Genomic DNA, 57,671 nt, shown 5'->3' with positions numbered 1-57,671 from the left:
TTTAATCATTTTTAAGTCAAATTCTAATAACAATGACCCCGCTTTTACATACTCACCTTTTTCAACATATTGAATAAATGGTTTTCCTTCTAATTTAACGGTATCAATTCCAACATGAATTAGAATTTCAGAGCCATTTTCAGTTGTTAAGCCAATTGCATGTTTTGTTTCAAAAGTTGCACTTATAATCCCATTAGCAGGAGCATAGATTTTTCCTTCTACAGGAATAATAGCAACACCCTTCCCTAAAACTTCTTTTGAAAACATTTCATCGTTAACTTCGTTTAATGGAACAATCTTCCCTTTAACAGGACAATTCACTTGATTTAATTTATTATCATCGTGTTTTACTTCACTTTCTTTCGGATCATCAAAACCAATAACTAAAGTTGCAATAAACGTTACAACAGCTGAAATAATCATAGTAATAATAGCATTCATAAGATTATTAGGGTTGTTCCCCCCTACCCACATTGGTAAATTAATAATGCTAGGAGTCATGAAAGCAAATGCTTTTAATCCACAAAAACCAGCATATAATCCTCCAGTAAAACTTCCAATCATAACTGCATACATAGGCTTTTTCAAACGAATTGACACACCATAGATACATGGCTCTGTAATTCCTGCAAAGAAAGCAGTAAATCCGGCAGATAAGCAGGTATTCCTAAAATCTCTATTTTTTGTTTTAACCGCACAAGCAAAAGCAGCAGCACCTTGCGCCATGTTCGCTGTTAAAGTTAAAGTTCTTGAAAATGGGTCATATCCTGATTGTGATAAAATCTGAATTCCTGCAATTGCTAGAGTAGCATGCATACCCGTTGCAACCATCCATGGATAAATAATACACATAATTGCAATAGCAAACATTCCAAATGTATCATAGCACCATAACAATGCATTACCCAAATAAATTGAAATAATCCCCATAGCTGGCGCTAATACAACAAATGCTAACGGTGTCATAATCAGCAATGTAAATAACGGTGTTAACATCCCTCTAATCAATTCTGGCAATACTTTATTCAATCCAAATTCTACTTTGCTCATAACAAAAACAATTAAAATAGCTGGAATTAAAGTTGATGTATACGGCATTCCATATAAAGGTAAGAAACCAAACATATCTCCAATAAATTTTGGATCAGTCGCTGAAACAATACCACTCCATTGTGGATGAACCAGCGCACAGCCAAGTAAAGCTGCCATATACATATTACATTTAAAATGCTTTGCAGCTGCCATTGCGGTAAATACCGGCAAGAAAGTAAAGCCAGCATCAAATACAAAATTAAATACATAATAAGTCATTGATGTTTCGGCATTTGCCCATCCCATCATTGATACAAATAATAAAATACATTTCCCCAGCCCTGTTCCTACTAAAATAGGAATAATTGGACCGACGCAGCCAATAATTGCAGAAAAAATAGAATTAAAAATTCCTTTTTTTTCTTTTTTGTTTCCAAAATTTTCATCTTCTTTAATATTTGCAATCTGGCATACATCAAGATACACATCATGAACATGTGTACCAATAACAACCTGATATTGACCGCCTTTCTTGATTAATGACAAAACTCCATCAATTGCTTCAATTTTTTGATCATTTGCTTTTGATTCATCCTTTAAAGTAAATCTCAAACGCGTCATACAATGCTGCAAAGTTACAATATTATTACTCCCTCCTACAGCTTCAATAATGTTTTTTGAAAGTTTTTCATATTTCATTCTCTTTTCCTCCATTCTTTTGAAAACTTCAAAATGTGAAGGTTTGGCCAACTTAATGTTACCATCCAACAAATATCTATTTGCAAATTATTTTTTAGAAATAATTTTTGCAACATGAATCGTAAGATATAAAACTTCCTCATCATTTAATTCATAATGATAAGTCTTTTCAATATGCGATTGTATTTTTGAAGTACAAAGATATGACTCAACATATTTTTCCTTCATAATTTCAAGCAAGTCATTATTTAAGGTTATATCTTCCACTTGCTTTATTTTATTAAAAACACGTAATCCAAAAAATTTTAAATGTGTTACAAATCTATGATAAGATAAAGAATCTTCATCCAACTCTAATTTAAAATAATCTTTTACAATACCAATAATCTCTAATATGAAATTTGTCATTTCATAAATATCACTGATATTTCTACCAACCTCACTACTCACTATATGTAATGCTAAAAATGCCGCTTCATCCTCTTCCATGTTTATTCCATATTTTTCTTTAATAAGTTCTAAAGTTAATAAACCTAACTCAAATTCTTTAGGATAGAAATTCTTAATTTCAAATAACATATGATTTTTTAAATAAACGCCTTCTTTATACCGCTCTATGCTTGTATGAATATGATCTGTTAAACTGATATAAAGAGAATCATCGACTTCTAAGTCTACTTTTGCTTCTTTGATAACACAATCAGATATCTCCATATATTCGAGAGGAATATCCTTTAACATATTAATCATTTTTCTTTGACTTGGTTTTAAACTTACTTCAAAAGTTTTATTGATCTTATTCATATCAATATTATCACCGGCTTGTTTTCCATAAGCCAAGCCTTTCCCCATAACAATAATTTCCTCCATTTGATAGTTAGTTGTAATAACAACATTATTATTTAAAATTTTCTTTATAATCATATTCATTCACCCCTGTATAAATATAAAAAACCTGCCACAGAAAAATATCTGTAAACAGGTTTAGTGTTGCCTCATATGTGCAATAACTATCCATAAATTACATATTTATATTATCATTCCTCGCAAAATTTGTCAACGCTTTCAAAATAAAGGATTTGATTTAAAACAACCAAAAATTCTATTAAAAATTAAATACTGATATTAAATTATTTTCAACCTAAATAATGATTAGGTCTTCTATAGCCATACCTAGATAACCAAAATAAATCTATTCAATGTAATTATAATTGATTATATATCTAATAATCACAAATCTTAAAAATAATACTAAATAAGGTTAGATAAGCACACCCTATCATTATAACTTAGTATTAGGGTTATATTTTTTGAGGCTTCTTACATCATTATAAATTATTTGTCTAAAAATTACGAATACATAATTTTTCCAGTAACTCACCAATATAATACAGTGATACATAGCCAGTATTTATTGACCACTCTACTCCGTAACGATAAAAAATATCTACCTTGTCAGCAACCTCTTTATTATAATCCTGGCTTATATAAATAACCTTAGCCCCAACTTCTTTTGCATTTTCTAACGCATCATGGTAGTGAAAAAAACCGTCACATACATTAATGATAACAACAACTGAATTTTCATTAAAAAAATAGCTCCTAACCGTCTTCGTTTCACTGACTTTAAACAGATATGCGCACTTCCCCGAAGTCAATAATTTGATTTGCAACAAAAGGAATTCATCAAGATCATGCTCATCACCTAGAAAAGTAATATCCTCGCTTTCCTTAAATAACTGAACAATTTTTAAAAGCGTTGCTAAATCAAGATTCTCTTTTGTTGCAACAAGATTATCAAGACACTGTTGAAAAAGATATTCACTGATTTCTTCATTACTTTTAAAAAGAATATTCTGTGATAAAAATACTTTCAAATTATAATCTAAGAGTGTTGTTTGAGTTGATAATAGGGTTCTAAATTGCTGATAATTTTCAAAACTATATTTTTTTATAAGTCTTGAAATACTTGCCTTAGATACATTCGCCTCTCGAGCTAATTCATTAATAGAAGGGAATGTTTTTTTCCAATATACTTAAATACATTTTGAATAATATTATAATCATTACTATTAACAGCTTCGCAGTTACATCTTTGAATAAAGGTTAAGAAACTTTCTAGTATTTCCTCATCCATTTTTATCAGCTCCTTTCCCTATATTATAACATCTTGATAATATAAAAGAATATGAGTCTTCAAAATATTAGACTCATATCAATTAAAATACTTTTTCTTTATTACAACTATTGCTCCCCCACTTAACAAAATAAATAGACAATAAACTCCAAACAGCGAAGGATCATCCGTCTTAGGTGCCAGCACAGCAGTATGTGATGATTGTTTAGTTATCTGATCATTCTCTACTATATCTAGAACATTAGTATCAGCAGTAATATTAAACATTGTAGCTGCTTGTCCCTCATTGGCGATTATTACTAATATATGTTCTCCAATTGTTAATGTTGAAATAAGTTCTTTTGGTAAAATAATGGTTATTAAATCACCAGAAACAGTATACTTTGATCTATCAATTTCTTGATCATCAATTATGAGCATTTTGAATAATGACGATGGTATGTCAGTCTTTATTTTAAGTTCTTCTCCCTGTTTAATATTTTTATTAGCTCCATCTGTTATACAATATTCAATATTTTCTTGATTCCATAGGATATCTTTAGCAAATGTTGTAAAAGCTCCGCGCCACGTATTCCAGTCATGTCCCCCATTTTGTATTTCAAAAGTATAATCAATATTTTCAGCATCTAATTTAGGTAACATAAAATCTAAGATAGAGGCCTTAAAAAAAGAATTAATCAACCCAAAATCAACTGTTCCTGCCGAAAGATAGATTTTCTTTGTCTGTAATTTTGAAATAAGTTCGTCTGTAAATACTTCATCATCAATTTGAACAGCTGCTGAAATAATACCAAAATATCCAAAACTATCAGGTGCAATTTCCATTACTGTACTTGCCGCAACACCACCAGCTGACAATCCAGCATAAGCTCGATCCTTAGGATCAGTTGAAACCTTATAATTCTTTTCAATAAAAGGAATTACATTATTAACAACATCTTGAGCCAATATGACATTCGATTTAATATCAAATCCTGTCCCGCTAAAATGCGAATTATTTAATGTCACGATTATACTATCAGCTAGTTCTCCTTCAGCAATTAGATTATCAACAATATTACCTGCTGATCCTAATTGACACCATTCAGTTTCGTTGCCCCCATTACCATGTGCTAAATAAATCGTTTTATAGTTATTCCCTAAACTATAACCATTCGGTAAATAAATCCCAAGACAATTTTCAGTTCCATCATAAGCGATGTATGTATCGTATTGATAAGAACCCATATTATCATTTCTTGGATAAATATAAGATTGACCCGCTAATGCATCTGAACTATTTCCAACATAAAAATAGGACCAAGTAGCATCATGATTATTAATTTCATTCTTTTTTGAAGGATTAACAGGATCCTGCACAACTACTGCAGATCCATCACTATAAGTTACAAAATATCCATAAAAATATTCTGTTGCTGGTAATGGTAAGGTGACAGAATATAAATTTTCATCTTTTACCATATCATAGAGAATATAGTTTCCATTATAATTAAACTCAGTTCGTTCAGTATTTCCGCATCCTCCAGTAGGATACATTCCCTGCTCATATTCATAAGCCGAATACCGCCTTATTCCATCATTGCTTGCCCCGTTTTCTTGATACCAGGGAGCTTCAGAACTCTTAATAAATTGGAAGCCTCCTTGTAATTGGATATTTTCAACATTTTCCCCTAATTTTGTACTGTCAACAACAAAGGTTACTTGGTACTTTGCCTCACTAAGACCGGTTGTGTTATCAGTAATAGTTATTCCCTCATTAACAGCATGTACATTACTCATTGAGTAATACACCCAAAGATAACAATAGTGTAAAACAAATTTCTATCTGCAAAATCCATCTTTTTACTTGTCTCATATTTCTTCCTCCTAAACCAAGAATAACAAACCAACCACTTTCTGTATACGTTTACAAACGAAACTTAGTTACAGAAAATGAAACTAATATTCTTGCATAACCGCAAATCATCAGAAATTATAACTATATAAAATAAAGATCACTTCCTTATTGTAAGGAAGATACTTTCTTGTTAATATATTGATTATGTAGTTTTCAACAAGTTATTAATTCAAATTAATTCTGAAAAGGAGGTTTCAATGAACTACTTTGAGTATAGCTATTCCACTAGCAGCACTACAACTATTTTTATATTTATTTTCATCCTCTTAAATATAATTGCACGATGGCGTTTATTCACTAAAGCTAGACGTTGGAGAATCAGTGCTTTTATTCCAATTTATAGTGATATTGCATTATGTCGAATTGTAAAACTTTCACCACTTTGGCTTCTATTTCTTTTAATTCCCCTTATTAATATGTACTTTATTATCTTTTATCACATTGTTATTAGTTTTAAACTTTCTTTTGCATTTGGAAAAGGCATAATGTTCGGACTTGGCTTGTTAGTTTTCAACCCACTGTTCATTTTAATATTAGGGTTTGGGAATTGTGAATATCGTTACTAATAAAAATAGATATAGTTATCATTTGTAAACACAAAAATTAATAGAACTATCAACTTAAATAAATATCAAAATTAATTTGCATATTTTTTCAAAAAAATGTAAAGAGACTCTAAAAATAATCAACTTTTTTAAAATAAAAAAGAAATTCTACGAATTCCTTTTAACTGCGATACATCAAATACATTTGATTAATTTCTTCTTTTATCTTATCTCTTAATTCCAACGGTTTAAAAACCTCAACATGATTAGCTAATTGTAAAAAGCCACTGACTAACTTTTTATCATCAGGAACCCGTTCAATTGAAACATTTACAAATCGACGGAATTGTTCAACTGTGAATGTACATCCCTTAAATCGTTGATACAAAGCTTCAAAAATATTCTCATTTCCTAAATACACACGTAATTCAATGTTGATCAAATTATCTTTTCCAATATCAAGCGGATCATTAGATAACCAGATTCGCTCCTTAAAACACTCAGTCTTTGCTTGGATATATTTAGGGGTACGAGTTATTTTCAATTGATCAATGCGATCAATTCGATAATATGCCAATTCAAAATCTTCACTACTATTTATTAGGTAACCAACTAAATATACTTGATCATTTTTTATATCAATATTAGTTGGATATAATAAAATTGTTTTATGACTAGGCCTATCTATAACTTTGTTTTCAACAACACTATATTCCAATTCTTTAAATGATACACAAGCAAATGTATTTATAGCCTTAATAATTTGCTCTAAATACACTGTAATACAATTATCTTCATAAGTTGAATTGATATTATCTAACAAATGATAATGATTTATTTTATACAAAGAACTATCTGATAATACTTTTTCTAATAATTTTGAATCATTTTGACTTTCTAAATGTAATCCTCGACCTAATAACCTTGTCAATAAAATTAATTGAGCATCAGTATAATATGTCTTTTCAACGTACGCACCTTTTTTTTGTTTTGTTGCATAATTAATACTACCACTTTCATTGCATATAAAAGGGGTAAGCAACTCATCTTGACAATCTTTTATCAAATTATTATAAGATTTTATTGATTCAATATCTGCTTTAATCGTATTGCTAGAAATCGTCGTTCCTAACCCACCAATTCTTTTAATTAGTTCATCACGTGATAAAGCATGATCTTCGTCTGTTAATCTTTTTAATAAATATTGCGTTAGCAATATGCGAGTTCCATTACTAATATCTCCCATTCCTCAACCCTCCATACTCTATATTTTACTTTATCTTCCAAAATATGTAAAATTAGTAAATATAATAAAAACCAATTATTTGGTGTATAAAATTGTATACATAAAATTAATTTCACTATCCGGCAAAAAAGTATATGTTTATGACAAATTTATGACAATAAAAAAGACTAATTTATTAATTAGTCTTGATATTTTCTAATAAAACTATCAATTTTACTCCAATAAACTTGACCACCAATTTTTTCACATTGAGCATGTCCGGCACCCTTGATTACCAATTTTTCCTTAGGACAATTAGCACTTTGATATAATTGATTGAGCATTTTAAAAGGGACAAAACGATCCTTATCGCCATGAATAAATAATGTTGGCGTAGTTGATTTTTTCACTTGTTCGATTGCTTCAGCTTTGCCAAATGAATAACCGGCTCGAATCTGAGTCACAATATTTGCAATATCTAAAAATGGTCGACTTGGCAAATTATACATTTCTTTTAGCTGATAGGAAAACATCTCCCATGTACTAGTGAATCCACAATCTTCAATAGCAGCAATAACATTGACAGGCAATTTTTCCCCTGTTACATTCATTACTGTAGCCGCTCCCATAGATACTCCATACAGGATAATTTTAACTTTTGAATCATTATCAATTAAATATTTGATCCAGTTAATTATGTCTAAACGATCGAGCCAGCCCATTGCAATATAGTCACCTTCACTCTGCCCATGACCTCGAAGATCAGGAAGCAAAAGATTGTAACCTTGCTCATAAAAATGTTTAGCACTCGCATGCATCAATTTACCTTCAGATGTATATCCATGGACAATAATCACATAATCATGCCCGTAATTCAAAAATTGATAAGCATGCAGTTTTAATCCATCATCACTGTCTAAGAATACATCCTGATAATGAATAGTATCAAAAAAATTGCTACTATCTCCCTTCTTATTTATATCGGTTCTATCTTTATCGGGTATTTGATTATTTGTTGAGGGATTAGTAAATATCGCATCTTTATTAGCCTGTTTATTTAATGCCAAATTATATAAATAATTACCAGCATAAAATAAACTACCAATTCCAGCTGCCAACATAGTTAAACTACCAGTTAATGCAATTTTCGTCTTTTTTCCCATTACTAGAACAGTGTTCCTTGTTTACCCCAATTTGGATATTCATCAAACGAAACATAAACATCATTAATTTCAATATTTGTTGTTTCTTTGATCATTTTTACTAACTCTTCAGTAAATTTCTTTTTAGCATCAAAATCAATTGTATTATATAATTTAACCGCAATCATCATGCAAGGAATGTCATCACCGCGGAAATACATAATTTGATTATCCTCTAAATGTAACATTAAATTTTCTTCTTTTTTACCAGGTAAGATTGTAATCAGCTCCCCAGTTCTTTTAGCAATTTCATTTTCTTGCCTAAGTGTTAATTTATGATTTGTTGTAAATGAAATAAATGGCATATATTTTTCCTCCTTATTTTTATTAAGGATATTTTAACACTTTTTATAGCCAATGTTAACAAATTATTAGCTATCTTAATTTGAAGTTAATAAAATTTATTAAAGCGTTTACATAAAGGATTTGATTTCTTTTTTTGATTATGTTAAAATATAAGAGCAAAAGTAGCAATATAATTTTCAAAGTATCACAAGTATTAGAAGATTGTATTACCTTTATGTACCGCCGCAATCCGATATTTGTGATTTAGAGTTACATAGAGTATTTCCTTTTTGCACATCTTTCAAGGAGGTACCATTAATGAGTACAGGTAAAGTAAAATGGTTTAATCAAGAAAAAGGGTTTGGATTTATTACAAATGATGAAGATGGAAAAGATATCTTCGTTCATTTCTCAGCAATCAACGCTGAAGGATTCAAAACTTTAGAAGAAGGTCAAGTTGTTGAATTCGATATCAACGAATCTGATCGTGGACCACAAGCTCAAAACGTAACTGTTAAAGCTTAATAACCAGAAGAAACCCGGTTAATCGGGTTTCTTTTTTATTCAATTATTCCATAATGAAGCAGAGCTTTATAAATTCCTCCATCATAAATATCACTTGTAATATATTCACTAGCTTCTTTTGCCACATCAACACCATTTCCCATTGCAATTGGATGCCCAACTACTTTGAACATACACACATCATTAAAACCATCACCAAAAGCATAGCTATTATCACGTTCTATTTTTAAAATCGTCAATAGTTTTTTAATTCCAATTCCTTTATCATAACCAATAATTGTTGCATCAGCAGAATTATGACCAAAGTGCTCATTTAAAACTACTGTATCTTGTAAATAGGAAACAATCTTTTGGTAATGTTCTTGATCATTAAAATGAACATCAAACATGTGGGCATCGATCTCCTCTGTTTTAAAATCTTCAATAAAATATGGATGTTCGTAATCTGTTTGCATATCAGCTAACTTATTAAAATCAATTCCATGAGCATAGCCAAGATTAACGCCATTAAAATTATATCCACATTCTAATTTATCAAAACTATCCACAAAATAACTAACCTGTTTCCTAGTCAATGGTTCATCCAATAATACCTCTTCTTTATACACGATATATCGACCATTTGCACAAATAAAACCATCAACATATTTTTCAAAATGATATTTTGCGTAAATATATGGTCTACCGGTGCAAATAAAAACGTAATGCCCTAGATTTTGTAACTTTCTTAAAGCTTCTTTTGTATCTTCAGGAATAATATTTTTTACTGCTAAAGTCCCATCAATATCAAAAAAGAATATTTTTTTACTCATAATAGTTCCTCCATTACATTATTATACAATAAAAATAAAGTAGAGTTCAATGAACTCTACTCCATAACTCGAATTGCATGATATCCTTCATGAATTGCTGTTAAAATTTTTCTTGGTGCTTTTGCATCACCAATCACTGTAACATCATCATAAATTTCCCCTAAAGCATCTTCTAATTGATCATTTGGTTTAAATCCAGCTGCATTGATAATTGTATCACACACGATTGTATACTCCTGATTATCTTGGAGATATGTAACTCGATTATCTTCAATTTTAGTAACAGTTGCTTTTGTAATTTTATTAATATTATTATCTTGAAGCATTTGTCTCAACGCCTGATCATTATTTAAACAGTGGTCACAACCAAATAAAATATCTTCCTGCATTTCAATAATAGTTACCGTTTCCGCATTTTCTTTAAGATAACATGCTGCCTCACATCCTGCTAGACCCCCACCAATAATTACTATTTGTTTTCCTGCTTCTTTACGGTCAGTCAAAAATTCACTTACAAAACCTGCTTTTTCAATTCCCGGAATTGGTGGCATCATTGGTGATGACCCTGCTGATAGAATAACTTTATCGTAATCTTTTTTAGCGTCTTTGAGCGTAAACTCTGTATTTAAATAAACATTCACACCAGTTTTCAAGCATTGTCTTTCAAGATAAGTAATCAATTTCAAGACATCATGCTTAAAGGTAGGCATTCCTGCCGCCCAAAGTGTACCCCCTAATCGTTCTTCCTTTTCATATAAGTCGACTTCATATCCACGTTTTCTTGCTGTGATAGCAGCGTACATTCCACCTGGACCGCCTCCAATAACTAGTACTGATTTTTTAATTCCATCAACTTTTGGCAGTGCGAATTCTTTTTCCGCATAGCAAAGTGGATTTACAGCACAATAATAATGTTTTCCAGAAAAACCTGCTAATAAACATTCATTACAGCCAACGCATGGTGCAATATCCATTGTATTTCCCTGCTTTACTTTATTAGCCCAATGTGGATCAGCAAGCATTTGATGACCTAAAACAACATAATCCAAAACTCCTTGTGCTACTACTTCTTGTGCTTTTTTTGGATCAAATAACTTTCCTTGCCCCAATACTGGCAATGATACATTTTCTTTAATTGCTTTAACTACATCTAATTGGTGTCCTTCTTCGTTGTAAACAGTTGAAATAGCTTTATACCAAGCCTCATAACATCCTACATCAACATGTAATGCTTCAATCCCTGCACCCTCAAGAATTTTAGCCATAGCAATTCCTTCATCAATTTGTCTAAATCCCTCAACTTTATGAACCGGAGTAAATTTAACTAAAATTGGAAAATCCGGTCCTACATTTGTTCTAATCGCGGCAATACATTCAAGCGTAAAACGCATTCTATTTTCTAATGAACCGCCATATTCATCAGTACGTGTATTCCATTGTTTTGAATGAAATTGATCTAATAAATATCCGCCGTAAGCATGTAATTCCACCGCATCTGCTCCTGCCATTTTTGCTAAAGAAGCACCATATCCAACCTTTTCAACGATATATTTTATATCTTCTTTTGTAAATGGCTTACATTTCAAATCAGGAAACCAAAACGCCCCACAATCACTAGCTGAATATGGTGGTGTAAATGGATCAGTAAATTGTTGTCTTCCCAATCCTGGTGATACTTGAACACAAACTTTAGCGCCATAGTTATGACATCTTTCTACTAACATATTCAAACGCTCAACATGATGAAAATTACTAAGTTCCGTACATGGTCGAGGTTCATATTTAGTGGATACAACATTTGCACCAGTTATAATTAAGCCGGTACCTCCCTTTGCCCTTTCAGTAAAATAATTAATTGCATCGATATTATATGCCCCATCTGCTTCACCAGTTGTTCCCATCGGTCCCATCACGATCCGATTTTTTAATTTCATTTTACCGATATAACTTTTTTCAAATAATTTATTCATAATTCTCCTCCTTTACTTCGGTAATATTTATTTTACTCAAGTAAAGTATAACATAATAATCATAAATGTAAAGGGTTACATTTATGATTACATTACTTGCTTTTTTTACTAGATGATTTATACTTAATTATTAGAAATGAGGAATACGATGACAAAGATTACAAAAGATATTATTATTGAAACAGCTTACCAACTGTTTTTCAAACATGGATATAATAATGTTACAATCAACGATATTTGTAAAGAATGTAAAATCACAAAACCAACTTTTTATACCTATATAAAATCTAAAGACGATATTTTAGCACATTTTTATGATGACATTACAGAAGCAATCGTTGCTAATACGGCTAATATAATCATGGCAGAAAATTATTGGCAACAGTTATTGATCTGTTTTGAAACATTAATGGAAGAATCAATAAAACTCGGCTATGACTTAAGTAGTCAAATGTTTATTATGAATTTAAAAGAAGACCGTGGTAGTTTTGATTTTCGAGATCATTTGACCAATATCGCTATTGCAATTATAAAAAAAGGTCAAGCTACCAAACAAATTAGAAATCAAAACGATCCTGAAATACTATATCAAGCTTCAGCATATGCATTTACAGGTTATGAATTAATGTGGTGCATAAAAAAAGGTCAGTTTGACTGGAAAAAAGAATTAAGAATAGCATTAGAAAACATATATGATGTTGCACCAGAACTTCGAGGTTAAATATGAAACTATATAATACCATAAAAATTAACAATCACAGCTATTATATCAATGATGAGGATGGTGACTCTTGTTATCTAATAATAGGAAATACCCATGCTCTATTAATTGATTTAGGCCTATTTAAAGAACCACTTTTACCGACGATTAAAAATATTACTAATAAAGAATTAATTATAGTATGTACTCATGGTCACTTTGATCATATTGGCACAATCAAAGAATTTAAAGAAGAAACTATCTATTTATCTCATCGAGACCGTGATATTTATTATGATAATGCTCATATTATTAAGGAACTTTCTTTGATTGACTTCAACCAAATCAAAGATTTAAAAAATCATCAGCAAATTGAGCTTGGTAACTTTGAAATAGAAGTCCTTGCTCTTCCTGGTCACACCCCGGGATCAATGATTTTTCTAGACCGTCAAAATAAGTGTATTTACACTGGTGATGCAATTGGTTCCGGCTGTGGTGTTTGGCTACAATTATTCCATAGCCTTGATTTAAAAACGTATCATACCGCTCTCCAGCAGACTATTGACTATCTTGAAAAACAAGGAGTAGACGATACTTGGCATTTTTGGGGTGGACACAATCAACAAGAAATTCAGTCAAAAATTTCTGCATATAATAAGTTAGATTTTGTTTTAATGAAAGATCTTGAACAACTATGCCTAAAATTAATAAACAGTGAGATTACTGGTATAAAAAACTCAGCTCCAACATTTGATGACAACCAAGCCTACTACGCCAGCTATGGTAAAGCTGAGATAATTTATCAAAAAAATAGTTTATAGTGAAATTTTCGGATTTCACTTTCTTTTTTCATTCGCATTAGAGCTATTATCTATGATAAAATAATTCCATATGGAGGTTTACCAATGAAAACATTACATGGTTTAGACTATAGTTTAAAAATAAAAAATACAATTATCAATCACATTAATCAAGCTCAGAAAAATCCTTTTATAAATTATTATTTTATTGTTGACGATCCATTATATTTTGAAGAAGCTTTTTTTAAATATACTGATACACTTTTTAATATTAGAATCATTACATACAATGATTTGATCAAAAAATTATTAGAGCATTATCAACTATACTCTTATCAAGAACTATCCAAATTAGATAAAATCCTAATAACAAAACAACTTATTGAAAATTCTAATAACTTATTCAATACTAATAGTAAAATGGATTTAATCTATGAATTGATTGATATTTTCGATCTTTTCTTTCTTGAAAGTTTTAGTAATTCAGAGTTAGAGCAGCTGCCCCCCCTAGCGAAACAAAAAATTGCAACAATTATCGGACTCTACCAGCAGCTAACTACTTCATTACCTAATAATACATGTTACAAATATGAAGAACTATTATTTGAACAAATTGATAATTCTAATGTTGAAGATCATTATATTTTTATTAGTGAACAAATTTTCAAACAACGTCGCTTTGAACTAATAAAAAAAATATCACTTTATAATGATGTAACAATTTTGGTTAATAATAGTAGCGATTCACGTGATTTGAATAAACCTTTTAATAAATATCATGGTGATCAAAAAAACGTCTTTGAAAATGATAATCCTTATTTGAGCCATCTCAATAAATACTTATTTTCATTACGATCACCAAAGTATGAAAATCATACACCACTACATACAATTATTCAGACTACACCAAAAGCTCAAATTGAAAGTGTAGTATTAAATATTTATCAAGATATTGTAGATAATCACACGCACTATCACGATTATGCTATCTATTACCCCAACCAAGAATATTTAACCTTATTAGTTGATACTCTAAATAATTTTAAGATTCCCCATAATATTAAAAAAAGCTTAATATTCAAAGAATTGGATGCTTGTTTATTATGGATTAGATACTGTTTAAATCATGATAATAATGATCTTTTAGATTTATTGGATACTAAAGTTTTAAGTCGATATAATGACTTTGACTATCTTGATTTGATTAAGAAAAATTATCTTGAAAAAGGTTATATTGAAGATCCCTTTAGCACCCTATATAACTTTGAAAAAGCGCAATCACTAGATGATTATTCATCAGTAATGATTAATTTTATTAATCAAGAAATGCTTTTTTCACAAAATCAGACAATGCTAATAAACTTCTTCACTAATTTAACAAGTCCCCAGTCCTTTACACTTGCCGACTTTTATAGTTTAGTAAACCAATTAAAACCGTCTTTAAAAGAAGATATCAAACCATGTAATGATCATTTATATTTATTAAATTATCAACAATGTTACAGCGGTATCTTAGAATGCAAAAAAATCTATTTGGTTGGTGTCAATGAAACTGTTGTTCCAAAACAAAATAAAGATACTGGAATATTACTAGATCAAGACTATCAAATTCTACAATTACCTGATTTAAATCATCAAATTAGTGTTGATCAAAATAATATTCTAAAAGTCTTAAACAGCCAAACTGAATTTACAGCAATATGTTTTAGTAATGGAACAATTGATGGTCAACCGCTATTAAAATCTTCTTTGTATAACCAATTAAAACAAATGTTTAAAATTTCAAATATTGATATAAATAATGACTATTATCACTATAGCCTGAAAACCAATTTATATCTACATGGTGGTAAGGATATTGAATTATCATCACTAAATACAATGATTAAGCACTATATACAAACTAATAACCAACCAGATAAATTAACTGTTCCACTATTTTCGAATCATCTCTCAGCAAGTAAGCTGGAAACTTACAATGGTTGCCCATACAAATATTTTAATCAATATGGATTAAAATTATACCCTTTTAAACAACCGCTTTTTCAAATAAATGAAATTGGTACGATCATCCATTACGTACTTGAAAAAACTCAAGCCCTCTTTACTGACAATATTACTGCTAGTAAAGCTGAAGTCGATGATTTAGAAACAGTTATTAACCAGCATGTCGAGCAATATTTAAATGAACATGGTTTAACTGAGCGCTTAAATTACGGTACTAATAACTATATTATTAAAACGGTCAAACATGATCTAGTTAATACTGTAATCGTTCTTATCAACCAAATGAAAGCATCTGATTTTTATATTGTTGGTAGTGAAGTTGATATCTATCGGAATTATCCTGATTTTAAATTTAGCGGTATAGTTGATCGAGTAGATCAATATAATCAATATTTAAAGATTATTGATTATAAGTCAAGTAACAAAGACCTTGACCTTTCTTTGGCAATTCAAGGTTTTAATATTCAAATGCTCTTATATTTAGATACTTTAACAAAACAAAAAAAACTTGATAAAGGTGCTTTGTTATACTTTAATACTAAAAAAAGAATCCTTACTAGTTCTTTAAAAATCAATGAATCTGAACTTAGTGAAAACTTTTTCAAATTATATCGAATGAATGGTTATGTTAATAGTGAAGTAGTCGAAGAAGTTGATAACAATATTGATAAAGATTCAGCAATCATTAAAGCAAAATTTGTTAAAAAGGATGACTGTTACAAAGGAAATATTTTAAGTAGTTTCTCTTTTGAACGTTTAATTGATTATGTTAGTCAACATATCGAAAATTTATATCATGAATTAGCAAACGGAAATATTGGAATTAATCCTAAAGGTAGTGATGATGCTACAGTCTTCACTAAAGTTAATCCATGTACTTACTGTAACTATCGTAGTCTATGTAATTTCGATGTCTTCTATAATGAATATACTTTAGTTGACAGTAATAATTTAGAACACTTGCTTGAGGAGGATAATAGCGATGCCAATTAATTCTTTAAATGATGGTCAGTATGAAGCTGTCGTAACCCGCGGATGTTCCATTCTTGTTTCAGCTCCAGCTGGTTCAGGGAAAACTAAAATTCTTGTTAATCGAATCATGGCTTTAATTGAAGATGATGGTTATAATGTCGATCAACTGCTTGTCTTAACCTTTACTAATGCAGCCGCTCTTGAAATGAAACAACGTCTTCAAGTTGCATTAGATGAACGTCTTCAAGAAGATATCAATAAGCCATTGGAACAACATTTATTAAAGCAAAAGCAATTATTACCCAAAGCTTATATTACTAATTTCCATGGTTTTTGCAGTACTCTTTTGAAACAATATGGATATTTGATCAACCTTAATAGTAAATTTGATATTTGCACTGATCCTTCACTCAACAAACACCAAATTCTCGATAACTGTATTGAAACATGGGCAGAAGATCAAACATTTATTGATTTTATCAGTACTTATTTTCCAGAATACTATTTTAACAGCTTTAAGAACGCTATTTTCAAATTTGAAAATTTAAGCAATACTATTTATGACTTTGATAATTATATTGATACAGTCAAAAAAGATATTTATTATCACATTATTAACAACGATGATGATGCTATAAACAATTGGCCTATCAGTAATAAAATTATCGAACTATTACATCAACAAGCTACTATGGGATTGAATAAGGTTTATGAATTAGCTAGTTATGCCAGTTCCCATAATTTGTCTTTTTACTATCAAAATCCCTTTGGTGATAAGCCTAAGAAAGCAGATTTACCAAGCCCATATGATTGTCATTTAAAATATTACTTCGATGTCATCAAGGCAATAGAAAGTAAAAACATGACGAATATCATTACCGCTAGTAAAGCTAGTTTGATGAAAAGTTATGATAGTAGAGGTTTATTTAATGAGGATAATGAACTTTATAAAAAAGAATATAATCGTCTTAAAAATAATATCATCAAATTTTATCGCGATAAATTTAATGATATCGTATACGATGATTTTGATGAGTTTAAATTAACTTTATCAACCTCTTTAGAGCCTTTAGAAAAATTAATTACTTATTTAAAACAGTTTAAACAGGCCTACCAAGATTATAAGCTAGCTCATAATCTTTTAGATTTCAATGATCTTGAAGCTAATGCATTAGAATTACTAGAACCCAAATACGGAATTGTTACACTTCTATACCAACAATTAAAAGAGATCATGATCGATGAATACCAAGATACTAATCAGATTCAAGAAACTCTAATTAATAAAATTGCAGATCTTCATGAACCCAAGATCAATCGCTTTATGGTTGGAGATATGAAACAATCGATTTATCGTTTTAGAGAGGCTGACCCGGAAATTTTTAATGAGAAATATCTTACTTTTAATCTACTACCTAAAACTAAACGTATTGACTTAAAATTTAATTACCGATCAAATAAAATTGTCCTTGACAGTGTCAATTATATTTTTAATCAAATCATGGATAAGGATATTGGCGGTCTTGATTATTACTTAGATGAAAGTGCCAAATTGAATTATGATTTTTTACGTAAAGAAGGTGCAAAAGAATTAGAAGATTTGCCAGAAGTCACCGCCAAAGCATCACAACGTCTTGATGAAGAAGCACGCTTTACTAGCGAAGTCATCCTATCATATCAAACTGGTACTATAAGCAATGATGCTGAATTAGAAGCAAAAATTGTTGCTAAAAAAATTCAGGATATGATTGGTCACTTAGAATTAGATAATTTTAACGGCACAAAAAGACTGGCAGATTATAAAGATATTGTTGTTTTAATGCGTAGTACTCGCAGCTTTATAGCTTTTAAAAAGATATTTAATAAATTTAATATTCCTAGTCATATTGTTTTATCTCAAGGTTTTTTACAAGCTCCAGAAATAATTAATCTCGTTAATGTTTTAAAAGCTTTTAATAATCGCCTTGATGACATCGCCTTTACAAGTTTACTAAAGGGCAATTATGTAATAAGTCATTTTAGTGAGAATTTTTTAGCGCAAATTAAAATTGATGAAACTATCTCAATGTTTGATAATTGTATTAATTATCTTGAAAAAAAATTAGATAATTATGAAGCTTTAGAAACATTTATAAATTATTATCAAGATATGCGAAACTATTTTAATAGTCATTCTATTAAAGAAAGTTTGATGAAATTCCTTGAGGATAGTAATTATTTACCTTTCTTAGCTTCATTAGTCAATGGTCCTCAACGAGTTGCAAATATTGAATTAATGATTCAAAAGTTAGATGAAATGCATGATGATTCTTTAAATACAATAACTACTAAATTTGATGATATGATCAATAATGGAGTCAATCTCTCTCCCGCAATGGTTTCAAGTAATGATGATAATGTTGTTTCTTTTATGACTATCCATAAATCTAAAGGATTGGAGTTTCCAATTGTTTTTGTTTCTAATATGCAAAATAAATTTAATCAGCAAGATGCCCGAGAACGAATCATTAGTGATAAAAAATTAGGAATTGCGATCAAACCGCGAGTAAAATGTGATTTAGAACCCTATCAAGACGTTATTGTTGAATACGAAAATAAATATCGAAAAGTAATTGCAACAGCACAGACTAGTGAAGCAATCAACGAAGAAATGCGAATTTTTTATGTTGCATTGACTAGAGCTTCACAAAAACTAATTATGACTGGCTTAATTAAGGAACCCCAAGATCTTATCAAATGGCAAAAATATGTAATTAATAATAGTGAAGATTCAATGATAAATCCACGTTGTAAAGATAAAGTAATTCTTTATCATAATGCACGTAAGCAAAATAGCTATTTAGATTGGTTAGGAATTTCTTTAATGAGTCACAGTAATATTATTAATCAAGGTCTAAAAAAAGAACTCCTAGACCATGATCAAACAGATGATCTTGTTAATGAAATAAAACAAAATTTTCAAACTATTTTGATTCATCAAAATAAGCATTTAATTCAAGAAAATACTAAACATAGTAAATTTTCTATCAAGATTCTTAGTCATCATGATGTTGAAGAACAAATTATCGTTTCAAATAAAAGTGATACTATTCTTGACTTAAGCAGCTATCATCGATATAGTAATTTTGAATATCCATACCCAACTAACCTAGAAAAATCCATTGCTGTAACTCGTAAAATTGAAGATGGCGATAGAAGTTTTAAGGATATAAGTTATGAGCTTGATGATTCCCCAGTTGATGCTGGAACACGTGGAACAATTATTCATAGTGTGCTTGAACATCTTGATATTGACGTTCATTTAGATTTATCAGATAACTTAAATAAACTCAAACAAGCAAACCTTTATGACAATGAAGCCTGGCAATTAATTGATAAATATCAACAACATCTTGAAAACTTTATTACTAGCCCAGTTTATCAGTTAATGGTTAATGCTGACTATCTTTATCGTGAAAAAGAATTTTCTATGCTTGAAAACGGACAAATTATTCATGGAATTTTTGATGTTGTCTGTATTAAAGATAATCAAATAACAATTATCGATTATAAGACTGATAATTTGAATAAAAACACTAGTAAAGAAATACTGATTTCTTTACATAAGCCGCAAATGGATTATTACAAAAAAATATTAGCTCGTGTTTTCCCACAAGCTAATATCCAGGCAATCGTTTATTATCTATATATTAATAAATATGTAACTATTTAAAAATGGGTTATCCGTAACCCATTTTTATTTCACAACAATATCTTTAATATTCTTTAAGATGATTCGCGTCATACCGCCCTCATCCATTTCCTTGACGATATCTACACCTTCAAGATAATCCTCAACATTTAATTCAATAATTCGATCATCATCTAAAACTAATTTACAACGTGACATCCGATCTAGCGATACTGGCACGTTGACAATTTCATCATCTTCTTCAATTCCCAGATCGCGCATAATTAATTCAACCTCTTCAGTTGCATTATAGTCGTTTCCCATAACTTTTTTAGCCAATTCCATCGGTTTTACCGGACGATGATCCATTACTAAATCAACAAGTTCTTTTTTTACTAATGGTAGGGGATCCCCTTCAACAACATTATATTCACTGTCAACTTTCTTTACAACTTTATTAACAATACTCATTTTTTGTTTATCTGTTAATTTTGGTTCACCTTTAATATATTGTTCATTCAAGTAATATCCTGGTTTCCCATCAATCATATAACGTTTTTCAATAATCGACAAAATATTATCTTCAACATTGATAATAATTGCTTCTTCAACAGCTGTTGTTTTATTTGGTAAAATTTGTTGATTAATAAATCTAATACTACGTATACCATCATTTTCTTCAATTAAACTCATTGGCATAGTTTTATAGTTTAACTTAATAATTAAAACAAATTTCTTACCATCTACTTTTAATTCTACAAACATTAAATTAGCATTTGGCATTTCTTCAATTTTTGTACATAAATCAAATAAATCTTGCGTTATTTTAATCGATTCTTCTTTAAACGCCTCATTACTTTCAATCATTTTTTTACCAGCTTGTAATAAGTGATGCTCACTACCGGTTACCAATTCTTTAATCCCAGAATTTTCTAAACATTTTTCAATTTTTTTATCATAATACTCAGTTGTTCCTTCAGTTAAATTAATAAATGTATCTGAGTAAATAATTTTACTATGTTCCAAATCCAACATATGAATCAAAATCTTATCAATTATAATTGTATTATTCATTCTTTCATCACCACGGTTAAGTATATCATATTTTGTTGAAATACGATATAATAATCTTGGTGATTAAAATGAAAATTATTATCGCACCGGCAAAGGTGATGAAAACAAAACAAGTAAATATTGAAACTACAGATATCTTATTTAAAGACAAGACTACACAGCTACATAATTATTTAATGAAATTTAATCTTGATCAACTCCATGACATAATGAAAATATCTTTTAAAATGGCGGATACTGTCTATAGTTATTTCCACAATGAATATACTGCGGTTCCTGCACTATACTGCTATCAAGGTACTGTTTTTAAACAGCTTAGTTTGAAAGACTATGATGCAGACGATTTTGTATACTTAGAACAGTATTTAAATATTTTATCGGCTTATTATGGCATCTTGAAATACAATAGTGCAATAACCCCATATCGTTTAGATATGATTATGAAGATTGATTTTAATTTATATCAATTTTGGCAAGATGAAATTGATAATTATTTTAAAAATGAAGACTATATTATTTCCCTAGCCTCTAAAGAATTTACTAAGATGCTATCACATCCCCATATCATAAACATTGACTTTGTTGAAGATAAAGCAGGTAAAATGGTACGCAATTCAATGTATGTCAAACAAGCTCGGGGAAAAATGCTTGATTTAATGGTTAAAAATAAGATTAGTGATCTTGATAGCTTAAAACGTCTAACGTTTGATGGCTATATATATCATGAAGAATTATCAACAAACGATAATTATGTTTACATTAGAAATGGAAAACAAACATATAAAAAGCTATAATAAAAATAGATGGCGTGCCATCTATTTTTATTTATTTAAATATTCTTCTAAGAAATTTATCATTCTTTCCATTTCTTCATCTGTCCCGATACTAATTCTTAAGTATTGATCAATTCGCTTAGTATTCCAATGACGAACGATTATTCCTACTTGCCGCAATGCTGTAAATAATTCTTGGCCTTCAACATCAGGATGTTTTACAAAAACAAAATTTGCATAACTGTCAGGTACAATAAAACCTAATTCTTTTAATCTTGTTTTAGTCATTTCTCTTGTTTTAATTACTTTAGCACACTTTGCTTTTGTATCTTGATCGTCAAGGATACTCGCTAAACAAATTTGTTGTGCGACATAATCAACTGGATAAGAATTAAATGAATTCTTAACATCATACAAATGTCTGATTGCCTCTTTACTTCCTAAAGCTATTCCTAGTCTAATTCCAGCTAAAGAACGTGATTTAGAATATGTTTGTGTTACAACTAGATTATCATATTTATCAATTAAAGAGACACAACTAGTTCCACCAAAATCAATATACGCTTCATCAATGACTACAATACTGTCAGGGTTATTTTTTAATATTGTTTCTATAAAATCTAAATCAACTAACAAACCAGTTGGTGCATTAGGATTTGGAAAAATAATTCCACTATTAGGCTGCATAAAATCATTAAGATTAATTTTGAAATCACGGTCTAATTTAACCAGTTTATATGCCATTTGATATAATTCACAATATACCGGATAAAAAGAATATGTAATATCCGGGAATAAAATTGGTTCCTTTCCATTAAAGAACGTTAAAAAAATCAACGCAAGTACCTCATCAGAACCATTCCCCAAAAATACTTGTTCTTCTTCAAGTCCATAATAATTAGCTAATTCTTTACGTAAATCAACAGCATCACTGTTTGGATATAACCTTAAACGATCAATATCCAAAGATGTTAATACTTCCTTAATTTTAGGACTAGGTCCATAAGGATTCTCATTTGTATTTAACTTGATCATATTCACAATTTTAGGCTGTTCCCCTGCTACATATGGTTCAACCTCGCGCAATTTATCTTGCCAACTCATATAATTCCCCCTTATTTAAGCATTTCATCAATCAACTCCGATAAATAATCGACTTGTTTATCACTATGCTTTTTAATCAGTTCATCCGCTCGATTAAAAGTGTAACCATGATCCGCGTGCTCAAACATACTAATATCGTTATACGAGTCCCCAATCGCATAACTTACAACATCTTCATTAAGTAAACTAACTAGATTGCTAATTCCAGTTCCTTTCGTACATCCACTTGGCGTAATGTCTAAATAATGCATATTTAATGTACCATGCGCTTCATCTGCATAATGTTCATCTATATATTTTTGAATCTTTAAAACTTCATCAATCTGCTGGTTGTCTTGATTTATCGCTATTATATCAAACTCCTCAACATTTGGATACTCTTTTATAAAATCATGCTCATTCGTTACAATACTACGTCCTACCTCATCATAAATATATGTTTGACCTCTCAAATACCCTAATGTCTTTTTTCCATCATAAAAATATATCCACATATCATCATATTTCAAACAATGTTCTATGATATCAATACCAGCTTGTTTTGAAATAACTCGTTTAAATAATTCTTGATCATTACGATCAACAATATGAGCTCCATTATTTAAAACTAAATAGTCATAATATAAATCTAATTTGTTTGTACTGCGTAATGCTTCTTCATAATTTCTCCCAGTATTAAAAGCAAACAAGTGCCCAGCCTGGTGAAGCTTTTCCACTTTCTCTTTATCCGGGGGATATAATAACCCATCTAAATCAATAATTGTTCCGTCCATATCACAAAATAGTATTTTTTTCATAAAATCCTCCAATATATAGCCATATTATAACAGTTTAGACTAAATCATCAAAGAGCTGATAAAGCATTTGATTACTTTTATTTACTTCTTGTAACGCTGTTTCAATATCTTTCGCCACAATTTTTCCATCTTGCAGGCATACACACTTACCGCTTTGATTATCTTGAAGAAGTTCTATCGCTTTATTTGCCATCCTTGCAGCTAATATCCGATCTTCCGGCACCGGTGAGCCGCCTCGTTGAATATGTCCTAAAACAATCGAGCGACCTGAAAATCCTGTTTCTTCACTGATTCGTTGTGCTAGCTTTTCAACATCTAAAATTTTTTCACTTGCAATTACAATTGCATGGCGTTTATTATAAACAATTTCATTCTTAATCAACTCTTTGATTACATGCTCTTCATCATAGCCTGTCTTATTGGTGATAACAAGTTCACTTCCACAAGATATAGCTGCATAAAGAGCTAAATTATCTGCATTGTTACCCATTACTTCAACTACAAAACAACGATGATGAGAACTTGAAGTATCACGTAATTTATTTACTGCATCAATAATATTACATAATGCAGTATGAAAACCAATCGTTTCATCAGTACCATTGATATCATTATCAATAGTTCCAGGTATTCCAATACAATTTATACCTTTTTTTGCTAACGCTTGTGCCCCACGGTAACTGCCATCACCTCCTATTATAACAAGACTATCTATTTCATGTTCTTTTAAATTGTTTATTGCTCTATCTTGAACTTCATCTAAAGTAAACTCCGGTAGACGTGATGATTCTAAAATAGTACCTCCTTTTGCAAGAATTTCAGAAACATCTCGATAGCCTAAGCGTGCTATTTTACCCTCTACTAATCCTCGATAGCCTTCATATACTCCATAAACTTCAAATCCATGTTTTATTCCTACTCTGACAATTGCTCTGATTGCTCCATTCATTCCAGGAGCATCACCGCCAGAAGTTAATACTGCGATTTTTTTCATTTTTTCACCTCATTTAACTTTCTCTTCTAACCAATTTTGATAAAACTCTAGTTGATTCTTTAGATGAAAAAAGTGTTCCCCATTTTCCATGATTTTTAAATCACAATTAAAATGACTGGCAAATTTCTTTATATATTCATATTCACATAAATTGTCATTTTCACCATACAAAATCATTGTTTGACTATTCCATTCGGTGACTGAATGTTCTTTAACATAGCAATAATAGTCATAATACAATGTTTCCCCAATAGGTGTTTCAATCATTTTTTGTTCTTTTAATTTTTCTTCATTTATTTCAAACCAAATCATCATATTTTCAATTAAACGTTGCATATCAACAACTGGTGATAAAAATAAACACTGATTAAATTTAACACATTGATAAGCTAATAAACTAAAAAATGCTCCTAAGCTACAGGCCCATAAACTTATCTTTTCATATTTTCCTTTAACATAGTCATATATCTTTAATAATTCCTCTGTACAATTTTGTGCATTACACAAAGTATCTTCATATACTCGATCCCCATGTTTTGGCAAATCAAAACTAACTATTTGATATCCTCTATTTACTGCTGTCTTTGCTAGCATTTCTATAACAATATCTTCTTTATTAGATTTATTCCCATGAACTGCAAGAAAAACTTTTGAACTCCCTGCTCCCCAGATAACTGCAGGGATATTATCAATTTTTAAATATTTCTTTTTCATCTTCCCACCACTTCCTTATCAATAATTATAACATAGTCCAAATTTAATATTTAGCTTTTGCAAAAAATAATACTACAACAGTTTATGTTGCAGCCTTGTCTTTGGCTGGTGGTTGGTAGCACGAAACCTCCACAGCGGGCTTTCATCACCTAGTTTTATGTCGTGCGCAGCACAGCAAAAAAGGAACTGATTATTCAGTTCCTTTACTATTACCCACTAATTTATTCATATCAGCTTTAGTTTTATATGTGATTTTTAATCGATAACCATCTTCGCTTGAAAGAATTCTCATTGACACTTTTGTATCATCTTCTGATTGAGTGATTCCTATTCCATAATTACCAATACTTTCATTTCGTTCATTAAAATCATTTTCTAATTGATTAAACTTCTCTCCAGCTTTATTAAAACTTACATACATATCATCACCGTTAATCAATTTAACAATTTCTTTTAACATCGGATAACTTTGCTCGTTGATTTTCATAGCTTCAAAATCTTTAAAGCCGTTAATAGTATAACCTATATTAACAGCATTAGTTGTTCCTGATAAGTCATATGAAAAACTAATTGACATTGTTTCATTTTTACCAATCTTTAAATCATAATTCAGACTTGTATAAACATTATTTTGATCAGTTACATAAAAATCATAATCTTTATCAATCGTTGTTTTACCATACTTATCAGTAATTGCAGTTAAATCATTTTCTAACTGCTTGATCTTCTTAACATAACTATCACTATTAGTTACTAGTTTATCAAAATCTTTTAAACTCCCAAACTGATATTCTGTTACCTCTTTATTAATATTAACCTCACCTAGTGGACCTAGTGTAATTGCTTTATCCGGTGTAGTAACAGTATTACTTGCAGTTCCGTCACCTAAAAAATTACCAAATAACATTGATGAAATCAGCGGTGAGAAAATCAATACTAAAGCTAAAATACCGTATAAATAATTAGGAAATGTATTTGTTCTTTTCATGGGTTGATAGCCTTTTTCTAAGCGTGTACCACAATGAGGACAAACTTTGGCACTATCAGGAATATTTTTTTTACAATGTGGACATTGTTTCATGCAATCACCTACTCATATATATTTGCCATCCAGGTCTTAAAGTCTTCCACAAATTTTTCTTTTGCCTGGGCTTTTTTTGTATCATCTTTTATTTCATAATACTCTTCACTTAGATAAGTATACTCGCTAATTGTTTCACCTTTATTAACTAATTTTAAAATTGGTGTCCAATTAAAATCTAACTCCTCACGAATATTTTTATAAAAATCAATTTCTTTTTCAGATGCCCCCTCTTGCATGGCGGCATCACGAAATGCCTGAATATTTAAATAATATAAATAAGTACCCTTATTTTCCTCTAAATACGATGTTAAAATCGGATGAAACTCTTTACAATCTCCGCAATCAGGACGACCAATATATAAAACAAAAGTATCATCACTAGATAATTTGTTTTCTAATTCATCATAAGTAATTTCATGAAGACCTGATAAACTATTGTCTTTTTTTATACGATTAATGGATGCGTCTTGGCATCCACTAATCATTAATACACATACAATTAAACTTAATAATTTTTTCATTATTTAAGTAAAGATTCTCCATCCATTTCAGCTGGAATTTCAAGTCCTAATAATTGTAAAATCGTAGGCGCTAAATCTCCTAATTTTCCACCCTCTTTTAATTCTAAATGAGAATTTGTTACAATTAAAGGCACTTCATTTGTAGTATGCGCTGTAAATGGGTTATTATCTTCATCTAACAACATTTCACTATTACCGTGGTCAGCAGTAATTAACATTGTTCCACCTAATTCAAGAACTTTATTGTATACTTCACCTACACATTCATCAACAACACTCACAGCTTTAATTGCTGCTGGTATAATTCCTGTATGTCCAACCATATCGCAGTTTGCAAAGTTAACAATAACAACATCGTGAATATCTTTATCTAATTCTTCAATTAATTTATCTTTTACTTCATATGCTGACATTTCTGGTTGTAAATCATAAGTAGCTACTTTTGGTGAATTTACTAACACTCGAGTAGCACCTTCAATTTCCTTATCAACACCACCATCAAAGAAGAAAGTAACATGAGCATATTTTTCAGTTTCTGCAATTCTTAATTGTTTCATACCTTTTGCAGATAAATAATCACCAAGTGTATTAGTTAAACTTGGTAAAGCAAAAGCAATCGCACCATTAACACTATCTGCATATTTCATCATACAAACAAATGTTAAATTTTTTGGCACATTATTAAATGCATGGTCATAGAATCCATCATTAGTCATCACTGTTGCTAATTGAATCGCACGGTCAGGTCTAAAGTTTGCAAAGATAACTGAATCACCATCAGCTACTTGTCCATCAACATTTTTATTATATCCAGGAATTACAAATTCATCATAAGTTTCTTTAGCATATGAATCTTTAACATATTGAACAGGACATTCAAAGCTTTCACCTTTATGATTAACGATAGCATCAAACGCTAATTCAACACGATCAAACCTCTTATCACGATCCATTGCGTAATATCTACCAGATACAGTTGCAATTTCACCAACACCTATTTCTTCAATTTTATCTGCTAATTCTTTAACAAAATCAGCACCACTATCAGGAGCAACGTCACGACCATCTAAAAATGCGTGTACATATACTTTTTCTAAACCTTCTTGTTTAGCTAATTTTAATAAGGCATAGATATGTTCATTTGAAGAATGCACTCCACCATTTGATAATAATCCCCAAATATGTAATTTAGTATTATTTTCTTTGGCATTATTAATTGCTTTTAAGAATTCAGCATTCTTATAGAATGTTCCATCTTCAACAGCTTTATTGATTAAAGTTAATGATTGGTAAACTGTTCTTCCAGCTCCAATATTTAAATGTCCAACTTCACTATTACCCATTTGTCCATCAGGTAATCCGACAGGCATTCCAGAAGCTTTAATTCTTGTTGTTGGATAAATCATTTCTAAATCATCTATATTTGGTGTATTTGCAAGTTTAACTGCATTTCCATCAATTCTTTCACTTAATCCGTATCCATCTAAAATACATAATACAATTGGTCTTTTTTTCATTATCTAATTCCTCCATTTTCATGAACCATTATAACTTGTTTAACTACAATAATCAAACAAGAAATACTTGAAATAATCTAAATTTAATAACTTTTTACTAACAAAATCTCTTCAGTTAAAATAGTTTTATATTTCTATAATATATTGATATATAAATAATATAGTTATATAATTATAATATAAATAATAAAGGGGAAATGCTATGAAAAAATTATTATGTTTATTACTCATTTTTATGCTGTGTGGTTGTAGTATTGATAAAAGAGCAACTACTAAAACTGTTGATGTCAGTCCATATCTCTATAAAATTAGTGACAATAATAATCACTATCTTTATCTATTAGGAACCTGTCATCCTGGTCGTGATCAAATTGATAAACTTGATATAACTACCGAAAAAGCAATCAAGGATAGTCAAAGTATTGTTTTAGAATGTTCATTAGATCAAAATGAAACTGCTAAATATCAAAATTATCTTTTAGAAAACAGTTTAGGTGAACTAGATTTGATTAACTATATTCCTAAATTAAAAGAAAACTATCCTACACTAAAAAAATACCGTGTTAATGAATTTAATGCTATGGCAGTAAGTTCTTTAGTAACCTCTGATATTCTAGACGAAGTAGATGGCAATAATAGCACCTCCATTGATGTTTACCTTTTTAATCTCACCAGAAGTAAAAGGATTCCTTTTGAAGAAATGGAAGGAATTGAATTTCAGATGCAATTATTTTCACAATTATCTAAAGAATCACCTCACGCAATTTTAGAATCCTTAAAAGATCGACAACAATTAATCAAAAGTACAAAATTGATCCTTGACAGTTATTATAATCATGATCTTGATACATTAGCGACAATATACAGCTATCAAGAACTACCAGATAGTGAATATCAACAAGAATATCAAAATTATCAACAATTATTAATAATTGACCGTAACCAAACTATGCAAGCTAAAATAATAGAATATTTAAATCAAAATAAAGTCGTTTTCATCGGCGTTGGTGTAGGTCATGTTGTTGGTGATTTAGGATTAATAACATCGTTAAGCGCAGCCGGTTATAAAGTAGAAAAATTAGGTTAAAAAATAAAGGTCTAGAATTTATCTAGGCCTCATTTTTTCTTTTTCTTTGGCGAACTTAAAATGTACATTCCAATAAAACAGAGAATCAAAGGCCAGTAGCCTTTTATATAGTATGCAATCGTTGATACTATTCCTTGAAAGTCTTTAGTTCGATCCATGGTTAAAATCATTCCTAAAATAATTAATACAATTCCCGCATTCTTTCTAAAGTCCATTTTAATCACCCCCATTATCATAGCAAGGGCAATCAAATGAATTTGTCGATTAGAGGATAGAACGTGCAAACCGTAATAAATTATTTAAATCTACAGGTTCTTTACCTTTTTGTGAATATACATAAATTCTATCATGATCATGATATTCAAATTTATTAGAATGAATAATACTATTAATATCCCGACGTATGTCCTCATCAATATGAATAAACAAGTTTTCAGACATTTTTCTAAGTAAAATGCATAAACTTGCTAACGCTAATTCTAAATCAAAATATGCTCTAATTAAATCTTTTTGGATAACATGTTCATCAAAGATACCTTCTTTTATTTCAACTTTTTCAATATGATTCAAAACGGCATCGACACTATTTAACTCATCTTCAAGCATATCCAAGTAACATTCTTCTTTAATTTCTCTTTTGTTCATCTACAAGCTTATCCTTTTCCTTAATCATTTGTTTCAATTCTTTTGCATATAACACAAATGACAATAACATTAATGCACTGCTAGTGATAATCATTAACTGACTAGCAAAAGTATCAGGAATGTGATACCCAATAAGAATTATTACAACAAAATAAAAATAAGCTGTTGCAATTTTCCCCCACCATGAAGCTCCTTTTATTTTTAAGCCATAATCATATAAATATAATCCAACAATTCCTAACATTCCATCTTTCAATACAATTATTATTAATAACACCCAAGCTAAGGGATATGTAAATAACAAAGTAATCGCAATTGTAAATTGTGTTAATTTATCAGCAATCGGATCAATTAATTTTCCAAAATCTGTAATCATATTATATTTTCTTGCAATATAACCATCTAAACAATCACTAATACCTGAAAGCACAAGAATAAATGCTGCAATAATATAATGATGTTGCCATTGTGCATTAAAATACACAAATAAAAATACTGGTATTAATAAAATTCTAAAATAACATAAGCAATTTGGTATATTAAACAACTTTGTTTTATCTTTCATATTCATCTTCTATCCCTCTTTTTACATAATTATAGTTAACTTATTAAATAAGTCAATGATAGAAGATTTAAAGTATCTTTTTCATTGTAACATGCGGGCACCACTCATCATAATACATATCTCCATCAGGTTTATATCCTAATTTTTCATAAAATTTCTGAGCCTGCTGTTGAGCTGACAACTCAGTTTCAAGACAGCCTAATTCTCGAGCTTTGTTCTCTAAAGCAGTGACAACCTTACTTCCTAATTTTTGCCCACGATATTCTTTGATCGCTGCAATTCTTCCTAAGATCATTGTTGTCTTATCTTTAAAATACATTCGTCCAACCGCAATCGGCTGCTCATCCTTATAAATCACCAGATGATACGCAGTATTGTCAAGCTTATCAAACTCCTTTTCAAAGCCTTGTTCTTCAACAAATACAGCTTGGCGAATTAAAGCTGCATCTTTAAAAGATTTTTTACCATAACTAAATTTAAAATCCAACTTAGATTCTATCATCATTAATAATGTATCAACTTCTATAACTTGAGCAAATCGATTCTTCCAAATCTTTTCTTCTAAATATTGCTTTAACACTTTTCCACTTATTATATCATTGTCAAAAGTCGTTGTAGCATCTTTTGGAACAATAACTCTATATCCTAATTCAAATGCTACTTTAATACTAGTATCAATACAATATTCACTTTGCATACCAACGATAATCAGATCTTGAATTCCCTGTGATTTTAAATATGCATCTAAATTTGTATTTTTAAATGCACTATTATATTCCTTTTCAAAAATTTTATCATCTTGTCTCGGAGTAATCCGTGAATCTATTTGCCAACCATCACTATTTAAAATCAATTCCTCATCATGATGACGAACATAGACGATTTCGAGATGTTGATTATGACATACCCTGATTAGTTTTCGAATATGCTCGATCATCTTATTTTCATCTACTGGATACTGGCTCGTCAAAGCAGTTTGAACATCAATTATTAATAAACATCTTTTACGCATCGTTTTCCTCCATTGTATCAACTAAAAAAGTCGTAATCGTTGAATACACAGTTTCCTTATATTTTTCATTGAGAATTTCATGGCGCATATGCTCAAATAAAATTGAAATCACATGTTGATAGCCTTGTTTTTTTAAATGAGTTACAGCATTATTAAATGCTTTTTCATTAATCAAGCAAGGATCTTCTTTGCCAGAAATAAATAAGACTGGTAGTTTTTTATTTGCTTCATAATCTATATTTTTATATGTATTTTGCATTAAACTTAATAAATTATAAAATCCATTTACACTAAATGTGAAGGTACACAGCGGATTATTATTATATTCATCAACTACTTGGCTGTTACTGCAAATCCATTCATTTGGCTTATCAAAGCCCTTATTAAAAGCACCAAAAGACATTTTCTGTAATAGTTTACTATGATACTTATCCCCCTTGACCATTGCTATCGCTTTGCATAATAACTTTCCTAATCCGGCTAATTTATTTTTACTTGGGCTGCCACAAACTATTAATGCATTAATTTCATGATCATACTTTTGAATATAATTTCTTACAACTAAAGAACCCATTGAATGCCCAAATAAACAAACTGGTAAATTTGGATATTTTTTCTTAATATAATTAGTTAATTGGTGAACATCTTCAACGATTGCACGGGCACCTTCACCATAAAAATAACCCAAATCAGTTTCATCTAAAACACTTTTTCCGTGTCCACGATGATCATGTATGATAACAACATATCCACAGTCATTTAAATATTCAATAAAATCTAAATAACGCTCTTTATGCTCACACATACCATGAACAATCTGAAAAATTGCTTTTGGGTGTTCCGGCGCTGAAACAATTACGTCTAAAGGTAATTTATCAGATATTGAATTAATTTTTAGATACTCCATCGTTTTTCTCCTTTTCATGATTATATCATATTGATTGCTTGAATAAACTAAACAAACTCTTATTTTTATCTAAATAAACAAAAACCTGCAAATTATGCAGGTAATCATTTTTGTTCAATTGTATTTTCAGTAATAACTAGCTTCCGCTTCTTTAGAATCATATTAATTACTTCACTGGCTAATGAATATAAACAAGCAGCACTAGGAACCGCAATGACCATTCCAAATACACCAAATAAATCACCGAAAACAAAAATTGATAATAAAACCCAAATTCCAGGTAAGCCAACTGAGTTTCCAACAACACGCGGATAAATGAAGTTATCTTCTAACTGTGATAAAATCTGAAAATATACCATAAACCAAATTGCCATCAAAGCATCTTTTGATAAAATTAAGACTGCACCTACAAACATTGCGGCAATTGGACCAAAAAATGGAACAAATGAAAATATTGAAATAATTGTAGCAATCAATTCAGGGTATGGAAAATTAAACAGCTTCATAGTTACATAGTACAACACCCATAAAATACAAGCTTCAACCAATTGACCACTGATAAAATTTGAAAAAACTTCATTAGTTTTATGTGCATAATCAAAAATTACACAAGTAACTTTATAACCACAAAGTGCTCCAATTGCTTTTCTTAATTGTCGTAAAAAAGTTTCCTTATTTCCAAGCAAATATAGAGAAAAAATAAATCCTGTAAATACTACTCCAAATGTAGATAAAAAATTTGTTGCATTATTCATGATTCCCCCAGCACTTCTAGTTAGGATATCTAGTGCTTGACCAACCATATCTTGCCAAGGCATATTGATTAAATCTTTAACACTAGCAATATTTTCCATTCTAAAATCAATATTGAAATAGATAAATATATCATCGATATTATTAAATACTGATGTTAGAAAAGCAGAAGTATTACTGATCAATGAAATTAAACTGCTTATTAAATTTGGAATTACGATACTAGCAATCAAAACAATTAAACAAATAAATAGTATCAGTGTTGCAATTATTGATAAACCTCTTTTTTTTCGATATAAAAAACTAGTTTTTGTACAATATTTTGTAATTTGTTTTTCAATCAGCTTCATAGGCTGATTAAGAATATATGCAATAATAATCCCATAAAACAAATATACCAGCGTCCCTAACAACGTGCTGATCATTCCATAAATATTACCTAAATTCATAAGTAAATATATCAAAAAAACTGTAAACGCTGAAATTATCAATCCAGGTTTAACATGACGTTTCAAATCATCATCTAAATTAAAATTACGCATCTAATCACTCCTTATTCCGCTTGATTATAACATATTTATCATACATTTTATAACCATTCGTGATATTTATTTAGATAAACACGTTTAACTACTGTTGTCAATGCAATATATAAAATAACAATTATTATTAATAATCCAAAATAATAAGCTGGCAAACTAGTAAGCCCAATTGCTTTAGCTAAGTGACTAAATGGAATAAGCGTTAAAACAAATGCAGATAATAATGTAAAAATCGTTACAAATAGGGCAGGTTTACTTTGAATAAATGGTACTTTTGCTGTTCTAATTAAATGAATAACAAGAATTTGGCTCCACATTGATTCAATAAACCAGCCCGTTTGAAAAACTGCAATGAAATAATCAGGATTTGTTAATGATTGATAACTTCCTCCAGCCATTATTGGGGCTATAAAATAAAACATCAATACATATGTCATAATATCAAAAATTGAACTAATTGGTCCCATCCATAACATAAATCTTCCAATTGATGATGCTTCCCATGTTCGAGGGATTTTTAAATACTCCTCGTCAACACGGTCAAACGGTAAGGTTATACAAGCAATATCATAGATTAAATTTAGCAACAATAACTGAATTGGTGCCATTGGTAAAAATGGTAAAAATGCACTTGCAATTAAAACTGAAAACATATTACCAAAATTAGAACTGGCCGTCATTTTTATATATTTAATCATATTAGCATAAACTTTGCGGCCTTCAACCAATCCTTTTTCAAGAACCATTAAGTCTTTGTCTAATAAAATTACATCAGCTGCTTCTTTAGCAATATCTACTCCACTATCAACAGAAATTCCTACATCGCTTGCCTTTAGAGCTAATGCGTCATTAATACCATCGCCCATATATCCAACGCTATGTCCATTTTCTTTTAAAACTTTAATAATCAGTGCCTTTTGTTCCGGTGATAATTTTGCAAAAATTGTTGTTGTTTCTACAACTTCCTTCAGTTTATCCAAGCCCATCTTTGCAACATCTTGGCCTAATAAAATATTTTCAACATTCAATCCTACCTTTTGACAAATTGCTTTAGTTACTTTTTCATTATCTCCTGTCAAAATTTTTGTTGCTACACCATGTTCCTTCAATGCTTTTATCGCTGGGGCTGTTGATTCTTTTGCAGGATCTAGAAAAGCTAAATATCCAATTAAAACCATATCTTTTTCATCACTAACGGTACATTTTTGTACTAAATCCTGATCTGTTTTTTGACTCACTCCCAAGACCCGTAAACCTTTTTCATTAAGTTGTTCAACTTGATTGATAATTATTTTCTCTAATTTTTGTGTTAACGGCCAAACTTTACCAAGATACTCAACATATCTACAAACACTGAGCATTTCTTCAATTGCTCCTTTTGTAACCATCTGTACTTTACCATCTTGATCCTGAATAATAACAGACATTCTTCGTCGTTGAAAATCAAATGGAATCTCATCAATTTTTTCATATTTGTTTGTTAAATCTTTTAAGCTCGAATCATTATCTTGTTCAGCCAACGTACTATTAATAATTGCTTTATCCATTAGATTATTTAATCCTGTTTGATAATAACTATTCAAAAATGCATGTCGCAAAACTCTTAAATCAATTTTCCCGTGAACATCTAAAGGAAATTCTAAAATTACTTCATCTTGTGTTAAAGTTCCTGTTTTGTCTGTGCAAAGAATATCAATAGCACCAAGATTTTGAATTGAATTTAAATTTTTAATTATAGTTTTTTCCTTAGCCATTGCAAGAGAGCCTTTAGCAAGACTAGTTGTGACAATCATCGGAAGCATTTCAGGTGTCAAACCTACAGCAACACTTAATGCAAATAAACTTGCATCTAACCAATCTCCATTAGTAAATCCATTAATAAATAAAACAACAGGTACCATAACTAACATAAAACGAATCAAAAGCCACGATACAGAATTAATTCCAATTTCAAAAGTTGTTAATTCTCTCTTTTTATTTAAATCAACAGAAATTCTTCCCAGCATAGTTTCATCACCTGTCGCAATTACCACACCGACAGCACTTCCGCTAATTACATCACTTCCCATAAAAGCCAGATTTTGTGCTTCAAGCACATTCGTCCCTACAGTTGTTTCAATTGCGAATTTTTCAACTGGTTCACTTTCACCTGTTAAACTTGCTTGGCTAATAAATAAATCTTTAGCTTCAATAATTCTCAAATCTCCAGGAATCATATCTCCTGCGCTCAAATATACAATATCACCAACAACTACTTCATCAATTGGAATCTCTTTTGCTTCTTGTCCATATCGTTTAATATTTGTAGTATTTGAAATCATTGCAATCAGCTTCTCTGCTGCACTCCCACTTCTTTGTTCTTGAATAAAGCGTAATATTCCAGATATCATTACCATAACTACAATAATGATTACTGTAGTTGGATCCTTTTCACTAGTTTCTGCAAAAATCACATTAGTAAATAAAGATACTACTGCTAGTATTAATAAAATTGCAGTAAATGGATTTATAAAAGCGTTAAATATTTTTTTTAATATAGAATCTTTTTTTTGTTTAGTAATAATATTTTTACCAAATTCATCACTATGATGTTTGACTGTTTCATTCGTGATTCCCATTTTATTTGTTTCAAAACTATCTAAAACTTGATTAGTTTTATTCTCACTCGCAAAAACTAATCTCTCATTAATTGAATTAAATCTTCTCATTGTTATACCCTCCAAATTAAATTTTAGAGTATGACAAAACTATCCTAAAGAATGGCATCGCCATTATTCGGGACTTATAAACATCATTGTCATACCGGCCATGCTCTTCCATTCTTTTTCTCCTTTCAAAATTTTAGATATAGAAAAAGCCATCATTAAGATGGCTAGGCGAAAATGGACGTAATTATCCCATCATCAAAAAGCCATCTTTTAAAATTCATCGATAAATAATCATCCATTTTCTTCACCTCCACAAAATAAAAGCCTCATCGCTCAAACGCGACAAGGCATAAAAATAACTTTATCTCGTTCAAGCTTCAACATCATAGGGCCATGTAATTGCATTAGTTTTTGCCTTCACGACAAGAACTGTTGACCAGCGCACAGTGTCTCCACTGCTTTGCGGTAGCAACCCGTATCCCTATGGTAGTCTCACCTACCGATTCTTTTATCGCTTATAGTTTAACACTATTAAAGATAATGTCAACCCCTATTCCCCTTCAACTAGCTCTACTAGGATTTCTACTAATTCTTGACTTACAACCTCATAATCATCACCGTGATAACTAAAATTGACTTCATCACGACTTGTAGTGGAGTCTGTATGCCAATCTTTACATGAGCTATGAAGCTGCTTAATTCCTGTATAATCAAGCATTTTTTTCGCATTTCCTGCATTTATTCCACTTCCCGCTAAGATTTCAATATTCTCACCATATGCATCATACAAATATTTAATCATTTCTTTTCCTCGAGTTGCTTTACCTTGTAAGCCACTCGTTAAAATACGGTCTATCCCTAAAGTAATCAAAATGTTCATTGCCTCGTCAATATCATTAACACAATCAATAGCACGATGAAATACTGCAGTTTTGTGATATGATTTAATAATATCGATCATTTCTCGGGTTTGTGGAATATTAATATCTCCTTCTTCATCAAGGCATCCAAATGCAATCCCATCTGCACCATTATCAAGTAATATTTCCGCATCCAGTTTCATTACCTCAAAATCTTCATCATTGTAACAAAAACCAGCACCACGAGGTCTAACCATACAAATAACTTCTAAATCTGTGTTATCTTTAACTTTTAATAAAGTTGCTAATGATGGGGTTAAGCCACCTAAGTGTAATGCACTATTCAATTCTATTCTTCTAGCTCCACCGTATTGTGCCTGTAATGCATCATAATAACTCCCACAACATACTTCTACAATTTTATCCATTTTATCAACTCCTTACTTGTATATTTATTATAACACTTTTCCAAAAGCATTAATTGTTATTTTTAAGTAAAAGTTGGTTTGCATTTTGTTAATAGTAATGGTAAAATTTATGAGCATAGTTTATTTGCAATAAATAAAAATTGTAATATAATAAGCTAGTTCTGTCCCCTTAGTAAAATGGATATTACAAGACCCTCCTAAGGTTTAGGTGCAGGTTCGATTCCTGCAGGGGACGCCAATTATAATTTATAAAAATATATTATTGAAATCAGGTGGATTATAGACCTTTTAAATCCACCTTTTTTATATGAATATTTAACTTTTTATAATCTAACAGAACACATACTTACTATTTCTTTCAAAGATACCTATACAAAAATAGGATTTTCATAAGCACTTTTGACATAACATATTACTCTAGTTCAAAAGCATCAGTATAGAGACTATAATAAACATCATGCTTTGAAATGAGTTCATCATGACTCCCCCATTCAATAATTTTCCCAAAATTCAAAACAATAATAGTTTCAGAATTACAAACCGTTGATAATCAATGAGCAATTACATAGGTTGTTCTACCTCTCATTAAATTATCCATTCCTTGCTGAACAAGCACTTCTGTCCTAATATCAATCGAAGAAGTTGCTTCATCTAAGATCATAACTGGTAAATTTGCAACAGCCGCACAAGCGATAGAAAGCAATTGCCTTTGTCTTCGAGATAAACTTGCCCCATTTTGCATCTCATAGATAGGTTCCCTTCCATTTTTTAAAGAACTTTCTTCATCTGAAACTTCAATGATTCGTTCACATGATGCTCTTGCCATATTGATCATTACCAATACTTGTAATAACATCATCAGACAATTCAAAATATTCATTGCATAGGCAATCATACTTGATAAGTCCCCTGTGGTCATCGTTGATGCATTTATAAGAATAATAATTTTTGCTCCAAACCAGCAAAGAAACAACAAACAGCCATAAACTTCAAACTGCATTATAGGCATATAAATGATTTAACTACCCGAATTCCTGCCAAATTTTCCTGTACTACACTATTCAATTCATCATAGATATGAAATACCTTTTCAAAATATGGATGTGAACGACTAACAATAAAATAAAGACCTGCCTCTAAAACTGGAACTGCAATTAAAAATATTAATGATAAATCCCTATTTATCATTAATGAAACAGCTAGTGAAAATGCCAGCATGATGGTGCTCGCACTGCCACACGAATAGTCATCATATGTGCATTTTGAACGTTAGTTACATCAGTCGCTAATCTTGTTACCAAACTTGAAGTAGAAAACTTATCAATATTTGCAAAAGAATATTCATGAATTTTATAATACATATTCTGTCTTAGATTTTGAGCAAATCCAGCTGAAGCTATCGCACAAAAACTTCCTGATAACATGCCACAAATAACTCCTAAAGTAACACAAAAGATTAAGACTACACCCCATTTGCCAAAAATACTATATTTACAAGTCAGGAAGAATATTTCATGAATACTCAACAATTAGAATGTTTTGTGCGAATAGCAGATAAATTGAATTTTACAAAGGTTGCTGAAGAATTATATATTACTGCTCCAGCAGTTGCCCATCATATCATAAATTTAGAAGAATTAAATACGTCATTATTTATCAGAACTTCCAAAATGGCAAAATCAACTGAGCCAGGCTCATTATTCTATAGTGAAGCAAAAGATATTCTCCAAAAAATATATATGGTTGAGAAAAAAGTTAAAAAACTAGCCAGTCAAAAACTTTCGATATTACGAATTGGCTGTTCTAGTCAAGTAGAACTTGAGATATTAGAAATACCATTAATAAAATTAAGAGAAGAATTTCCAACTGTTTATCCCCAGATTATTATTCAGGATTATTTTATTCTAAAATCTCTATTTGATAATAAACAATTAGACATTTTAATCAGTACAAAAGAGATGATTGCTGAGGCTCACGATTATATATTTAAAAAAATAAAAAACATTTCCAGTTATGCAATCATAGCTGAAAATTCCCCGTTTGCTAAAGAAAAAGAAATATGTTTTATAGATTTATATGATACACCACTTATTACTTTGCATCCCCGCTTTATCCCATTTTAATACTGAGATAAATTACAAGAATTTATTGCTCTCCATGAAAAAATCATTTTCATCTTTTATGTAAAAATGACCAGGCTGCTATTCTTTTCGCTAAATGTAATTACGGTGTAGCTATTTTACCAGAAATATATATTCCAACACATATTAAAAGAATTGTCGCTTTACCATTTATGGATGATCAAATGACAATAGAATATGGAATAACTTATCACAAAAATCTAAAAGAAAAATATATTAAGGAATTTACAAACTATTTTATAACTAATAAATAATAAAAGAAGATTTAATTTCATTGATATAATCAATTATTTTAAATCTTCCCTTTAATTAAAAATATTTTATAACTTATCTTGATTATTTGTCATTTAATTACATGATAGATAAGCTTAACATCATTATACAATAGATGCCCTATATATTTGAAGAATCACATTCTCCAAACAAGTATCGAACTCAACACTAGTCTGATTTATTGATAAATCAGATAATAATGCTCTAGAAAAACTCGCAATAAGCCCGTGATTTTCCCTTAATAACCCATTTGCCTGCTCTCTATCATAACCGCCAGATAGAGCAACAACCCTAACTACATGGGAATCTTTCATAAGTTCCGCGTAAAAATCAGGTACGGTTGGAATGGACAGTTTAAATATAAATTTAACATCATTGTCTAATAAAGTTAGATGCTCATTAATTTCTTTCAATAACAATTCTTCAGCCTCTTTTTTTGAGGTACTTAAAATAGATACCTCTGGCTCTAAAATAGGTACAAGCCCAGTTTTAGCAATTTGTAATCCTAATTCAAACTGCTGATCAACAATTTTCTTGATACCTGCTGGATCGGCTTCCAAAATTACACTACGCATTTTTGTACCAAAGATATATTTATCTCTTGCCTTGTTTAATATTGCTTCCAGTTCAGGAATTGGCTTCATTAACTGAACACCATCTTTTTCTACTTCTAATCCTTTGTCAATTTTCAAAAATGGCACGATTTCCTTCTTTAACCATAAATATTCAGCAGTATCTACACCCTCAATTTGAGAATCCATTGTCTTTTCAAACAAAATAGCACCTAATATATGCTTAGAGGTAAAAGCCTTACTAGTAATAATACGACTACGCATTTGATGAATTAAATCAAACATTTCTTTATCATTACTATACGCTGATTCATCAATACCATATGATTTTAATGCCTTTGGTGTACTTCCACCACTTTGATCTAACGCTGCGATAAAACCTTTTCCATATTGCATACGCTCTAATTGTTTTGTGTTCATTTAAGAGCACCTCCTTTTCCTGCCCTTATTATACCCCTTGTCCATCAAGTATTCGAATAATACGTTCTATTTCGTTAGATAAGAATAACTATTTTTACAAATAAGAATCGCTTTTAAAAATATGATAGATTATTTTAAAATATGCTATAATTAAATAAGATAATCTTTATACATAAGGAGATAATTAATATGTCTATCACAGTAAACATTTATTACACTGGAATAAACGGAAATGCTAGAAAATTTGCAGAAGAAATGGTGACCAGCGGTATTGTTGATGCTATTAAAGCAGAAAAAGGAAATGAAAGATATGAGTATTTCTTTTCCATGAATGATCCAGAAACCATACTTTTAATTGATAGTTGGAAAGATCAAAAATCAATTGATGCTCATCATGCTACTATAATGATGGAACAAATTACAGAATTAAGAAATAAATATGATCTTCATATGAAGGTAGAACGCTATACTTCTAATGAAGAAAACATAACTTCTGCTGACAAAAAATTTATTCGATTGTAATCTAAATTAATAAAACCCATTATAAAGTCAATATTATAATGGGTTTTATACTATTCATATCAAAACATATTTCTGGTAATTGAAATATTTATTCCTTATTTACCATTTTAGTTATAATTTATCCTGTCACAATTATCGTTCTTTATTACCAAGTAAATATAGCTTTTAATTATAAATATATAATTCTAATAAAAAAACATTGCCTATTTAACATTACCGCTGTTAATTCCTTCTTCATAAGGATCCAAAGGTAACCATTCTAATACATCTTGAATATATTTATTCCAAAAATCCCAATTATGACTTCCTACATCCTCTTTATAAACTAAATCAAAACCAGCATTTTCTAAATAGCCTTTAAATTTTCGATTTACTCCAATTAGTTCATCATCACATCCACAAGCCATATATATCTTAGGAAAAACAATAGTATTGTCTTCTTTTTTTTGCCTGAATTAAATTTTCCAAACAAACTTTTGGATTCTTATCACTCAGATATGCTTCATCAATATCACCAAAACAACTATCTTCACCCATTACACATCTTGATTCATCGTGAACTGGTAATTCGAAAATATTTAGAGCACTTGATAAAGCTGCAATATATCCAAAATTTTGATAATATTTCAACCCATTTCTTAGAGCACCAAATCCACCCATTGAAAGTCCGGCAATAAAAGTATCATCCCGACGATTAGATAAATGAAACATCCTTCTAGTAACTTCAATAAGTTCAGTTCCAATAAATATACCGAAGTCATTGTTCTTTACTTCTTGATCCACATAAAAAGAATTATCACCAGACGGCATGACTACAACTAAGTTCTTTGCTTCTGCCCATTCTTGTATTCTTGTTCGTGTTACCCAGTCAGTATAATTTCCTAATAAACCATGTAATAAATATAAAGTTTCATATTCTTTAACTGGTTGACAATTTCCTTTAAAAAGAAATTTATCAACCGGTAATATTACATTCATTGAAACTGTTCTTTTTAAACTTTGAGAAATAAAATTTACTTGTACTAATGCCATAATAAAACACCCCTTTACTCTTTTTAAATCTCATCAATTGACATATCTGTTTTATAATTATTTAAAACGTAATCATAAATATAAGCAATTTCACTAATTGGTATTGTTATATTATACTGATTAGCAATCGCTTTAAAGCTAATTCTAACTCCATTGATAAATTCTTGATTATTTTTTTCAAAATCAACAATATTAATATGTGAAACTATCTCTTCTTTTTTTATTAGACGTTCAATCAAACAACAAAGATGAATATTCAAACCAATAATAGTTTTTGCTAAAAAAGTAAAAACTTCCAATTATATAAAATGGATCTTTTCATAATTTTCAGATATTATATAAAATAAAAAAACACTAGACTAATAGCCTAGTGTCGCATCATCTAACTCAGTTTTATTTACAAGATATTTGCTAGAAAGAGACTTATCATCAGCCACTACCATAAGTGGATTCATTTCATCTGTTTCTACAAAATCTTTATCATATTTATAAAAATATAATCTTAACATCATCATCGCTAAGATGTGATATTGTTTTTCTTCATTAGTTAGTTCCTCATAATTTTCAAAGTAAATATCTTCAATAGGTACTAAGTACTCAAATTTGTACAATTTACTTTGTTCTAGATAATTATCAATGATTTCATCATCGTTATCTACGTAATTAAAAAGATGTCCAAAGAACTCTGGACCATACTTAACTCTTTCTAATATCTCATTATTCATTAATTGATCATCAAAAGCATAACCTTTAAATGAATAATCATTTGAGAATCTATTTTTTAGATAGGGTTTATATTTGCCTTCATCAGGAATATCAACCTTGTTACCATTAACATACATTTCTATTTCTTTATCAAATTTAAATGTTAATCCATATTCCTTTAAATAGTTTGAAAAACTATTTTCTTCTGTTAATAATTCTAACAGACTTAATCCATCATTATCAGTATCTTTTAATCTTCTAGATATACTATAGAAAGGCACTTTATCAATATTTCCTTTAAAATTTCTTTTTACAATATTGAAATAGCATTCATATAAATCATCAATATATAGTATTTGATGATCTTGTTGAAACATATAGTAACCTGAATCTATAGTATCTAAAATAACCTGTTCATTAAGATCTAATTCATTACATAATGAATCTAAGATACTTTGATATGATGTAGTATTTAATTGCATTGTTTCACCTCCGTCAAAGCAATAAAAATTATTCTTAATTTATTTTTATTAATTTATTCTTAATTTTATTAATAATATTCATTATAGTATTCTCAATACTAATACTTATTTTATTAGTTGTTTTTTTAATAGTTATTATGTATATATAAGATAAAATGTAACTAAACAAATAAGTAATTATTCCAAATAAAAAAACAAGTAATAGTACATATTTATAAGACAGTAATTGATATATATATAGCCACACTATCGGTTTAAAAATATCTCTAACTAAAATATTTTCGTGTATCATGTATATGTATAATGTTGAAGAAGAAATATTAGTAATTAATTTTGTATTTACTTTTAAATTTTTAAAAATATTAAATAAACAAATACCTATTACAATCATAAATGGATTTATAGTAACAGCCCATCTTAACATCTTATTAGATAACTGAGGAACGTAAAATCCGATGATATTTGTTCCTAATAAAATCAAAAACATTAAAAGAATAGAAGAAAATAAGAATAGCTTATTTGCTCTATGATTTTTTGAAAAATTATTAAGATATATTTTTAGATATCCTACTATGAAATATAATATTACGAATCCAATAAATGGAGTATAGAAATATACACTACCAGCAAAAAATGCAATAATTAGATACATAATAGTTATTGTAATTAATAAATAAAAATAGTTTTCTTTACTAATATTTAAAATAATTATATTAAGTAGTGGATGTACCAAATAAAGAATTATATAACAGCCAACAAACCAATTATTATTGAATAAAATTGGTAATAAACTTTTTACTATTAATGAAATATTTAGTGGAGCACCAAATAGTTTAAATACAATAAGACATATTACCGATATCAAAAAACTATCAATAATTATATTAACTATTTTTTTAAGATTTATCCTATTGCTCCCAATTAAAAACCAAGCAGAACATATTACAAAAATAATATTTCCTTGTTGACCTAAATTTCTAATCACTATAAGAATAAAATTTATGATTATTTTAGTAGAACTATTTAAGTCAATAAAGCTAGGTAATTCTTGATTTCCATAGAATGGTACAGAATGACTAAGTATAATCAAAAACATTGCTGTTACTTTTAATAAATCGATACCATTATTTCTTTCTGATTTTATTTTTTTTATATTCATAACAAAAATTCATAATCTTTTGTTTTCATAATTATGCCCCCTTGAAATAATCTTTTTATAGTTTTTTTTCTTTTAATACGCGAATGAATTTTTTATACTTCATTAAGAAAGTTAAAGATAGTTCATTATCAACCATCTTTGGCCAGTACCAAACATTATATATCAATTGACTTATTATTTGTGCTATTCCCAATCCAATAATTCCCAAATTAAAATATTTTAAAAATATTAACGATAACAAAAGACATACCATTGCTGAAAAAAGAAATGACTTATAATAGATTAATCTATTAGTTCCTGCTAAATAACAAGCATAACAATCTCTATATTTCAATAAACCCTGATAAATACAAAGAAGCACTAATACAAGAATATTAAATGACATTTGTGGTCGTATGTATTTCAAAATAGGAACAATAATTACTATAACTGCCATCGATCCCATTACATATAATAATTCAAATGCAATAAGTGAAAATGAAAATATTCTCTGTGAATACTCTTTTTCCCTTCGTGCGTATGCTTCTTGTAGTGCTGGTTGATATACACTAAACAAAGAACCAGAAATTTGTGCAATTGCAGAAAATAATTGTACTATTAATCCAAATTCACCAGTTGCTGTCAAACCTAAATATAAAGAACATAAAATAGTAGTTACCTGATTTGAAATATAATTGGCAATAGAAACAACGCCATCTTTCCACGCATTGTACCATACGACCACAAAAATACTTTTAATATCACTTTTATCGATTTTTAATTTTCTATCAAGGTTCATTTTGATATCATCAATAGAATAGAATGCTCTTTTACATAACACTCTAAAAATGGCTCCATACATAACATAAGCTATTGCTACACCAATTAGATTTAATCCTAAATATAAAAGAACAGCAGTCATAGTAATTTGTACTACTTTGGCTATTGTCCTTATTTTATTTACAGTACCAACTTCTCCTACACCACGCAAAAACGCATCATAATAACCATAAAATAAATTTAAAAAAACACCTATCGCATAAATGATCCATGCATATAGTATATTTATGCTAAATATTTCTTTTGATACGTAGATTATATATATTGTACCTATTGTAGATAATCCTATAAAAGCTATTATGGAAATGAAAAAATATATCAATTGACATGTTTTTATAACTTTTCCTAACAATACATAATTTGTTTTCGCATCTTTATTAGCTTTCATTACTCCTTCCTTTTTTAATTCATCAACGCCACTCCAACAATATGATACATTTCTTGAAAACATTGAATTAAAGCCAAAATCAAATAAAACTGAAATACTTCCCAAGGAAACAAATACATTCCAAAGTCCGTACGTATCTCCGTCTAAGAATAGTACAAGGAATGGGATCATCAAAAAATTCGAAAATAATGATACTATAATGCCCACCCAATTCCATATTACATCATATTTTGTGATTTTTATTTTCATATTTTGCTCCCTTATAAAGATTAGATTTATTGCTGTTCGCTAAATAAGTTTTCATTTTAAACTTCCCATTGAAAAATAAAATAATGTAAACAATAGCCAAAACAAATTGAACATTACTATACATATTATAAAGAATGAACATAGCAAGAGATTGCATTATACATAAGTATATCATCATGTTGAACATTGTCTGTTTCTTTAATACTTTTAGATAAAAGTATTCTGATATCATTCCAAAAAGTGCACTAAAGCCGCCAATCCCTACAACCCCATAATCAGCATAGAAGTAAATAAATCCAGTTGTGCAAAAATTATACAATTTGCCTGAATTATCTATAAATACATTACCGCCCCTAATTAGATCCCATAATATTTGGCCATTAGAGAAAAATTTTAAGGTATTATGGAATACAATTTCATAAACAGTATTAAAAATATTGTATACGCCATAAAAGGTTACTTGTCCTATACCTTCTAAAGGTACAATACGAGAATCATTTAGTTTTTGTGAAAAATTTGGGAGCGTACCTACGATATATCGATACATTGATGCAAAAAAACTTTCAGATTGCTGGTTACTACCTGAACTTCTTAATACAGTCGATAAATATATTACAAAAATTATTATTAAAAATATAATTATAATTTTTTTCTTTTGCTTTTTATCAATTACATTTCTTTTACCATTATTTAGTATAAGCAATGAAGAAATAATGCATATTATTGGGTAAACAAATGCCATTCGTTCGCCATAAGCAAGAAAAAACAATATATCTAGAAATATTGTAAGTAAAAGTAGTTTCTTTTTTCGTTCACTAATAAATTCTATACATGAAACGGGTAAAGAAATAAAAAGAAATGGAATTGCAAAATATGAGTGAAGAATAACTATTAATGTTGATCTAACTGCATTTAAAGAATCAGAAGCCACATAGCGTAGTGTATATAAAGAATTACCTTGCAGTAAGTATCCTATCGATGGTATTGCATATATGAATTCAATAATAATAGAAATAATTACGCATTTGATAAGAATATTGTATATATGATTCCATTTCTTAGCTTCTAAATTTTTAAATTGATACATGGAACTAGATCCAATGTTTCCTGAAACATTTCTAGAAACAATTCTTACGAATATTGTTCCAAAATTAAAAAATAGAATTCCAACTAGGATATAATCAAATACTATAGTATCAACATCATATATTCCAAACAACCTAAGAGAATAAAATGAAATTAAAATACAAAATGCACCATTAAATATCATAATAGGATTGAAAAAATTTTTTTCAGTAATATAAGAAAAAAACATAAAAAATAGCATAACCATTAATAAAAAAACTATCACTTGTTTTCCTCCTTCAAATTGTACATTTCATTTTTAATAATTTGATAAAACTTCTCTTTTAGCACATTAAGATTAAAATCTTTAGAAATTTGCAAACTAGAATTTCCAAATTTTTCACACATTTCATTATTATCAAATAAAATAGAGACGGCATCTATCAATCCAACTTTATCATCTATATCACAATATAAAGTATTATAATTATTAGTAAACTCATTAACTCCGCCACATCTTGTAGTTACTATAGCACAGCCACATGCCATTGCCTCTAATACGGTTAATCCATATCCTTCTGATTTACTAGTACATAGAAACAGTTTAGTATTGTTCATTATGGTGCTTACCTCACTAGGATTAGCATTTTGCGTATATTTGATCCATTTTGGCCAATCATCTGGCCTTTTAGGAGTACCAAATAGATGAGCCTCAAGTAAGGGATATTTTTCTTTTAGACTTAATAAAACATCTATACCAATTTTTGAGCCTTTTAAAACGTTATTGTGATATAGCATTGAAATAGTATAATTATTTCTTTCTTCGAATGGCTTGATTTCATTGAAAATATTTGAATCAATTCCATTTGGAAGATATTCAACATTAGAAGTAGAATACTTGTTAATTATATTTTTTAGCCATTTAGACACTGTTATTTTTTTCATATTGAAAGAATATGTATTAAATAACTCTTCTTCGCTAATCTCCCAATTTTCATACCCTTGAATAAAATATAATTTTGTACTTTTATATTTATTAATAGAATTTATAAATATAGCTGAACGAGCAACTGTAGCTATATAAATATGTGAAGAAGGTAATAGTTTTTCATCAAAATTAGCAATGGTTTTTTGAACAACTCTTTTATCTAAATCAAACCATTTTGGTCCTTTTTTTGCCATTATATATCTTAGCCATAAAACAATTTGTCTTGGAATTCCTTTTGAATTTTTACCATCACATCCATTATAAATAATGCAAACATTTAATCCTTTATTAACAATATAGTTAGAATATTCATATACCATTTTATATCCCCCAACTATTTTATTCGTTGGCATAGGTAATATAAAAACGACATCATACTTTTTTTCCCATTTTGTTTTTTTTGAAATCATTTATACCCTCCTTTATATAACTAATTTTATTTAATTTATCTTGCTCATAGAACACGACATAAAAAAAATGTTTTGTAAATTGTAAAACACTTATTAAATTACTAATTTTATATTTTTGATTATAATATAGCCTATTTCTAGATATATAATAATGTCTAATACCACTGTGCGTTGCATAACCATTTTTAAAATTATTACCTAATTGTTGATTTAATATGGCATTATTAATACGACATATTTTTTTTCCATTTTTTATTATTTGTGTGCATAAATCTAAATCCAATCTATCTATAAAGTAATTCTTATCAAAAGATATTTCTCCGTAATCTGAAAGTCTTAGAATGGTACCTGAAGTAATACACCATTTAATCATTTCAAATTCTAAATCATTTGTATTTTTTATTTTTGAATTTTCTTCAACGTTAATAACACATATCTTTGGACAATAAATAGTAGCTAATTGATTATTTTTTATAATGAAATTAGACATTATTTGTAAATCCGTGTGGTTGATTCGACTATCTTGATCTAACAGCATAATATATGGGTAATTTTCCTTTTTTGCAATTATACACATTTCATCACATGCAACGCCCAATCCGTTATTCTCACCTGAGGCTATAATTTGAATATTTTTTTCAAAAAAACATAAATCACTATTAGGTGTATTATCATATATATATATTTTATTGAACCACTTACTCAATTTTTTTATATTTTCTGTATCATCTTCAGTGGGATGGAATGTTGTAATTCCAGCACAAATATTTAAACTAATATTTTTATTATTTTCCATCAATTTTAACAACTCCTTCATAATACTTTGAAGAATAATCAATTGAGTTATTCATCCATTTTTTTGGAGCAAGAATAACTTTTTCTGAATACTCACCCAAGTACGCTCCCCACCATGAAAAAGAACTATTGGATATAATATAATGGTTACACTTTGTTAAAAGGAACATACCCTCGACATCAGACATATTTTCTATATATGTGGAAGGTATGTTTAATTCCAATCCTTTAGCTCTTTCAATATCATCAGCGAAAACAAAAAAATAAGCATCAGGAAATTTTTCTTGAATTACTTGTATTGCTTGTAAAAAGTATTCTTTTGTGCATACATTATGTACATTACTTTTTAAATAATCATCTTGCAACCTGATACTAATTGCAACTGAACAAGAGCAATTTACAATACTGGAATAATATTCTTTTGCATTTTCCGATATATATTTGTCATCCAAAATAAAAATTTTTTTAATATAATCTTTATTTTCATGAAAATATTCTTCAGCTAAAAAATAGCCGTATACATCTACGACTTTCTTTTTTGAATTCGGAAATCCATAATAATCAGAATCAAAAGAATAATAATGTCCCATTTTGGCAAAGAATTTATACCATTTTTTCCCCATTTGCTTTCGTTTACCAAAAATATATTGAATCAAATGATAACTTTTTTGAGAAAGGCGCAACTGTTTATATTTAAAATTATCATAATCTTTATAAAACTCTATATTGTTATCTAACTTAAATTTTTGAATGGAACAAGGTCTTATTTTATAATTATGATATGAAGTATTGTCTATATATAGTTTTTTGTTTATTTTTTTAGCCAATATAGCTGAATAAGCGACTTGAGACATTTGATTTCCTAATCCGCCTATTAATCGTAGAAGTATCATCCTATTTCCTCCTTTGTCGTACAGAAGTTATTACATATATGGGTAAAATTTTCATAATCAGCATTTTTATAGTTTTCTTCATTCTAGTTTTAAAAGGAATGGTTTTTTTTATGGCTTCATCAAGATTTCTACATTCATCAAGATATTTAATAAAATTGTCATAGTATGGAGATTTTTGATTTTTAAATATAATTGATTTATTTCTAGAAACAATATCATTAATAGTTTTTGATTTATATTCAAAATTTCTCAAATTATTGAATAATTCAAATTCATTAATTCTATCATTTAAAAATATAATTGCATTATTACCATCTATAGAAAAAAACTCTTTATCATCTTCCAATCCCCAATAATCTCCTACTAGTATGTCTGCTTTAATAGAATCTAATTTATACTTACACGAATAGCATGATTCGTTATTTAAAATATTGAAAGCATCAAAATACGAAGTATTTTCCCATAACTCTTTTTCTATAATATTGTTATCATTGGATAAATAAAAATAATCTTTCCCATTATATTTTTTTCTTAATTGAATATTATTAAAATCTTTTGTATACTTATTCAAAAATTTATTATGAACTTTAGTACTTGTTGGTCCATGACATGCTAATGCTACAAGTAGTAAATTAGGGTATTTTTCAGAGAAAGCATTACTTAATGCCGTAATAACACAAGGTAATCCTATAACTAGAACGAGATTATTATTTTTCAGTTCTTTTTCTAACAAAGCAATATTTGGGTTAGAAGACTGACAATATTTTACTCCACGTATTTTAGCTAAATCTTTAAAGTCATTTACACATATATATTTTGTTGATTTAAAATCTTCACTATATGCAACTCCAAAAACACATCCATTATTTTCTATAACATATTTAGATAATGCATCACAAAATCCACCACTAGTAGATTTTATTCTATCATTTTTAAATTTATATTTTCCTGCATATGCTCTCATGCTATCTATTTGGTTACTTTCTAAATCACTATTAGCTATGCATTTTTTTTGGCATTGTAAGCAATTTATACATTTATTTTTATCAATTTTTGCATAATAAAAACCCTCGTTATTTTTTTGATAGAATATTGCTGAACTTTTACAAACATTAGCACAAACGCCGCAATTAATACATTTTTTGTAATCGTTCGAAGGACTAATCATCTTCTTCACCATTATGTAAAGCACCTTCTAAATAATTTATAGAGCTCTTATTATAGGAACTTAATTTCTTATTTATTTCAAAGTAATCAATATATTTATAGTGAAAAGCATTTTGTAACCCTGATTTCTTAACTATTTGATTACTTAATCCAAAGAAATTCAGTAATGTTGTTTTTCTATCATCTTCACCATAACTAAAAAATACTTTATTAAAAATAATAGAAAATGCAATTGCATGAAACGAATCTGTAATAACATATTCAGCATTTTTTATTAAACCTAAAAACTCCCTTGGACCAATACCATTTGGAATCTGTTTTATTGATGAACTTAAATCATTTTCCCATCCTGGTGAAGTTATGCATATCAATTCTAAACCTAGTTTGTTGGCAAGTTCCTCACATTCAATCGATCTTTCTTTCTTTTCTCTTTGAATTAAATAAGCGAATATATATTTCTTCTTAGTTTCTGGTTCTTGTACAACAGTATCCCATTGTGTTCTATTTAGAAGCATAACAGGATCGCATACTATATTAACATTTTCTATTCCAACAGATTCAATCAGATTCTTTGCTCCAACTTCTCTTACAGAAATTGCTTTATAATCCTTAATTTGGTTATATAGTTTTTGTTTTGAAGTTTCTAATAAATTTAAAACTTGCATACTAGCCGCATAAGATATACATTTGTTCTTATTCTTTACAAAATCCAAAAAATATTCATCTGTGCAGTAATCCATATTCCATACCTGGTCGCTTCCTGTAATGTAAAAATCATAAACATCACCGATTTGGTGAATATTTGATTTATTATAGGTAGATGTATGTGGTATGTCTGAAATAAACTCATTAAATTTCTTAATAGTATTCTCATATTGCATAGAATAGGTTCCATTATTTTTAGATGATTTCCATCTTTGAAAGTGATTTAAAATAAATTCTTTTTTCTTAGAATATGGCCACTTTATAAAAACAATCCCTTTATTTCTTAAAAATCCACCACCACTTACTCTATCAAAATCTATTTGCTCTGAAATGAATCCTTTATTATTTAAAAAGTTGGTCAACGCATACGCTTGAAGTTGGCCACCATAATTGTAGTTTTTGTGATATATAGTTATTATTGCTATTTTATTCATGATTTCCTCCATTTTATATAGTATTTATATCGCCATAAGTCTTAACGCCTTAGTACATTAAATGCATAATTCAAGTAGTAATATAAACTTTTTATTATAGAAAAGTTATGATATCTTCGATATACATTCCACTGTTTTTTTGCTGCGCTTACTTTATTCCCGCTCAATGATGTAGAATTAATTCTATAATAAGCAAGAACATCATTTATACCATAAGCAACATATCCTCTTTCCAATACACTTATCCATGTACATTGATCTTCTGCATGAGAAATATTAGGCATTTCAATAGTTCCAACTTCTTCTATATTAATAACAACCGTCAAACAACCTATGATAGTGTTTTTTAATATATCATTTTTTTTCATTTTTTTTGGTACAGAAATAACAGATTCAACCTCCTGAGGTGTTGTTATAAATTTTGCATATGAAGAATATGTAATATAATAATCATTTTTTTTCATAAATAAAATTTGGGTTTCTAATTTATTTTTTACCCATATATCATCACTATCTAAAAATGCAACAAATGCTCCTCGTGCTTTTGATAAACCGATATTTCGCGCATTTGATACTCCGCCATTTTTATTTAATGATACTAATTTAATTCGTGAATCCGCAAGTATATAATCATTAACTAATTTAGATGTTTTATCCGTAGAACAGTCATCAATTATAATCATTTCCCAATTTTTATACGTTTGATTTAGTACACTTTCAATTGTTTCTGCAATATACTTTTCACTATTGTAAGCTGGGGTTATTATTGAAACTAATTCATCCATTTCATTTAACCTCACTATCCTTTTTTGTTGTTCCAGTACCACCTTCCACAACACCATCATGTTTGAGAACAGAGGCTATTGTGCCAAAAAAACACTTTACATCAAAACTAAGTGATAAATTAGAATAGTATTCTCCATCAAGTTTTGCTTTAACATCTATCTCTAATTCATCTCTACCATTAATCTGTGCCCAACCAGTAAGTCCAGGTGTTACATCATTAGCATGATATTTATCTCTTTCTGCAATCAAGTCATCTTGATTCCATAGTGCAGGACGAGGTCCGATAATTGACATCTTTCCTGCAAAAATGTTGAATATTTGGGGTAATTCGTCTAAAGATGTTTTTCTTAAAAATTTACCTGTTTTAGTAATAAACTGATCTGGATCCTTTAACATATGTGTAGGCATATCACTAGGAGTATCCGTTCTCATAGTTCTAAATTTATAGATTTCAAATAATTTTTTATCTTTACCCACACGTTTTTGTTTGAATAATACTGGTCCTGGTGAATCTAATTTAATAGCTATTGCTAATAAACCTAATACTGGACTTAGTACAACAATAGCTCCACCACTTAAAACAATATCAATTCCTCTTTTTAGTAGTAGATACTTCTTTTGTTTATCTGTCATTATTTTCCCCTCCATATTTACTCAAATTAAAAGATGGTTATATTTGAGTACCATCCTCAATAATTCGATTCATTTCAATTTCTTTATTCATTGTTATTAAACAACGACTACCTATACTTGCATATTTGTTGATTCTTGTATTAGGGCGAATCACTGTTCCTGTATTAACAAGAACACATTCATCAATTTGAGCACCGTGATTGATAACCACACTTGATGCCAAAATACAACAATCTCTAATAACTGCATTGGCTTCTATTACGGAGTAGGGGAATAGCACACAACCTACCCCTACAGATGCATACTTAGACACAACACTTGAAGGATGTTTTAATATAGGTAATAAATAGCCAATTTCTTTGGCTTGTAAAAGCAGTTTGCTTCTTATTTGGTTATTACCTAGTGCAATATGAATATGAGTATATTCAGGATAATAAGAACTTATTTCGTCAATAGAACCAATTACTTCACATTCATTGATTGTTTCATTAATTTGGTTATCATCAAGAAAAGAAATCTTATCAAACATATTCATATCTCTTGCAATATCTAAACAACATCTGCCATGTCCACCTGCTCCTACTATTAATAAATTCACTTCTTCACTCTCCCTTAAAAGAAACTTGGTTCTTCACCAAATTGCTTCTTATAGTCTTCTTGCCAATCTTCATTAATTTCTTTTGGAATTAAGTTTATGATGATTTGATTGTTAAAAGCTTTAATAGATGTAATAGAATAGTTGTTTGTTAATTGCTGATAAGCCTCTTTACCATTTGTATATTGGTATTGTTTATCATCAATAATACATATCACTTCTGATTCTATTTTTTCTAATATTTTAGTCACTCTTTATACCTCCTTTTTGAACATAAAAAAACAGGTTCATCGCCTGTTTTAGTCATATTTATGAGGTAGAAGATACAATTCCCCCTTACCCCAAATAATCTAGACTTTATGTTCAGAACTAATGTGTTATCAAGTTAACCTGAGTAACACTTAATTCTTGCTTATAAGTTCAACTCCTAGAATAATCTTTCTATCAAAGAAAGGTAAATCTAGTTGTGCTGTACAATGATGTTTCATGACTCTAACGATATAATCTTGATAATGTAGTAGGGGACCTTCTACAATAACTGTCTTCCCATTTTCTTGGTAACCAACAGATACTCTAGCGACATTATCTTTATCTAATACATTATTAAAGAACTCTATTTCTTTTTCTCTTAAAGCAGATACTTCAGCATTCTCTAATTGTTTAATCAGTCCATCATTCTTATCTTTCATAGACAATAAAAGATCATTAAAATCATTTTGTTTTAAATCTGACTTTACAAAGATATAGTTATCAAACATATCCTTAGTAGTCTTTTTCTTTGCTTGCCTATGAAATACTTCAGTTTTAGGAATAAAGGCAGTAAGTTCTTTTCTTTGATTCAAATTAGATAGTATTTTATTAGTTTTATTACTGAATACATATAAGACATACCAGTTCATCTTAATAATCAATCGCAATAAGTAGTTTTCCAGTAAGAATTTCTGTATCTAATGTTGCAAATCTTCTATATTTATCAACTTTTTTGATCATATCTTCTAAACCTACTAAAGGACCATCAGTTGGCACAAATCTTCGATCCACTATAACTCCTTTTGTATGTTTGACCGTATCAGTATTATCTAATAACTTTTCTAGTAAAGACTGCTCTTCACTAGTTAATGGATATGTATCTTTATACTCAAGTAAATCCACTAATCCATTAATCGTTTTAAAATACTCTTTAAATTGTTCATCAAAAGCTTCTTTATCAAGATCACTCTTGATAAATACATAGTCAGGATATATTTCCTTAACTATAAACTCAGCTGTTTCCCCTCTACCAAAACATCTTTCACTTTTAGGTATAAAGGCATTCATGTTCACTTGTTTGTTTAAAGTACTAACAAGTTTTTTAGTTCTACCAGTTTTGCATCTGGCTACGTACCAATACATTGTTACCTCCAACCCTTCCATTTTCGCAGAACACTATATTCTACGAAAAAATCAGAATCTTAAAAGAATATCAATTTATTATTGCTATCTCAAAAAGAATAAATATTTCATTTATCGTTAATTTTGGATAAAATGATTAACACAAATAAATTTATTATGATGAAAATAAGAATTGATTAATTTTATCTAACGATTTTCAAATATTTTTTCATTATTAATTTGTTTTTTTAAACACATCGAACTATAAAAACATTAGTTATTTACTGTTAAAATCATCAGATAAAACAGACTATTATCTTAATAGCTCAAATACCTGATAATTACTGTCAATTCGTCGCTTTTTTATTTGAAACAACAACAATTTATGATATAATTCGGTTCGTAGAATATAGTGTTCTGCGAAAAATAAAAAAAAGCGCTTATTTATAGTAATTCACTATAATTGAGCGCTTTTTCTATATGTATATTTTCCTGTTTATTCAAGGACGTTTATAAATCACAAATTCCTTTATTTTCTCCATAAACACTATACCAGTCTTGATT

General features: G+C 29.2%; 55 protein-coding genes, 1 tRNA gene, 2 pseudogenes and 1 riboswitch (1 of these 59 running past the window's edge). Of the genes and pseudogenes, 11 read left to right on the top strand and 47 right to left on the bottom strand.

From position 1 onward, the window contains the following. The 5 genes from KTF99_RS09125 to KTF99_RS09105 form a co-directional block, all read right to left on the bottom strand. On the bottom strand, nt 1-1,731 hold the 5' portion of the coding sequence (locus KTF99_RS09125; protein ID WP_029481530.1) for a beta-glucoside-specific PTS transporter subunit IIABC. The gene continues 120 nt to the left of window position 1, outside the view; the window shows 1,731 of its 1,851 coding nt (coding positions 1-1,731); its start codon is at nt 1,729-1,731; its stop codon lies beyond the left edge, outside the window. Between the two features lie 87 nt (nt 1,732-1,818). Continuing rightward, nucleotides 1,819-2,655 (bottom strand): BglG family transcription antiterminator LicT, encoded by an 837-nt coding sequence (gene licT, locus KTF99_RS09120; RefSeq protein WP_029481531.1) that lies wholly within the window; start codon nt 2,653-2,655, stop codon nt 1,819-1,821. Nucleotides 2,656-3,074: 419 nt separating this feature from the next. Continuing rightward, entirely contained in the window at nt 3,075-3,608 is a 534-nt protein-coding gene (locus tag KTF99_RS09115; RefSeq protein ID WP_003534625.1) for a hypothetical protein, read from the bottom strand. Between the two features lie 119 nt (nt 3,609-3,727). Beyond that, nucleotides 3,728-3,868 (bottom strand): hypothetical protein, encoded by a 141-nt coding sequence (locus KTF99_RS09110; RefSeq protein WP_217215533.1) that lies wholly within the window; start codon nt 3,866-3,868, stop codon nt 3,728-3,730. A 78-nt stretch (nt 3,869-3,946) separates the two neighbouring features. Beyond that, a complete protein-coding gene (locus tag KTF99_RS09105; protein WP_254210121.1) occupies nt 3,947-5,647 on the bottom strand; it encodes an alpha/beta hydrolase in 1,701 nt (566 codons plus the stop codon). Between the two features lie 315 nt (nt 5,648-5,962). Between KTF99_RS09105 and KTF99_RS17130 the strand changes: the two genes are divergently transcribed. Then, nucleotides 5,963-6,331 carry a DUF5684 domain-containing protein gene (locus KTF99_RS17130; RefSeq protein ID WP_029481534.1) on the top strand — a complete coding sequence of 123 codons (369 nt, stop codon included), beginning with the start codon at nt 5,963-5,965 and terminating at the stop codon, nt 6,329-6,331. A 160-nt stretch (nt 6,332-6,491) separates the two neighbouring features. Here KTF99_RS17130 and KTF99_RS09100 read toward each other — a convergent pair whose 3' ends face one another. The 3 genes from KTF99_RS09100 to KTF99_RS09090 form a co-directional block, all read right to left on the bottom strand. Next, nucleotides 6,492-7,556, bottom strand: a complete 1,065-nt coding sequence (locus tag KTF99_RS09100; protein WP_003534633.1) for a WYL domain-containing protein — start codon at nt 7,554-7,556, stop codon at nt 6,492-6,494. 179 nt (nt 7,557-7,735) lie between these two features. After that, the gene (locus KTF99_RS09095) at nt 7,736-8,698 is read right to left on the bottom strand and encodes an alpha/beta hydrolase (RefSeq protein WP_008791917.1); all 963 of its coding nucleotides are present in this window, start codon (nt 8,696-8,698) and stop codon (nt 7,736-7,738) included. Nucleotides 8,699-8,700: 2 nt separating this feature from the next. Beyond that, nucleotides 8,701-9,042: a phenylpyruvate tautomerase MIF-related protein gene (locus tag KTF99_RS09090; RefSeq protein WP_009009539.1), complete on the bottom strand. Its 342-nt coding sequence runs from the start codon at nt 9,040-9,042 to the stop codon at nt 8,701-8,703. A gap of 298 nt (nt 9,043-9,340) precedes the next feature. On the opposite strand from KTF99_RS09090, the gene KTF99_RS09085 reads away from it, so the two are divergent. After that, the gene (locus KTF99_RS09085; protein ID WP_003534639.1) at nt 9,341-9,547 is read left to right on the top strand and encodes a cold-shock protein; all 207 of its coding nucleotides are present in this window, start codon (nt 9,341-9,343) and stop codon (nt 9,545-9,547) included. Between the two features lie 35 nt (nt 9,548-9,582). On the opposite strand, the gene KTF99_RS09080 is transcribed toward KTF99_RS09085, so the two are convergent. After that, nucleotides 9,583-10,359, bottom strand: a complete 777-nt coding sequence (locus KTF99_RS09080; RefSeq protein ID WP_008791918.1) for a Cof-type HAD-IIB family hydrolase — start codon at nt 10,357-10,359, stop codon at nt 9,583-9,585. A 56-nt stretch (nt 10,360-10,415) separates the two neighbouring features. Then, nucleotides 10,416-12,329, bottom strand: a complete 1,914-nt coding sequence (locus KTF99_RS09075) for an NAD(P)/FAD-dependent oxidoreductase (RefSeq protein WP_022007997.1) — start codon at nt 12,327-12,329, stop codon at nt 10,416-10,418. A gap of 148 nt (nt 12,330-12,477) precedes the next feature. On the opposite strand from KTF99_RS09075, the gene KTF99_RS09070 reads away from it, so the two are divergent. The 4 genes from KTF99_RS09070 (at nt 12,478) to KTF99_RS09055 (ending at nt 20,520) form a co-directional block, all read left to right on the top strand. Beyond that, on the top strand, nt 12,478-13,050 hold the full coding sequence (locus KTF99_RS09070) for a TetR/AcrR family transcriptional regulator (RefSeq protein ID WP_003534645.1): 573 nt from the start codon (nt 12,478-12,480) through the stop codon (nt 13,048-13,050). Nucleotides 13,051-13,052: 2 nt separating this feature from the next. Then, nucleotides 13,053-13,850, top strand: coding sequence for an MBL fold metallo-hydrolase (locus KTF99_RS09065; protein ID WP_029481538.1), 798 nt, complete (start codon nt 13,053-13,055; stop codon nt 13,848-13,850). A gap of 84 nt (nt 13,851-13,934) precedes the next feature. Then, entirely contained in the window at nt 13,935-16,829 is a 2,895-nt protein-coding gene (locus KTF99_RS09060; RefSeq protein ID WP_195613965.1) for a PD-(D/E)XK nuclease family protein, read from the top strand. Beyond that, nucleotides 16,819-20,520, top strand: coding sequence for a UvrD-helicase domain-containing protein (locus KTF99_RS09055; protein WP_217215531.1), 3,702 nt, complete (start codon nt 16,819-16,821; stop codon nt 20,518-20,520). The genes KTF99_RS09060 and KTF99_RS09055 overlap by 11 nt, the downstream gene beginning before the upstream one ends. A 24-nt stretch (nt 20,521-20,544) precedes the next feature. Here KTF99_RS09055 and KTF99_RS09050 read toward each other — a convergent pair whose 3' ends face one another. Next, the gene (locus KTF99_RS09050; protein ID WP_003534654.1) at nt 20,545-21,552 is read right to left on the bottom strand and encodes a nucleoid-associated protein; all 1,008 of its coding nucleotides are present in this window, start codon (nt 21,550-21,552) and stop codon (nt 20,545-20,547) included. A gap of 68 nt (nt 21,553-21,620) precedes the next feature. On the opposite strand from KTF99_RS09050, the gene KTF99_RS09045 reads away from it, so the two are divergent. Continuing rightward, complete coding sequence (locus KTF99_RS09045) at nt 21,621-22,346, top strand: YaaA family protein (RefSeq protein ID WP_003534656.1); 726 nt, start codon at nt 21,621-21,623, stop codon at nt 22,344-22,346. A gap of 27 nt (nt 22,347-22,373) precedes the next feature. On the opposite strand, the gene hisC is transcribed toward KTF99_RS09045, so the two are convergent. From hisC to gpmI, 7 genes are all read right to left on the bottom strand, one after another. Further along, a complete protein-coding gene (gene hisC / locus KTF99_RS09040) occupies nt 22,374-23,429 on the bottom strand; it encodes a histidinol-phosphate transaminase (protein ID WP_003534657.1) in 1,056 nt (351 codons plus the stop codon). An 11-nt stretch (nt 23,430-23,440) separates the two neighbouring features. Next, nucleotides 23,441-24,226 (bottom strand): HAD-IIB family hydrolase, encoded by a 786-nt coding sequence (locus KTF99_RS09035; RefSeq protein ID WP_003534659.1) that lies wholly within the window; start codon nt 24,224-24,226, stop codon nt 23,441-23,443. A 34-nt stretch (nt 24,227-24,260) separates the two neighbouring features. Then, nucleotides 24,261-25,220: a 6-phosphofructokinase gene (gene pfkA, locus KTF99_RS09030; RefSeq protein WP_009299678.1), complete on the bottom strand. Its 960-nt coding sequence runs from the start codon at nt 25,218-25,220 to the stop codon at nt 24,261-24,263. A gap of 9 nt (nt 25,221-25,229) precedes the next feature. Then, entirely contained in the window at nt 25,230-25,934 is a 705-nt protein-coding gene (locus KTF99_RS09025; RefSeq protein WP_003534662.1) for an alpha/beta hydrolase, read from the bottom strand. 190 nt (nt 25,935-26,124) lie between these two features. Continuing rightward, the gene (locus KTF99_RS09020) at nt 26,125-27,015 is read right to left on the bottom strand and encodes a zinc ribbon domain-containing protein (protein WP_003534663.1); all 891 of its coding nucleotides are present in this window, start codon (nt 27,013-27,015) and stop codon (nt 26,125-26,127) included. An 8-nt stretch (nt 27,016-27,023) separates the two neighbouring features. Further along, the gene (locus KTF99_RS09015; RefSeq protein ID WP_008791928.1) at nt 27,024-27,539 is read right to left on the bottom strand and encodes a thioredoxin family protein; all 516 of its coding nucleotides are present in this window, start codon (nt 27,537-27,539) and stop codon (nt 27,024-27,026) included. After that, a complete protein-coding gene (gene gpmI / locus KTF99_RS09010) occupies nt 27,539-29,056 on the bottom strand; it encodes a 2,3-bisphosphoglycerate-independent phosphoglycerate mutase (protein ID WP_003534668.1) in 1,518 nt (505 codons plus the stop codon). Before gpmI ends, KTF99_RS09015 begins: the two co-directional genes overlap by 1 nt. 202 nt (nt 29,057-29,258) lie before the next feature. Between gpmI and KTF99_RS09005 the strand changes: the two genes are divergently transcribed. Next, nucleotides 29,259-30,143 (top strand): TraB/GumN family protein, encoded by an 885-nt coding sequence (locus tag KTF99_RS09005; protein ID WP_029481539.1) that lies wholly within the window; start codon nt 29,259-29,261, stop codon nt 30,141-30,143. A gap of 29 nt (nt 30,144-30,172) precedes the next feature. Here the strand turns inward: KTF99_RS09005 and KTF99_RS09000 are convergent, their stop codons facing one another. The 8 genes from KTF99_RS09000 to KTF99_RS08965 all read right to left on the bottom strand — a co-directional run bounded on the left by KTF99_RS09000 (nt 30,173) and on the right by KTF99_RS08965 (nt 38,503). Next, entirely contained in the window at nt 30,173-30,358 is a 186-nt protein-coding gene (locus KTF99_RS09000) for a LiaF transmembrane domain-containing protein (protein ID WP_008791930.1), read from the bottom strand. Nucleotides 30,359-30,407: 49 nt separating this feature from the next. After that, the gene (locus KTF99_RS08995) at nt 30,408-30,788 is read right to left on the bottom strand and encodes a hypothetical protein (protein WP_008791931.1); all 381 of its coding nucleotides are present in this window, start codon (nt 30,786-30,788) and stop codon (nt 30,408-30,410) included. Then, entirely contained in the window at nt 30,769-31,359 is a 591-nt protein-coding gene (locus tag KTF99_RS08990) for a CDP-alcohol phosphatidyltransferase family protein (protein WP_003534672.1), read from the bottom strand. Before KTF99_RS08990 ends, KTF99_RS08995 begins: the two co-directional genes overlap by 20 nt. Before the next feature lie 61 nt (nt 31,360-31,420). Then, the gene (locus tag KTF99_RS08985) at nt 31,421-32,365 is read right to left on the bottom strand and encodes an isochorismatase family protein (RefSeq protein ID WP_029481541.1); all 945 of its coding nucleotides are present in this window, start codon (nt 32,363-32,365) and stop codon (nt 31,421-31,423) included. Further along, nucleotides 32,358-33,272 carry an alpha/beta fold hydrolase gene (locus KTF99_RS08980; protein WP_008791933.1) on the bottom strand — a complete coding sequence of 305 codons (915 nt, stop codon included), beginning with the start codon at nt 33,270-33,272 and terminating at the stop codon, nt 32,358-32,360. Before KTF99_RS08980 ends, KTF99_RS08985 begins: the two co-directional genes overlap by 8 nt. A 104-nt stretch (nt 33,273-33,376) precedes the next feature. Beyond that, a complete protein-coding gene (locus tag KTF99_RS08975; protein ID WP_003534678.1) occupies nt 33,377-34,567 on the bottom strand; it encodes an AI-2E family transporter in 1,191 nt (396 codons plus the stop codon). Nucleotides 34,568-34,614: 47 nt separating this feature from the next. Continuing rightward, nucleotides 34,615-37,275: a magnesium-translocating P-type ATPase gene (gene mgtA / locus KTF99_RS08970; RefSeq protein WP_029481543.1), complete on the bottom strand. Its 2,661-nt coding sequence runs from the start codon at nt 37,273-37,275 to the stop codon at nt 34,615-34,617. A 296-nt stretch (nt 37,276-37,571) separates the two neighbouring features. Next, nucleotides 37,572-37,726: riboswitch (M-box (ykoK) riboswitch) on the bottom strand. A gap of 39 nt (nt 37,727-37,765) precedes the next feature. Next, the gene (locus tag KTF99_RS08965) at nt 37,766-38,503 is read right to left on the bottom strand and encodes a copper homeostasis protein CutC (RefSeq protein ID WP_029481545.1); all 738 of its coding nucleotides are present in this window, start codon (nt 38,501-38,503) and stop codon (nt 37,766-37,768) included. Nucleotides 38,504-38,666: 163 nt separating this feature from the next. Between KTF99_RS08965 and KTF99_RS08960 the strand changes: the two genes are divergently transcribed. Next, nucleotides 38,667-38,741, top strand: a tRNA-Arg gene (locus KTF99_RS08960). A 174-nt stretch (nt 38,742-38,915) separates the two neighbouring features. Here the strand turns inward: KTF99_RS08960 and KTF99_RS17125 are convergent. Together KTF99_RS17125 and KTF99_RS17120 are read right to left on the bottom strand one after the other, a co-directional pair. Further along, nucleotides 38,916-39,239 (bottom strand): annotated as a pseudogene (locus KTF99_RS17125) (ABC transporter ATP-binding protein); the annotation flags it as partial. Between the two features lie 263 nt (nt 39,240-39,502). Then, nucleotides 39,503-39,927 (bottom strand): annotated as a pseudogene (locus KTF99_RS17120) (ABC transporter transmembrane domain-containing protein). A gap of 90 nt (nt 39,928-40,017) precedes the next feature. Between KTF99_RS17120 and KTF99_RS08940 the strand changes: the two are divergent. Continuing rightward, a complete protein-coding gene (locus KTF99_RS08940; protein ID WP_029481549.1) occupies nt 40,018-40,626 on the top strand; it encodes a LysR family transcriptional regulator in 609 nt (202 codons plus the stop codon). 395 nt (nt 40,627-41,021) lie between these two features. Here KTF99_RS08940 and KTF99_RS08935 read toward each other — a convergent pair whose 3' ends face one another. Next, nucleotides 41,022-41,909 carry a fructose bisphosphate aldolase gene (locus KTF99_RS08935; RefSeq protein WP_029481551.1) on the bottom strand — a complete coding sequence of 296 codons (888 nt, stop codon included), beginning with the start codon at nt 41,907-41,909 and terminating at the stop codon, nt 41,022-41,024. Nucleotides 41,910-42,098: 189 nt separating this feature from the next. Here KTF99_RS08935 and KTF99_RS08930 point away from each other — a divergent pair, with 189 nt between their 5' ends. After that, on the top strand, nt 42,099-42,431 hold the full coding sequence (locus KTF99_RS08930) for a putative quinol monooxygenase (protein ID WP_003534692.1): 333 nt from the start codon (nt 42,099-42,101) through the stop codon (nt 42,429-42,431). A 203-nt stretch (nt 42,432-42,634) separates the two neighbouring features. Here KTF99_RS08930 and KTF99_RS17115 read toward each other — a convergent pair whose 3' ends face one another. From KTF99_RS17115 to KTF99_RS08845, 18 genes are all read right to left on the bottom strand, one after another. Next, a complete protein-coding gene (locus KTF99_RS17115; RefSeq protein ID WP_254210120.1) occupies nt 42,635-42,838 on the bottom strand; it encodes a hypothetical protein in 204 nt (67 codons plus the stop codon). Nucleotides 42,839-42,845: 7 nt separating this feature from the next. After that, nucleotides 42,846-43,463, bottom strand: coding sequence for an alpha/beta hydrolase (locus KTF99_RS08925; RefSeq protein ID WP_254210119.1), 618 nt, complete (start codon nt 43,461-43,463; stop codon nt 42,846-42,848). Between the two features lie 23 nt (nt 43,464-43,486). After that, nucleotides 43,487-43,762 (bottom strand): PRD domain-containing protein, encoded by a 276-nt coding sequence (locus tag KTF99_RS08920; protein WP_008791999.1) that lies wholly within the window; start codon nt 43,760-43,762, stop codon nt 43,487-43,489. A gap of 60 nt (nt 43,763-43,822) precedes the next feature. Next, entirely contained in the window at nt 43,823-44,650 is an 828-nt protein-coding gene (locus KTF99_RS08915; RefSeq protein WP_029481553.1) for a hypothetical protein, read from the bottom strand. Nucleotides 44,651-44,684: 34 nt separating this feature from the next. Continuing rightward, nucleotides 44,685-45,809: an acyltransferase family protein gene (locus tag KTF99_RS08910; protein WP_029481555.1), complete on the bottom strand. Its 1,125-nt coding sequence runs from the start codon at nt 45,807-45,809 to the stop codon at nt 44,685-44,687. Nucleotides 45,810-45,864: 55 nt separating this feature from the next. Beyond that, entirely contained in the window at nt 45,865-47,265 is a 1,401-nt protein-coding gene (gene wzx / locus KTF99_RS08905) for an O-unit flippase-like protein (RefSeq protein ID WP_195613957.1), read from the bottom strand. Further along, complete coding sequence (locus KTF99_RS08900; protein WP_195613956.1) at nt 47,240-48,616, bottom strand: oligosaccharide repeat unit polymerase; 1,377 nt, start codon at nt 48,614-48,616, stop codon at nt 47,240-47,242. Before KTF99_RS08900 ends, wzx begins: the two co-directional genes overlap by 26 nt. Further along, nucleotides 48,613-49,728, bottom strand: a complete 1,116-nt coding sequence (locus KTF99_RS08895; protein ID WP_195613955.1) for a glycosyltransferase family 4 protein — start codon at nt 49,726-49,728, stop codon at nt 48,613-48,615. The genes KTF99_RS08900 and KTF99_RS08895 overlap by 4 nt, the downstream gene beginning before the upstream one ends. Next, the gene (locus tag KTF99_RS08890; RefSeq protein ID WP_029481564.1) at nt 49,691-50,524 is read right to left on the bottom strand and encodes a glycosyltransferase; all 834 of its coding nucleotides are present in this window, start codon (nt 50,522-50,524) and stop codon (nt 49,691-49,693) included. Before KTF99_RS08890 ends, KTF99_RS08895 begins: the two co-directional genes overlap by 38 nt. After that, nucleotides 50,514-51,416, bottom strand: coding sequence for an alpha-1,2-fucosyltransferase (locus KTF99_RS08885; protein WP_029481566.1), 903 nt, complete (start codon nt 51,414-51,416; stop codon nt 50,514-50,516). Before KTF99_RS08885 ends, KTF99_RS08890 begins: the two co-directional genes overlap by 11 nt. A gap of 1 nt (nt 51,417) precedes the next feature. Continuing rightward, nucleotides 51,418-52,584 (bottom strand): Coenzyme F420 hydrogenase/dehydrogenase, beta subunit C-terminal domain, encoded by a 1,167-nt coding sequence (locus tag KTF99_RS08880; protein ID WP_254210125.1) that lies wholly within the window; start codon nt 52,582-52,584, stop codon nt 51,418-51,420. Beyond that, entirely contained in the window at nt 52,577-53,722 is a 1,146-nt protein-coding gene (locus tag KTF99_RS08875) for a polysaccharide pyruvyl transferase family protein (protein ID WP_029481570.1), read from the bottom strand. The genes KTF99_RS08880 and KTF99_RS08875 overlap by 8 nt, the downstream gene beginning before the upstream one ends. Before the next feature lie 41 nt (nt 53,723-53,763). Then, a complete protein-coding gene (locus KTF99_RS08870) occupies nt 53,764-54,507 on the bottom strand; it encodes a glycosyltransferase family 2 protein (RefSeq protein WP_034559487.1) in 744 nt (247 codons plus the stop codon). Nucleotide 54,508: 1 nt separating this feature from the next. Next, the gene (locus KTF99_RS08865; RefSeq protein WP_029481573.1) at nt 54,509-55,141 is read right to left on the bottom strand and encodes a sugar transferase; all 633 of its coding nucleotides are present in this window, start codon (nt 55,139-55,141) and stop codon (nt 54,509-54,511) included. Between the two features lie 37 nt (nt 55,142-55,178). Beyond that, nucleotides 55,179-55,739, bottom strand: coding sequence for a PglD-related sugar-binding protein (locus KTF99_RS08860; protein ID WP_029481575.1), 561 nt, complete (start codon nt 55,737-55,739; stop codon nt 55,179-55,181). A gap of 14 nt (nt 55,740-55,753) precedes the next feature. After that, nucleotides 55,754-55,987: a hypothetical protein gene (locus KTF99_RS08855; RefSeq protein ID WP_029481577.1), complete on the bottom strand. Its 234-nt coding sequence runs from the start codon at nt 55,985-55,987 to the stop codon at nt 55,754-55,756. A 150-nt stretch (nt 55,988-56,137) separates the two neighbouring features. Continuing rightward, nucleotides 56,138-56,635, bottom strand: coding sequence for a transcription termination/antitermination NusG family protein (locus KTF99_RS08850; protein ID WP_029481579.1), 498 nt, complete (start codon nt 56,633-56,635; stop codon nt 56,138-56,140). Between the two features lies 1 nt (nt 56,636). Further along, entirely contained in the window at nt 56,637-57,128 is a 492-nt protein-coding gene (locus KTF99_RS08845) for a transcription termination/antitermination NusG family protein (protein WP_029481581.1), read from the bottom strand. Nucleotides 57,129-57,671: the final 543 nt, after the last annotated feature.

Origin of the sequence: Erysipelatoclostridium sp. MSK.7.34, assembly GCF_019041935.1 — a bacterium.
Classification (GTDB): Bacteria; Bacillota_I; Bacilli_A; order Erysipelotrichales; family Coprobacillaceae; genus Thomasclavelia; species Thomasclavelia ramosa.
Note: the sequence above shows the minus strand (reverse complement) of the source record. Positions and strands in the feature narration are given on the sequence as shown.

Bases quoted from the DNA above. Each gene is read 5' to 3' on its own strand.
- KTF99_RS08975 (WP_003534678.1), bottom strand. From the start codon at position 34,567: ATGCGTAATTTTAATTTAGATGATGATTTGAAACGTCATGTTAAACCT.
- KTF99_RS09050 (WP_003534654.1), bottom strand. From the start codon at position 21,552: ATGAATAATACAATTATAATTGATAAGATTTTGATTCATATGTTGGAT.
- KTF99_RS17115 (WP_254210120.1), bottom strand. From the start codon at position 42,838: ATGGCTTGTGGATGTGATGATGAACTAATTGGAGTAAATCGAAAATTT.
- KTF99_RS08995 (WP_008791931.1), bottom strand. From the start codon at position 30,788: ATGAACAAAAGAGAAATTAAAGAAGAATGTTACTTGGATATGCTTGAA.
- KTF99_RS09095 (WP_008791917.1), bottom strand. From the start codon at position 8,698: ATGGGAAAAAAGACGAAAATTGCATTAACTGGTAGTTTAACTATGTTG.
- KTF99_RS08915 (WP_029481553.1), bottom strand. From the start codon at position 44,650: ATGCAATTAAATACTACATCATATCAAAGTATCTTAGATTCATTATGT.
- KTF99_RS09075 (WP_022007997.1), bottom strand. From the start codon at position 12,329: ATGAATAAATTATTTGAAAAAAGTTATATCGGTAAAATGAAATTAAAA.
- hisC (WP_003534657.1), bottom strand. From the start codon at position 23,429: ATGAGTTGGCAAGATAAATTGCGCGAGGTTGAACCATATGTAGCAGGG.
- KTF99_RS09035 (WP_003534659.1), bottom strand. From the start codon at position 24,226: ATGAAAAAAATACTATTTTGTGATATGGACGGAACAATTATTGATTTA.
- KTF99_RS09000 (WP_008791930.1), bottom strand. From the start codon at position 30,358: ATGGACTTTAGAAAGAATGCGGGAATTGTATTAATTATTTTAGGAATG.
- KTF99_RS09090 (WP_009009539.1), bottom strand. From the start codon at position 9,042: ATGCCATTTATTTCATTTACAACAAATCATAAATTAACACTTAGGCAA.
- KTF99_RS09080 (WP_008791918.1), bottom strand. From the start codon at position 10,359: ATGAGTAAAAAAATATTCTTTTTTGATATTGATGGGACTTTAGCAGTA.
- pfkA (WP_009299678.1), bottom strand. From the start codon at position 25,220: ATGAAAAAAATCGCAGTATTAACTTCTGGCGGTGATGCTCCTGGAATG.
- KTF99_RS09110 (WP_217215533.1), bottom strand. From the start codon at position 3,868: ATGGATGAGGAAATACTAGAAAGTTTCTTAACCTTTATTCAAAGATGT.
- mgtA (WP_029481543.1), bottom strand. From the start codon at position 37,275: ATGAGAAGATTTAATTCAATTAATGAGAGATTAGTTTTTGCGAGTGAG.
- KTF99_RS08935 (WP_029481551.1), bottom strand. From the start codon at position 41,909: ATGAACACAAAACAATTAGAGCGTATGCAATATGGAAAAGGTTTTATC.
- KTF99_RS08850 (WP_029481579.1), bottom strand. From the start codon at position 56,635: ATGAACTGGTATGTCTTATATGTATTCAGTAATAAAACTAATAAAATA.
- KTF99_RS08985 (WP_029481541.1), bottom strand. From the start codon at position 32,365: ATGCGTAAAAGATGTTTATTAATAATTGATGTTCAAACTGCTTTGACG.
- KTF99_RS08895 (WP_195613955.1), bottom strand. From the start codon at position 49,728: ATGATTTCAAAAAAAACAAAATGGGAAAAAAAGTATGATGTCGTTTTT.
- KTF99_RS08885 (WP_029481566.1), bottom strand. From the start codon at position 51,416: ATGATACTTCTACGATTAATAGGCGGATTAGGAAATCAAATGTCTCAA.
- KTF99_RS09005 (WP_029481539.1), top strand. From the start codon at position 29,259: ATGAAAAAATTATTATGTTTATTACTCATTTTTATGCTGTGTGGTTGT.
- licT (WP_029481531.1), bottom strand. From the start codon at position 2,655: ATGATTATAAAGAAAATTTTAAATAATAATGTTGTTATTACAACTAAC.
- KTF99_RS09105 (WP_254210121.1), bottom strand. From the start codon at position 5,647: ATGAGTAATGTACATGCTGTTAATGAGGGAATAACTATTACTGATAAC.
- KTF99_RS09060 (WP_195613965.1), top strand. From the start codon at position 13,935: ATGAAAACATTACATGGTTTAGACTATAGTTTAAAAATAAAAAATACA.
- KTF99_RS09070 (WP_003534645.1), top strand. From the start codon at position 12,478: ATGACAAAGATTACAAAAGATATTATTATTGAAACAGCTTACCAACTG.
- KTF99_RS08875 (WP_029481570.1), bottom strand. From the start codon at position 53,722: ATGAATAAAATAGCAATAATAACTATATATCACAAAAACTACAATTAT.
- KTF99_RS08930 (WP_003534692.1), top strand. From the start codon at position 42,099: ATGTCTATCACAGTAAACATTTATTACACTGGAATAAACGGAAATGCT.
- KTF99_RS09085 (WP_003534639.1), top strand. From the start codon at position 9,341: ATGAGTACAGGTAAAGTAAAATGGTTTAATCAAGAAAAAGGGTTTGGA.
- KTF99_RS09015 (WP_008791928.1), bottom strand. From the start codon at position 27,539: ATGAAAAAATTATTAAGTTTAATTGTATGTGTATTAATGATTAGTGGA.
- wzx (WP_195613957.1), bottom strand. From the start codon at position 47,265: ATGAAAATAAAAATCACAAAATATGATGTAATATGGAATTGGGTGGGC.
- KTF99_RS08980 (WP_008791933.1), bottom strand. From the start codon at position 33,272: ATGGAGTATCTAAAAATTAATTCAATATCTGATAAATTACCTTTAGAC.
- KTF99_RS09045 (WP_003534656.1), top strand. From the start codon at position 21,621: ATGAAAATTATTATCGCACCGGCAAAGGTGATGAAAACAAAACAAGTA.
- KTF99_RS08990 (WP_003534672.1), bottom strand. From the start codon at position 31,359: ATGAATATGAAAGATAAAACAAAGTTGTTTAATATACCAAATTGCTTA.
- KTF99_RS08925 (WP_254210119.1), bottom strand. From the start codon at position 43,463: ATGGCATTAGTACAAGTAAATTTTATTTCTCAAAGTTTAAAAAGAACA.
- KTF99_RS17130 (WP_029481534.1), top strand. From the start codon at position 5,963: ATGAACTACTTTGAGTATAGCTATTCCACTAGCAGCACTACAACTATT.
- KTF99_RS08910 (WP_029481555.1), bottom strand. From the start codon at position 45,809: ATGAATATAAAAAAAATAAAATCAGAAAGAAATAATGGTATCGATTTA.
- KTF99_RS08870 (WP_034559487.1), bottom strand. From the start codon at position 54,507: ATGGATGAATTAGTTTCAATAATAACCCCAGCTTACAATAGTGAAAAG.
- KTF99_RS09020 (WP_003534663.1), bottom strand. From the start codon at position 27,015: ATGAAACAATGTCCACATTGTAAAAAAAATATTCCTGATAGTGCCAAA.
- KTF99_RS08890 (WP_029481564.1), bottom strand. From the start codon at position 50,524: ATGGAAAATAATAAAAATATTAGTTTAAATATTTGTGCTGGAATTACA.
- KTF99_RS09025 (WP_003534662.1), bottom strand. From the start codon at position 25,934: ATGAAAAAGAAATATTTAAAAATTGATAATATCCCTGCAGTTATCTGG.
- KTF99_RS08880 (WP_254210125.1), bottom strand. From the start codon at position 52,584: ATGATTAGTCCTTCGAACGATTACAAAAAATGTATTAATTGCGGCGTT.
- gpmI (WP_003534668.1), bottom strand. From the start codon at position 29,056: ATGAAAAAAAGACCAATTGTATTATGTATTTTAGATGGATACGGATTA.
- KTF99_RS09055 (WP_217215531.1), top strand. From the start codon at position 16,819: ATGCCAATTAATTCTTTAAATGATGGTCAGTATGAAGCTGTCGTAACC.
- KTF99_RS09100 (WP_003534633.1), bottom strand. From the start codon at position 7,556: ATGGGAGATATTAGTAATGGAACTCGCATATTGCTAACGCAATATTTA.
- KTF99_RS08965 (WP_029481545.1), bottom strand. From the start codon at position 38,503: ATGGATAAAATTGTAGAAGTATGTTGTGGGAGTTATTATGATGCATTA.
- KTF99_RS09065 (WP_029481538.1), top strand. From the start codon at position 13,053: ATGAAACTATATAATACCATAAAAATTAACAATCACAGCTATTATATC.
- KTF99_RS08940 (WP_029481549.1), top strand. From the start codon at position 40,018: ATGAATACTCAACAATTAGAATGTTTTGTGCGAATAGCAGATAAATTG.
- KTF99_RS08845 (WP_029481581.1), bottom strand. From the start codon at position 57,128: ATGTATTGGTACGTAGCCAGATGCAAAACTGGTAGAACTAAAAAACTT.
- KTF99_RS08865 (WP_029481573.1), bottom strand. From the start codon at position 55,141: ATGACAGATAAACAAAAGAAGTATCTACTACTAAAAAGAGGAATTGAT.